General features: G+C 42.9%; 54 protein-coding genes (1 of these 54 running past the window's edge). 35 read left to right on the top strand and 19 right to left on the bottom strand.

Annotation, left to right across the window (positions count from 1 at the left end; translation table 11 throughout):
• The 4 genes from ACX17N_RS12630 to ACX17N_RS12615 all read left to right on the top strand — a co-directional run.
• Positions 1-235, top strand: partial view of an NAD(P)(+) transhydrogenase (Re/Si-specific) subunit beta gene (locus tag ACX17N_RS12630; protein ID WP_458892928.1) — the 3' end only. The gene continues 1,223 nt to the left of window position 1, outside the view; 235 of the gene's 1,458 nt are visible here — the last part of the coding sequence; the start codon falls outside the window, past its left edge; the stop codon is at positions 233-235.
• 357 nt (positions 236-592) lie between these two features.
• On the top strand, positions 593-889 hold the full coding sequence (locus ACX17N_RS12625) for a DUF3303 domain-containing protein (RefSeq protein ID WP_458892927.1): 297 nt from the start codon (positions 593-595) through the stop codon (positions 887-889).
• Between the two features lie 389 nt (positions 890-1,278).
• The gene (locus ACX17N_RS12620; RefSeq protein WP_458892926.1) at positions 1,279-2,619 is read left to right on the top strand and encodes an ammonium transporter; all 1,341 of its coding nucleotides are present in this window, start codon (positions 1,279-1,281) and stop codon (positions 2,617-2,619) included.
• A 13-nt stretch (positions 2,620-2,632) separates the two neighbouring features.
• Positions 2,633-3,241 carry a hypothetical protein gene (locus tag ACX17N_RS12615; protein ID WP_458892925.1) on the top strand — a complete coding sequence of 203 codons (609 nt, stop codon included), beginning with the start codon at positions 2,633-2,635 and terminating at the stop codon, positions 3,239-3,241.
• Between the two features lie 151 nt (positions 3,242-3,392).
• Here ACX17N_RS12615 and rsfS read toward each other — a convergent pair whose 3' ends face one another.
• The 5 genes from rsfS to ACX17N_RS12590 all read right to left on the bottom strand — a co-directional run bounded on the left by rsfS (position 3,393) and on the right by ACX17N_RS12590 (position 9,277).
• Complete coding sequence (rsfS, locus tag ACX17N_RS12610) at positions 3,393-3,794, bottom strand: ribosome silencing factor (protein WP_458892924.1); 402 nt, start codon at positions 3,792-3,794, stop codon at positions 3,393-3,395.
• Positions 3,795-3,869: 75 nt separating this feature from the next.
• Positions 3,870-4,664 carry a hydroxypyruvate isomerase family protein gene (locus ACX17N_RS12605; RefSeq protein ID WP_458892923.1) on the bottom strand — a complete coding sequence of 265 codons (795 nt, stop codon included), beginning with the start codon at positions 4,662-4,664 and terminating at the stop codon, positions 3,870-3,872.
• An 18-nt stretch (positions 4,665-4,682) separates the two neighbouring features.
• The gene (locus tag ACX17N_RS12600) at positions 4,683-5,552 is read right to left on the bottom strand and encodes an NAD(P)-dependent oxidoreductase (RefSeq protein WP_458892922.1); all 870 of its coding nucleotides are present in this window, start codon (positions 5,550-5,552) and stop codon (positions 4,683-4,685) included.
• A 39-nt stretch (positions 5,553-5,591) separates the two neighbouring features.
• A complete protein-coding gene (locus ACX17N_RS12595) occupies positions 5,592-6,377 on the bottom strand; it encodes a crotonase/enoyl-CoA hydratase family protein (RefSeq protein WP_458892921.1) in 786 nt (261 codons plus the stop codon).
• 89 nt (positions 6,378-6,466) lie between these two features.
• Positions 6,467-9,277 (bottom strand): GacS-like sensor histidine kinase, encoded by a 2,811-nt coding sequence (locus tag ACX17N_RS12590; protein ID WP_458892920.1) that lies wholly within the window; start codon positions 9,275-9,277, stop codon positions 6,467-6,469.
• A gap of 153 nt (positions 9,278-9,430) precedes the next feature.
• Here ACX17N_RS12590 and cysM point away from each other — a divergent pair, with 153 nt between their 5' ends.
• From cysM to yjgA, 13 genes are all read left to right on the top strand, one after another.
• Complete coding sequence (gene cysM, locus ACX17N_RS12585; protein ID WP_458892919.1) at positions 9,431-10,351, top strand: cysteine synthase CysM; 921 nt, start codon at positions 9,431-9,433, stop codon at positions 10,349-10,351.
• A gap of 38 nt (positions 10,352-10,389) precedes the next feature.
• Complete coding sequence (locus ACX17N_RS12580) at positions 10,390-11,208, top strand: 3'-5' exonuclease (RefSeq protein WP_458892918.1); 819 nt, start codon at positions 10,390-10,392, stop codon at positions 11,206-11,208.
• A 6-nt stretch (positions 11,209-11,214) separates the two neighbouring features.
• Entirely contained in the window at positions 11,215-12,606 is a 1,392-nt protein-coding gene (rlmD, locus tag ACX17N_RS12575) for a 23S rRNA (uracil(1939)-C(5))-methyltransferase RlmD (protein WP_458892917.1), read from the top strand.
• Between the two features lie 29 nt (positions 12,607-12,635).
• Positions 12,636-14,942 (top strand): RelA/SpoT family protein, encoded by a 2,307-nt coding sequence (locus tag ACX17N_RS12570; protein ID WP_458892916.1) that lies wholly within the window; start codon positions 12,636-12,638, stop codon positions 14,940-14,942.
• Between the two features lie 97 nt (positions 14,943-15,039).
• Positions 15,040-15,795 (top strand): nucleoside triphosphate pyrophosphohydrolase, encoded by a 756-nt coding sequence (mazG, locus tag ACX17N_RS12565; RefSeq protein WP_458892915.1) that lies wholly within the window; start codon positions 15,040-15,042, stop codon positions 15,793-15,795.
• A 23-nt stretch (positions 15,796-15,818) separates the two neighbouring features.
• Positions 15,819-16,223 (top strand): ComEA family DNA-binding protein, encoded by a 405-nt coding sequence (locus tag ACX17N_RS12560; RefSeq protein WP_458892914.1) that lies wholly within the window; start codon positions 15,819-15,821, stop codon positions 16,221-16,223.
• A 133-nt stretch (positions 16,224-16,356) separates the two neighbouring features.
• Positions 16,357-17,805: a polynucleotide adenylyltransferase PcnB gene (pcnB, locus tag ACX17N_RS12555; RefSeq protein ID WP_458892913.1), complete on the top strand. Its 1,449-nt coding sequence runs from the start codon at positions 16,357-16,359 to the stop codon at positions 17,803-17,805.
• Complete coding sequence (gene folK, locus ACX17N_RS12550; protein WP_458892912.1) at positions 17,802-18,290, top strand: 2-amino-4-hydroxy-6-hydroxymethyldihydropteridine diphosphokinase; 489 nt, start codon at positions 17,802-17,804, stop codon at positions 18,288-18,290. The genes pcnB and folK overlap by 4 nt, the downstream gene beginning before the upstream one ends.
• Positions 18,291-18,333: 43 nt before the next feature.
• Entirely contained in the window at positions 18,334-19,143 is an 810-nt protein-coding gene (gene panB / locus ACX17N_RS12545) for a 3-methyl-2-oxobutanoate hydroxymethyltransferase (protein ID WP_458892911.1), read from the top strand.
• Between the two features lies 1 nt (position 19,144).
• Positions 19,145-19,993: a pantoate--beta-alanine ligase gene (gene panC / locus ACX17N_RS12540; RefSeq protein ID WP_458892910.1), complete on the top strand. Its 849-nt coding sequence runs from the start codon at positions 19,145-19,147 to the stop codon at positions 19,991-19,993.
• A gap of 22 nt (positions 19,994-20,015) precedes the next feature.
• Positions 20,016-20,867 carry an RNase adapter RapZ gene (gene rapZ / locus ACX17N_RS12535; protein WP_458892909.1) on the top strand — a complete coding sequence of 284 codons (852 nt, stop codon included), beginning with the start codon at positions 20,016-20,018 and terminating at the stop codon, positions 20,865-20,867.
• Positions 20,864-21,133, top strand: coding sequence for an HPr family phosphocarrier protein (locus ACX17N_RS12530; RefSeq protein WP_100242079.1), 270 nt, complete (start codon positions 20,864-20,866; stop codon positions 21,131-21,133). Before rapZ ends, ACX17N_RS12530 begins: the two co-directional genes overlap by 4 nt.
• A 2-nt stretch (positions 21,134-21,135) precedes the next feature.
• Positions 21,136-21,669, top strand: a complete 534-nt coding sequence (gene yjgA, locus ACX17N_RS12525; RefSeq protein WP_458892908.1) for a ribosome biogenesis factor YjgA — start codon at positions 21,136-21,138, stop codon at positions 21,667-21,669.
• Positions 21,670-21,746: 77 nt separating this feature from the next.
• On the opposite strand, the gene ACX17N_RS12520 is transcribed toward yjgA, so the two are convergent.
• Positions 21,747-23,390, bottom strand: a complete 1,644-nt coding sequence (locus tag ACX17N_RS12520) for an acyl-CoA synthetase (RefSeq protein WP_458892907.1) — start codon at positions 23,388-23,390, stop codon at positions 21,747-21,749.
• A 482-nt stretch (positions 23,391-23,872) separates the two neighbouring features.
• Between ACX17N_RS12520 and thrS the strand changes: the two genes are divergently transcribed.
• The 5 genes from thrS (at position 23,873) to ACX17N_RS12495 (ending at position 28,321) form a co-directional block, all read left to right on the top strand.
• Positions 23,873-25,795 carry a threonine--tRNA ligase gene (gene thrS / locus ACX17N_RS12515; RefSeq protein ID WP_458892906.1) on the top strand — a complete coding sequence of 641 codons (1,923 nt, stop codon included), beginning with the start codon at positions 23,873-23,875 and terminating at the stop codon, positions 25,793-25,795.
• A gap of 5 nt (positions 25,796-25,800) precedes the next feature.
• The gene (gene infC / locus ACX17N_RS12510; RefSeq protein ID WP_458893035.1) at positions 25,801-26,349 is read left to right on the top strand and encodes a translation initiation factor IF-3; all 549 of its coding nucleotides are present in this window, start codon (positions 25,801-25,803) and stop codon (positions 26,347-26,349) included.
• A gap of 205 nt (positions 26,350-26,554) precedes the next feature.
• Positions 26,555-27,172 carry a glutathione S-transferase N-terminal domain-containing protein gene (locus tag ACX17N_RS12505; protein WP_458892905.1) on the top strand — a complete coding sequence of 206 codons (618 nt, stop codon included), beginning with the start codon at positions 26,555-26,557 and terminating at the stop codon, positions 27,170-27,172.
• Between the two features lie 422 nt (positions 27,173-27,594).
• Complete coding sequence (locus ACX17N_RS12500; RefSeq protein WP_458892904.1) at positions 27,595-27,882, top strand: hypothetical protein; 288 nt, start codon at positions 27,595-27,597, stop codon at positions 27,880-27,882.
• A gap of 10 nt (positions 27,883-27,892) precedes the next feature.
• The gene (locus tag ACX17N_RS12495; RefSeq protein ID WP_458892903.1) at positions 27,893-28,321 is read left to right on the top strand and encodes a YqaA family protein; all 429 of its coding nucleotides are present in this window, start codon (positions 27,893-27,895) and stop codon (positions 28,319-28,321) included.
• A 72-nt stretch (positions 28,322-28,393) separates the two neighbouring features.
• On the opposite strand, the gene ACX17N_RS12490 is transcribed toward ACX17N_RS12495, so the two are convergent.
• On the bottom strand, positions 28,394-29,131 hold the full coding sequence (locus tag ACX17N_RS12490; protein ID WP_458892902.1) for a TonB family protein: 738 nt from the start codon (positions 29,129-29,131) through the stop codon (positions 28,394-28,396).
• Between the two features lie 665 nt (positions 29,132-29,796).
• Between ACX17N_RS12490 and rpmI the strand changes: the two genes are divergently transcribed.
• The 3 genes from rpmI to ACX17N_RS12475 all read left to right on the top strand — a co-directional run bounded on the left by rpmI (position 29,797) and on the right by ACX17N_RS12475 (position 30,746).
• Positions 29,797-29,991 carry a 50S ribosomal protein L35 gene (gene rpmI / locus ACX17N_RS12485; RefSeq protein WP_001096359.1) on the top strand — a complete coding sequence of 65 codons (195 nt, stop codon included), beginning with the start codon at positions 29,797-29,799 and terminating at the stop codon, positions 29,989-29,991.
• Positions 29,992-30,003: 12 nt separating this feature from the next.
• The gene (gene rplT / locus ACX17N_RS12480) at positions 30,004-30,363 is read left to right on the top strand and encodes a 50S ribosomal protein L20 (protein WP_004867327.1); all 360 of its coding nucleotides are present in this window, start codon (positions 30,004-30,006) and stop codon (positions 30,361-30,363) included.
• A gap of 170 nt (positions 30,364-30,533) precedes the next feature.
• Positions 30,534-30,746, top strand: coding sequence for a hypothetical protein (locus ACX17N_RS12475; RefSeq protein ID WP_458892901.1), 213 nt, complete (start codon positions 30,534-30,536; stop codon positions 30,744-30,746).
• A 126-nt stretch (positions 30,747-30,872) separates the two neighbouring features.
• Here ACX17N_RS12475 and ACX17N_RS12470 read toward each other — a convergent pair whose 3' ends face one another.
• Entirely contained in the window at positions 30,873-31,901 is a 1,029-nt protein-coding gene (locus tag ACX17N_RS12470) for a hypothetical protein (protein WP_458892900.1), read from the bottom strand.
• A gap of 156 nt (positions 31,902-32,057) precedes the next feature.
• Between ACX17N_RS12470 and pheS the strand changes: the two genes are divergently transcribed.
• From pheS to ACX17N_RS12455, 3 genes are all read left to right on the top strand, one after another.
• Positions 32,058-33,038 (top strand): phenylalanine--tRNA ligase subunit alpha, encoded by a 981-nt coding sequence (pheS, locus tag ACX17N_RS12465; protein ID WP_100242091.1) that lies wholly within the window; start codon positions 32,058-32,060, stop codon positions 33,036-33,038.
• 130 nt (positions 33,039-33,168) lie between these two features.
• Complete coding sequence (gene pheT / locus ACX17N_RS12460; RefSeq protein WP_458892899.1) at positions 33,169-35,550, top strand: phenylalanine--tRNA ligase subunit beta; 2,382 nt, start codon at positions 33,169-33,171, stop codon at positions 35,548-35,550.
• Positions 35,547-35,843, top strand: a complete 297-nt coding sequence (locus ACX17N_RS12455; protein WP_016166119.1) for an integration host factor subunit alpha — start codon at positions 35,547-35,549, stop codon at positions 35,841-35,843. The genes pheT and ACX17N_RS12455 overlap by 4 nt, the downstream gene beginning before the upstream one ends.
• 134 nt (positions 35,844-35,977) lie before the next feature.
• Here ACX17N_RS12455 and ACX17N_RS12450 read toward each other — a convergent pair whose 3' ends face one another.
• From ACX17N_RS12450 to trxA, 3 genes are all read right to left on the bottom strand, one after another.
• Entirely contained in the window at positions 35,978-36,226 is a 249-nt protein-coding gene (locus ACX17N_RS12450; protein WP_458892898.1) for a hypothetical protein, read from the bottom strand.
• 410 nt (positions 36,227-36,636) lie between these two features.
• Positions 36,637-37,905, bottom strand: a complete 1,269-nt coding sequence (gene rho / locus ACX17N_RS12445; RefSeq protein ID WP_458892897.1) for a transcription termination factor Rho — start codon at positions 37,903-37,905, stop codon at positions 36,637-36,639.
• Between the two features lie 323 nt (positions 37,906-38,228).
• Positions 38,229-38,555, bottom strand: coding sequence for a thioredoxin (gene trxA / locus ACX17N_RS12440; RefSeq protein WP_458892896.1), 327 nt, complete (start codon positions 38,553-38,555; stop codon positions 38,229-38,231).
• Positions 38,556-38,819: 264 nt separating this feature from the next.
• Between trxA and ppx the strand changes: the two genes are divergently transcribed.
• From ppx to ACX17N_RS12415, 5 genes are read left to right on the top strand one after another with little or no spacing between them, the layout of a single operon-like run.
• Complete coding sequence (gene ppx / locus ACX17N_RS12435) at positions 38,820-40,340, top strand: exopolyphosphatase (protein ID WP_458892895.1); 1,521 nt, start codon at positions 38,820-38,822, stop codon at positions 40,338-40,340.
• Positions 40,341-40,375: 35 nt separating this feature from the next.
• A complete protein-coding gene (locus tag ACX17N_RS12430) occupies positions 40,376-41,200 on the top strand; it encodes an acetyl-CoA carboxylase carboxyltransferase subunit alpha (RefSeq protein ID WP_458892894.1) in 825 nt (274 codons plus the stop codon).
• Positions 41,137-42,492 carry a tRNA lysidine(34) synthetase TilS gene (gene tilS / locus ACX17N_RS12425; RefSeq protein WP_458892893.1) on the top strand — a complete coding sequence of 452 codons (1,356 nt, stop codon included), beginning with the start codon at positions 41,137-41,139 and terminating at the stop codon, positions 42,490-42,492. The genes ACX17N_RS12430 and tilS overlap by 64 nt, the downstream gene beginning before the upstream one ends.
• Before the next feature lie 24 nt (positions 42,493-42,516).
• On the top strand, positions 42,517-43,347 hold the full coding sequence (gene proC, locus ACX17N_RS12420; protein ID WP_458892892.1) for a pyrroline-5-carboxylate reductase: 831 nt from the start codon (positions 42,517-42,519) through the stop codon (positions 43,345-43,347).
• Between the two features lie 27 nt (positions 43,348-43,374).
• On the top strand, positions 43,375-43,944 hold the full coding sequence (locus ACX17N_RS12415) for a YggT family protein (protein WP_458892891.1): 570 nt from the start codon (positions 43,375-43,377) through the stop codon (positions 43,942-43,944).
• Between the two features lie 76 nt (positions 43,945-44,020).
• Here the strand turns inward: ACX17N_RS12415 and polA are convergent, their stop codons facing one another.
• Positions 44,021-46,783: a DNA polymerase I gene (gene polA, locus ACX17N_RS12410; RefSeq protein WP_458892890.1), complete on the bottom strand. Its 2,763-nt coding sequence runs from the start codon at positions 46,781-46,783 to the stop codon at positions 44,021-44,023.
• 203 nt (positions 46,784-46,986) lie between these two features.
• Here polA and ACX17N_RS12405 point away from each other — a divergent pair, with 203 nt between their 5' ends.
• Positions 46,987-49,812: a DUF2339 domain-containing protein gene (locus ACX17N_RS12405; protein ID WP_458892889.1), complete on the top strand. Its 2,826-nt coding sequence runs from the start codon at positions 46,987-46,989 to the stop codon at positions 49,810-49,812.
• A 2-nt stretch (positions 49,813-49,814) separates the two neighbouring features.
• Here ACX17N_RS12405 and ACX17N_RS12400 read toward each other — a convergent pair whose 3' ends face one another.
• Positions 49,815-50,732: a mechanosensitive ion channel family protein gene (locus ACX17N_RS12400; RefSeq protein WP_458892888.1), complete on the bottom strand. Its 918-nt coding sequence runs from the start codon at positions 50,730-50,732 to the stop codon at positions 49,815-49,817.
• A gap of 9 nt (positions 50,733-50,741) precedes the next feature.
• Positions 50,742-51,566: a hypothetical protein gene (locus tag ACX17N_RS12395; RefSeq protein ID WP_458892887.1), complete on the bottom strand. Its 825-nt coding sequence runs from the start codon at positions 51,564-51,566 to the stop codon at positions 50,742-50,744.
• Positions 51,567-51,667: 101 nt separating this feature from the next.
• Here ACX17N_RS12395 and gspE point away from each other — a divergent pair, with 101 nt between their 5' ends.
• A complete protein-coding gene (gene gspE / locus ACX17N_RS12390) occupies positions 51,668-53,158 on the top strand; it encodes a type II secretion system ATPase GspE (protein ID WP_458892886.1) in 1,491 nt (496 codons plus the stop codon).
• 63 nt (positions 53,159-53,221) lie between these two features.
• On the opposite strand, the gene ACX17N_RS12385 is transcribed toward gspE, so the two are convergent.
• From ACX17N_RS12385 to ACX17N_RS12365, 5 genes are all read right to left on the bottom strand, one after another.
• Positions 53,222-53,650 carry an organic hydroperoxide resistance protein gene (locus ACX17N_RS12385; RefSeq protein ID WP_458892885.1) on the bottom strand — a complete coding sequence of 143 codons (429 nt, stop codon included), beginning with the start codon at positions 53,648-53,650 and terminating at the stop codon, positions 53,222-53,224.
• A 243-nt stretch (positions 53,651-53,893) separates the two neighbouring features.
• Positions 53,894-54,721: a carbon-nitrogen hydrolase family protein gene (locus ACX17N_RS12380; protein WP_458892884.1), complete on the bottom strand. Its 828-nt coding sequence runs from the start codon at positions 54,719-54,721 to the stop codon at positions 53,894-53,896.
• Between the two features lie 24 nt (positions 54,722-54,745).
• The gene (gene gigB / locus ACX17N_RS12375; RefSeq protein ID WP_458892883.1) at positions 54,746-55,267 is read right to left on the bottom strand and encodes an anti-anti-sigma factor GigB; all 522 of its coding nucleotides are present in this window, start codon (positions 55,265-55,267) and stop codon (positions 54,746-54,748) included.
• Between the two features lie 113 nt (positions 55,268-55,380).
• On the bottom strand, positions 55,381-56,349 hold the full coding sequence (gigA, locus tag ACX17N_RS12370; protein WP_458892882.1) for an RsbU family protein phosphatase GigA: 969 nt from the start codon (positions 56,347-56,349) through the stop codon (positions 55,381-55,383).
• A gap of 102 nt (positions 56,350-56,451) precedes the next feature.
• The gene (locus ACX17N_RS12365) at positions 56,452-57,378 is read right to left on the bottom strand and encodes an MlaA family lipoprotein (RefSeq protein ID WP_458892881.1); all 927 of its coding nucleotides are present in this window, start codon (positions 57,376-57,378) and stop codon (positions 56,452-56,454) included.
• Positions 57,379-57,671: the final 293 nt, after the last annotated feature.

The following is a 57,671-nucleotide window of genomic DNA, read 5'->3' as shown; positions in this document are numbered from 1 at the left end:
AAACGACGTTGTTAACCCAGCTGCTAAAGATGATCCAAGCTCTCCAATTTACGGTATGCCAATTCTGGAAGCACATAAAGCGCGTACCATTATGGTAATCAAACGCTCGATGGCGACAGGTTATGCGGGCTTAGACAATGACTTGTTCTACAATGAAAAAACCATGATGGTCTTCGGTGATGCGAAGAAAGTCGTGGAAGATATGACTAAAGCCATTAATGGTACAGGTCACTAAGAGACTGAATCTTAGTATTAGAAAAACCACCCTACGGGGTGGTTTTTTTGTTTTAACAAATCTATATTTTTGAAAGTTATGAAAATATTGAATTAATTTCATTTACTCTGCTCTTAAAAATAGCATCGATTTTTAAGATGAGTTTAATCAGTGAATGGATGCTCAGCGACTGTAGTTAAAATTTATAAATATCAAAATACAACCAAATAGCGATCAAAATATAATCGAAATTAAGAGGGGAAATAGTCACAATAGTAAGATCACATGACTGGCAGATCATTATGGTTAGGAGGATGAGTAAAGCAAGCTCACACGGGATCATAAGGTAGTTGTGTTGATTCATCGAGGAGATGGCTTATGTTATTTATCGTTAAGTACAAAGTTCGCTCAGAAAATCGTAATGCGGCGATGGAACGGTTTCTTGAGTCAGGAGGAAAAGTGCCAACTGGAATAAAATTGCTAGGAAGATGGCATACAGTGGCGCAATTATCGGGTTTTGCTGTAATCGAGGCCAGTGATGCTGAATCGATACAGCAATGGGTAATGGAGTGGAATGATATTCTTTCTATGAAAGCTTTTCCTGCTTTGACGGATGAGCAAATTGCACCAATGATGATGGCTGTATTGGCGAAAAAGAGTGCCATCACAAAATAATCCATGCGGAAAAGAGCCAATTAAAAATATAAAAGCTCAGAGGAATTTAAATCTGAACATTCTCAGGCAATTCTAGATGTTTATTGATGTTCTTAAATTGTACCAAGTATAGAAACCTATATAGCGTGTATCTATATCTTGATTAAGAATGATTTGATTACAAGTTTTGTGGCTTAGATATTGAATTGAGCTGTATTTGAAAAACCACCCCGCAGGGTGGTTTTTTTATGCTTAAACCTGCATGGATTTTTGTGATGGGTTGTCTGAAATGGCATAGGAATGAATTGTGGGGGTTGGTGTTGGTTAAGAGGGGAATAACTTATCTTGATGGTTTTGTGTTCTGGTTGGCACTGATTTTGCTTTTTTGTGAACAGATTATGGGGGTGTTCATGAAAACTATAAATTATCTACTTTTAATGCTGTTATGGGGTTGCTCAGCCAATAGTTTTGCAGCAGATCCTGCAATAGCGCAGGCACAAAACATTCAAGAAATTCGCATCTCCCTAGATAGTGTCTGGGTGGTGATGGGCGGAATCTTGGTATTTTTTATGCAAGCGGGTTTTGCTTTGGTAGAAAGTGGTTCCGTTCGTGGCAAAAATACGGTCAACGTATTGATGAAAAACTATATGGATGCTTGCTTGGGAGGCTTGGTCTTTTGGCTGGTCGGTTTTGGTTTGATGTTTGGTATCAATAGCACAGGTTGGTTTGGTGCAAGTCATTTTGCTCCGAATCAACTAGATGATTGGCATTGGAATTTGGTGTTCTTTCAAATGATGTTCGCAGCAACAGCAACCACGATTGCCAGTGGAGCGATGGCAGAGCGGATTCATTTTGTGGCTTATGTGGTGAGTGCGGCTGTGGTCAGTGGCTTAATCTACCCAGTGTTTGGTAGTTGGGCGTGGGGGAGTTTGTTTGCAGGGGAAGGCTGGTTAAAGGCATTGGGTTTTATTGATTTTGCTGGTTCGACGGTCGTGCATTCAATTGGTGGCTGGGTGGCATTGGCGGGGATTCTGGTTTTGGGACCACGTTTGGGGCGTTTTGGGCGTAATGGGCAATCGCATTATCTGGCAGGGCATAATGTACCTTTGGTGGCGTTGGGCGGGTTTATTTTGTGGCTTGCGTGGTTTGGATTTAATGCGGCCTCTACCGTCAATGCCACGGTCAGTATTGGTCGAATTGCTTTGAATACCCATCTGGCAGCATGTGCCGCAGCGGTAGCTTATATGTTTTACGCCTTGGTACGTGGCAAGGCGATTCTTATTCGGACCACGATTAATGCTTCTTTGGGGGGATTGGTTGCCATTACTGCAGGCTGTGCCACCATGAGTCCGGTGTATGCAATTGTTACAGGTTTGGCTGCGGGGCTGGTGGTAAGCGTGATTCCTGTACTGATGGAGAAATTAAAGCTGGATGATGTGGTGGATGCAGTGACCGTGCATGGTTTTTGTGGTGCGTGGGGAACCCTTGCCGCAGGTCTGTTTTATGAAGCCAGTCCGTTTAATTCACACATTATTTCAGTACAGATTTTAGGTGTTATTGCCGGTTTTGTCTGGGGGTTTGGTGTGGCATTTGTGGTGTTTAAAGTACTGGAAAAGCTCTTGGGGGGCTTGCGTGTAAGTACTCAGCATGAACAACGTGGCTTGGATTATAGCGAGCATGCAGAATTGTCTTATCCTGAATTTCAGCGTGATGTGACTTTTGAAACTGATGGTATGACCAAACGTCATTAAGGAGTTCAGCAGTATGCCAAATGAATTGTTAAGTATTGGACAAAAACGTAGTGCCATAGAGCGAGGTCTTAGCCAATATTTAAATGGAATTGCTTTGGAGCGGGTCTTAAGTTACTGGGAAAAAGAGTATGGCGATAAACCTTCATTTGTATTGAACCGCTTTTTGAGTGAAGTCTGTAATACCGATGAATTGCGTTTCTATCGCAAAGAGATGCTACGTCAGGTCTTGTTTGAGATTGCGCAAGTCGAGAAGCAGGTTTTATTGGAGGTGAAACCGCAGAGCAAAGTAGAGGCTTTGGAATCGACACAGCTCAGGGATGCCTTTATGCAGTTTATCGCCCTACTGCTCAAAGGGGTAGTTCCTAGTGATGTTTCTGATTTTGATCAGGAGCTGAAAATGCGTTTCAGTAAGATGGGTTTTGTGGTTGCCTCTCATTTGGAAATTCATGCACATGATTTTTTTTCACTCTTACCAGTCAGTAGTTATGCCAAAGCACTCACTGTAATTTATGAAGTGTATTGTGAGTTTTATGGTCCCACTAAAGCAGATTTTATCTTTGCGCGGGCCAAAGAGCAGATCAAACAGCAATTTATGGAGGTTGATCTACAGCAGTTAATTTAAATGGATCTGGGCTTGTCTATAAAGGCACTCTCGGTTTGAGCGTGTCTTTTGATGGTGGATAAGATGGTGAGAATCCATATAAAGATGCACAATAAAAAAGCCAGTTACTCTGAAGAATAACTGGCTTTTTAGACCTTGAGGGTCATTGTTCTTATGCTACAGATTCAGGAGCTGTACGCCATAAACTTTCTAGGTCGTAGAATTTACGTGCAGTTGGAAGCATGACATGAACAACAACGTGTCCCAAGTCAATTAAAATCCACTCTGCATCACGTTCGCCTTCTACACCAATAGGGCGGAAACCAGCTTTACGTGCTTCTTCTGCCACATTGTCAGCAAGTGCTTTGACGTGGCGAGTTGATGTACCGCTTGCAATCACAATCGCATCTGCGACATTGCTGATGCTGCTCACATCAAGTTCAATAATATCTTTGGCTTTTACATCTAATAGAGCTTCATGTACAACTTTTAAGCAAGCTTGTACATCCTGAGCTTGAGAATTCATTGCGAGATCGAGAGAATTAGAAGCGCTGGGCGATGGTTCTAAATTCATAAAGGGTCATAATTCCTGACAATAACTCACCTTCTAATATAGCGGTTTTATCACGAAATTTCAATTGTCTGTTTTTTAACTTTGTGGATGCTCGGCAAAATACTTGTTTTTCCAAGCGAAAGAATGGTTGGAATGCGCTTGGGGGCGATATTCTGCACCAATAAAACCAGCATAATCGCTATGACTCAGCCAATCAAAAATTTCTTTGAAGTTAATTTGTGCGGTATCTGGCTCATGTCGTCCAGGGCAGTCTGCAAATTGAATGTGACCAATTTCTAGAATATTTTGTTTTAATTCTTCTAGCACATCTTCGCCCATCATGGCCATATGATAACAATCATATTGCATCTTCAGAGCAGGGTGCTGTACCGCTTCCAGAATTTCCTGCGCTTGGGCAATATTCTGAATGAGAAAGCGCGGCATGTCGGTGCCATTAATCATTTCAAAGACAGGCTGAATATGATGTTCAGCCAACATAAAACAGGCCAGCTTCAAATTTTTAGCGAGGGTATTTAGGCAAGGTAACAGGTCGCAGTCCAGTGGCTGTTTACCGGCCAAAATATTGACGCTAGGGACTTTTAATGCCACGGCATATTGAATGGCGGTTTCTAGAGCACGATGGAATTCAAGCTCTTTACCGGGGATACCCGCTAGGCCATTGCCACCTTGCATTAAATCACCCGCAGGAACATTAATCAGGCATAAACTTAAATCGTGCTGAGTCAGTTGGTTCTGAATGTCCGCAATGCTCAGTTCATAAGGAAACTGGATTTCAACATGTTTGAAGCCATGTGCATAAGCAAGTGCAAAACGTTCAATGAGTGGCACTTCCGTAAAGATCATGGACAGATTCACTGCGAGTTTAGTCATGAGCTTGCTCCTGCATTATTATTCTGTTTCAACTTGTTGAATTACTGTTGCTAAATCAGCTTCAGCATAGCCTTTATTTTGATGTGTCTGCAATTGCGACAACGCTTTTTTTGCGACTGGAATATCTAGTTGGAATTGTTCGGCTAGCTGTACCGCATTATTTAAATCTTTTGATAAAGTTTGTACCTTCCATTGTATAGGTTCAAACTGATGGCTGGCCATGCGAGGTGTTAAAATTTGAAACGGCTTGGAGTCGGCAAAGCCCCCCGCCAGTGCAGGCGCAAGCAATGTGGTATCTACGCCGGCTTGACGTGCCAGTGCAACGGCTTCTGCAATTAAGGTGCTATTGGCAGCCACAATCAGTTGATTACAAATTTTGGTGGCTTGACCTGTGCCAGTTTCCCCCATACGGGTGACGCGTTGTGAAAGCACGTTATAAATCAATGATAGGTCCTGAATGATGCTCGCGTCGCCTCCCGCAAAAATCACCAAAGTCCCTTGTTCTGCACCAGCTGTGCCTCCTGACACAGGTGAATCAATCCAGTGAACACCATCTTGCAAGGCCAGTGCAGCCAAGGATTGGGTTTGCCCGACCGATAAACTTGAGAAATCCACAATGACTTGTTGAGCTTGCCAAAACGGACGGATTTTCTCAATGACCTGTTGCATTGCAGAGTCATCTGCCAAGCAAGTCAAAATCACCGGATAGTCCGCAATCTGTTCGAGTTGTAAGGCTGTTGCCCCTAGATCAATCAGAACATCACAGGCCGCAGCAGTTCTGTTCCATACGGCTACTTCAAATCCCGCTTGCAGTAATCGGGTTGCCATACGGCTACCCATGAGTCCCATACCAAGAAATGCAATTTTCGTATTACGATCAAAACTCATTGGAATCTCTCTATCGTTTAAGGTTGCTGCTTTAAATTATTAAAATTGACGCGGAACAAATTGAACTTCAGGTTGTTTATCTTTTTTGCGTGCCAATTGGCTATTTTTGCCAAGTAAAAGTTTTAACTGCCAAATTTTCTCTAAGCGTAAAGATTTACGAGGATGGTGTTCCATGGCGTCCAAAACCTGTTTTGCAGCGGCTAAGGCATCTGGTGAACGTTGCAGCATTTCTTCTGCCAGTGCTTGAGCTTGTTGTAAGGGGGTTGCAGATAAATGGGTGACCAAGCCAATCTCTTTGGCATAGTTGGCATCAAAGATACGCGCCGTCAGGGTAAGTTCTTTGGCTAAATCCAGCCCAATAACCCCTTTTAGTGAGCGACTCAAACCCATATCTGGTACTAAACCCCAGCGGCTTTCCATAATCGACATTTGGGTTGCAGGGTGGGCAATTCGAATATCGGCCGCCAATGCCAATTGCATGCCCGCACCGAAGCAAAAACCTTCTAAGGCTGCAATCACGGGCACCGGTAATTCTTGCCAAATCAGAAAGGCTTTTTGAAATAAACTTTGGCCAGGTTTCACCAGTTCCCATGCCGCATAAGCACGATTTTTGGGATTGTTTAAATCGGCAAGGTCAATTCCCGCGCTAAATACATGGGCTTCGCCAGTTAAAATTACACAACGGATACTGCGGTCTTTTTTGAGTTGATTGGCTACTTTCACCAGTTCGTTTAAGAGAGCAAAGCTCATTGCATTACGCTTTTCTGGTCGGTTTAAGCTGACCGTTGCGATTCCATTCTGTTTTTCTACACGTAATAAAGCCATGTTGGATACTCTAATTTTGCTTTGCTTCGGAGCATAGCATGCAGCCCAAGCACTTGCATGACAGGGCAGTCACATCTTTTCGATGCTCTTTATTGCCCGTATTTATTCAAAACTGACTGTGCTGCTTGCTGTACTTGTTGCATGATCAATTTTAGTTCATCAAAGCGTTGTAGTGTTTCTTGAATAAACTGCTCATCCGCCCGACGTTTTTCTTTGCGTAGGGTCGAAATGAATTGCTCAAAGGCACCAGAAGCTTCTTGTAGACTTGGTGCACCCACGTAGCGAGTGGCGCCATACAGGCGGTGCAGGACATGTTCTAGCTGTGGAAAATCTTCGAGTTCGATCAGTTGCTGCATTTCATCCAGTTCGGTATGGAAGCTATCAACTAGCATTTTCAGTAAATCGGCCGCCAAATCTTCTTTATTGGCCGCCAACTGTAGGCTTTGTTGCCAGTTGAGAATCTGCGGATCGAGTGCTTCAAGCACTATGTTTTTCTCGACCAAAGCGGTTTTGTCGAATTGTTTACGTGTCCAGTGGGTTAAAATCTGAATAATCTGTTCAATTTGAATTGGCTTGGTGACGTAATCGTCCATCCCTACTTTTAACAGCTTTTGCTTTTCATCCGCTAAGGCATGTGCAGTCAGGGCAATAATCGGTAGGTGAGATTCTTCCTCTAAGGTGGATTCCAAAGCGCGAATGGCACGCGTCGTATCAATCCCCGACATCACTGGCATTTGAATGTCCATGAATACCAAATCAAAAGGTTTGAGCTTTTGTTCAAGCCGAGACTGAATAATGTCAATTGCTTCCTGACCACTTTGGGCTTTGGTTGTGGTGACATTTAATTCACTCAAGAGTGCTTCGAGTACAATCAAATTGGGTAAATGGTCATCAACCGCTAAAATATGCAAGCCCTGACCATCAAAGTTTTCATGCTGTTCCGACTGGAAAATGGATTGATTGCTTAATAGCTGAATCAAGGCATTCCGACTCAACGGTTGGTACAGTGGGCGTGCACGATATTCATTGAGCATGTTCGGATCGAGCGCCATTTGATAGCCATAGACCGCAAGACTACCTGTATAGCGACTACGAATCTCTTTCAGCATGGCTTCGGTGTCACCACTGTGATCGACAATCAACCAAGTGTTTTCTTGTTGCGACTGAATTTGATTGAGGCGGCTAAATAAATCCAGAATCGAAGCCGCTTCAATATGTTCCACTTGATAGTTTTCTAAATAATGGCGTAGAACATGCGCGGCGGCATGGTGAGCCAAGTAGGACACCACTTTCATGTGCCCAAATTGCGGATGCACGATTTCATATTCTTCATCTACCGCAAACATGGCGGTAAACCAGAAGGTTGAGCCTTTCTCGGTTGGGGCACGTTCTTGGTTGTCTTCAAAACCAATTTGCCCTTGCATGAGGTGTACCAATTGTTTGGAAATCGCCAGACCCAATCCAGTACCGCCAAATTGACGGGTCACTGAGGCATCACCTTGTGAGAACGATTCAAACAGACGCTTACGATCAGTACCACTTAATCCAATGCCGCTATCTTGCACACTAAAATGGAGTAAGCATTGTCCAATATCATCATGTTTCATGCGTACCCGTACGATGATTTCACCATCTGGGGTAAATTTAATGGCATTGGAAATTAAATTGGTCAGAATTTGCTTAAAACGCAGGGCATCGCCAATCACTTGTTTCGGGACATCATCGCCATAGTAGAAAGCCATATCGATATGTTTTTGTGCCGCCAGAGGGGACAACATATCCATCACATCAAAGATGGCTTCCTCAAGATCAAAGGGAGCAGTTTCCAGCTCCAATTTACCCGCATCAATTTTGGAGAAATCTAAGACATCATTAATCAGTGCCAATAAATGCGCAGACGATTTACGAATGGTTTGTAAATATAAGTTTTGTTCGTTGCTGAGATTTCCCTGTCGTAACAGCAAATGTATAAAACCATCAATACTGTTCAACGGGGTTCGTAATTCATGGCTAATGTTGGCCAGAAAAACCGATTTGGCTTGGTTGGCTGAAATGGCTTGGTCACGTGCTTGACGATAGGTGATGTTCTGTACTTCGAGCGTGTCGAGGGTGCGTCTTAAGTCATCTTCGGTTTGTTCGGTATGTTCTTTTAATTCTAAAAAGCTGAAATGAAGGCGTTTGACCACATTGGCAATATCACGCTGTAACAGTCGCAGTTCGCCAGTACTGTTAATGATCATGTGTTGATCTAATGTGTCGGCATTTAAGCGTTGTAACTGCATGCGAATTTCATACATCGGGGCAATCCAGCGACGTGAATAGAAATTCAGGCACAGCAATAACAGTAATAAGGTTAATAAGCCTGTCGCAACCAATACGATCAGTACGCGATAACGCGCAATTTGTAGCGGTTGATTGTCTAACTCAATTAATAACCAGCCTTTTTGATGCGGCGATTCATTAATTTGCATGCCATAGACATGATTGCCATTTTGTTTAATTGGACCAAAAAAGCTTTTATCTTTAGGGAATTTGGGCCATGGTTCTTGCGCATCACTGCCAATATTAATACGTTCAGCACCAGTGTGATCCAGAATGGTGGCGTGATTCAGCAGCTTTTCATTAAACATATACTGCATGGCATTTTGCGCTTGATCGTAATGCCATGGATAGCGATTGAGCAAATCCAACGCAGATTCAGCCGTGCTTTGATAGCGTGTCAGAATAGCAATCGCCATTTGACGTTGTTGTGCTTTTGCGGCATTGGAGGTTTCAGTCAAAACCAATGCCGCACCCACGCAGGCCAAAATCATAATCGGCACAAAAATCATGGCAATCAGCTGTCCATAAGCATGATTTAAGTGTAGGCGCTTAAATAACTTTTTATTGAAATTCGACATGGCAAACGTAATAAATTCCCTATGCCCAGCATATTAACATGCTTTATTTGAAACTGACCGTGCTTTAATCACTTTCATGAAAAACCCCGTGAAAAGGGTGCAGGACAATCCATTTTTTCATACAATAGCCGCACCTCGATCCAGGTGCAGACCATGAGTAACACAACCCCTGATTTCCAAGCAGATGAATTTTTGTTAGACCATTACGTCGGAAAAACACCTTTAGTGCGTTTACAGCGTCTAGCTAAACACACGCAAGCCACAGTTTTAGCGAAGTTAGAAGGCAATAATCCAGCAGGTTCGGTTAAGGACCGTCCAGCTTACAATATGATTATGCAGGCAGAAAAGCGTGGGGAAATTCAGCCAGGGGATACGTTAATTGAGGCAACCAGTGGTAATACTGGTATTGCCTTGGCGATGGTGGCTGCCATGCGTGGTTATCAGATGAAACTGATTATGCCTGCTGGTTCTAGTCAGGAACGCAAAGATGCGATGCGTGCGTATGGCGCCGAGCTGGTTGAGTCTGAGAATATGGAAGAAGCGCGTGATATGGCGCTACAAATGCAAAAAGATGGGAAAGGACTGGTCTTGAATCAGTTTGGCAATCCAGACAATGTGCAAGCCCATTACCTCTCAACGGGTCCAGAAATCTGGCAACAAACGGGTGGCAAGATCACGCATTTTGTCAGCGCCATGGGGACAACAGGCACCATTATGGGGGTGTCGAAATATTTAAAAGAACAAAACCCTGACATTCAAATTGTAGGATTACAACCTTCAGATGGTTCAAATATTGCGGGCATTCGTCGCTGGCCACAGGAATATTTGCCAACCATTTTTGATCCAAAACGCGTTGACCGTATTATGGATATTCCACAAATTGAAGCGGAAAAAACTGCACGGCAATTGGCGCGTAAAGAAGGCATCAGTGCAGGGACTTCATCTGGTGGTGCCGTGTGGGCATCCTTACGGATTGCAGAAGAAAACCCGGATGCGGTCATTGTCTGCATTATCTGTGACCGTGGTGATCGTTATTTATCGACAGGTTTATTCTCGGTCCAAGACCCTGAATAATTGCACTGTAACCCTTTGAATCGAGTTTGAGAGTATACATGCGCTTACCTGTTCTAGTTTTTGATATTGAAACCATGACGGACTTAAAGTCCGGTGCGCATTTGTATGGCTTGGATTTGCCTGAGCCAGACTTGGAGCAGGCACTGACCAAGTTGCGTCGCCAAGAAGCGGGTATGGACTTTCAACGCTTACCTCTGCATGAAATTGTCTGTATTTCAGGGTTGTGGGTCGATGAACTGGGTGCGATGAAACTGTTCTCCTTTAGTCGAGAACAGTTTTCTGAAGCCGAAATTTTAAAGAAATTTTTATCGATTTTTAATAAAAAGCTTCCGACATTGGTGAGCTGGAATGGTTCACAGTTTGACTTGCCAGTGATCCTTTTTCGGGCCATGTATCATGGTTTGTCTGCATCGAGTTTGTTTGATCAAGGCGAAATTGATCAGCAGAAGAAGTATAATAACTACCAAAACCGTTACCATCATCGTCATGTCGATTTAATGGATGTAATGGCGATGTTTAATATACGTCATTTCCAAAAGCTTGATGATGTTGCGCATTTACTGGGCTTTCCGGGTAAGCGTGGTGATGGCGGTTATCATGTGCCCGAATATGTTCGCTTACAACAATGGCAGGATTTAACTGGCTATTGTGAAGGTGATGTATTAAATACATGGTTAATTTATTTGCGCTGGTTGTTATTGAAAGGTCAATTACAACTGGAAGAGCATCGTGCTTGGATTCAAGCCAGCATTCAGTTGCTGCAGTCTCATCCTCAACATGCTGATTTTCTGAAAATTTGGCGTGAAACATCGCAACAGACAGAATTTACAGCATCCGATTTTCACCATTCAAACTAGGTTTTCATGAAGCATCGTCAGCATACCCGTCCAAGTCAGCAACCGATTTATACTTTTAAGGTTGAGACACTGTCACATGAGGGACGAGGGATTGCCCACTATGGTACGGATGCCGCTCATCCTGTCGAAAAACAGGGCAAGAAAGTTTTTATTCGTCAGGCATTACCTGGTGAAACGGTTCGTGCCAAAATCACTCATGCCAACAAACGCTTAGAAGAAGCGGATTGTATTGAGGTTGTGGGTCAGCCTTCTGAATTGCGGGTGAAGCCAGCGTGTCCGCATTTTCATGTCTGTGGTGGCTGTAGTTTGCAACATATCGACAAAGATGAGCAGATTCGTTTTAAGCAGGATGTGCTGCAATCGCATTTACAGCATTTTGCTGGCTTACAACCCGAACAGTGGTTGGCACCGATTCGTTCCCTGCGTGAAGATTATCGCCGTAAAGCCCGTATCGGGGTGCGTTATTTCCCGCAGCGTGATCAGTTGATAGTGGGATTTCGTGAAAAACAAAGTAATAAATTAACGTCAATTGATCGTTGTTTGGTGCTTGATCAAGCTTTTGGTTCAATTACACGCTTGAAGCAGTTACTCCAAAGTCTAACAGCCAAAGCAGCCATTGGGCATATAGAATTGGCGATGGGCGATCAGGAAGTTGCCTTATTGATTCGTCATACAGAAAAATTATCGGATCAAGATGTCAACCAATTAAAACAGTTTACGTTACAGAAGCAGTGGCAATTGTATTTACAGCCTGCAGGTCCAGACAGTTTGCAGCGTGTGGATCAGGATCAGGCAGAAATGCGCTTACATTATGCTTTAGCGGATTTTGATGTGAATTTTAGTTTTAGTCCGCTTGATTTTACCCAAGTGAATTCAACCGTAAATCCGCAAATGGTGAAGCTGGCATGTGAATTGCTAGAATTGCAGCAAGGTGATCGCGTATTAGATTTATTTTGTGGACTTGGTAACTTTTCTTTACCGCTTGCGCGTTGTGTAGCACCTACAGGACACGTGATTGCAGTGGAGGGCAGTGATGAAATGGTTCAACGAGGTCAAGACAATGCTCGTCGCAATGACATGACCAATATTGAGTTCTTTTCACAAGATTTAACAAAAGATTTTTCGCATCATTCTTGGGCAAAGCAGGGATTTGATGCATTATTGATAGACCCACCACGCTCTGGCGCGGAAGAGGTAATGCATTATGTGCCTAAATTTAATGCAAAAAAAATCGTTTACGTCTCATGTAATCCAGCAACATTGGCAAGGGATGCAGGTGTATTGGCACAACATGGCTATCGATTAAAAAAGGCAGGTGTGATGGATATGTTTACGCATACTGAACATGTCGAATCAATTGCCTTATTTGAGCAAGAAAAAGAGATAAACGATTTATAATATGAATGATTATTTTGTAGGAGAAGGGTATGGTCACAGTACGTGAGCAATTGCCTGGGCGACTCAATGAGTTGTCTGAGGAAGCGACTGTAGAGCATGCCGAACAAGCTCAACTTGATTTAGCAGAATGGTTGGATCGAGTTCGCAGTATTTTAGACGGGGCAGCGCTCAAGCAACTCGAAGAAGTTGCCAAAGAGACTTTGCAAAAAGAGTTAGAATCCACCACCAATCATCGATCGAATACCTTTTATACCGGTATTGAAATGGCCGACATCTTGGCGCATTTACATGTCGATGAAGACACCCTTTCTGCTGCAATGTTGTATCGCAGTGTTCGTGAAGGACTCATGAGCATTGATTTTGTGCGAGAACATTTTGGTGAACAAGTTTTTAGCTTGGTTAAGGGTACCCTGTCGATGGGTAAGCTTTCCGAGTTAATTGAGCAGAATAAACGTTTAGAAGATCATTTTAATAATGATCAGCGTGAGCATTTGACTGGCATTTACAAGATGTTGATTTCAGTCACAGAAGACGTTCGTGTTGTACTGATTAAGCTGGCAGAACGTACCTATGCTTTGCGTGAATTGGCAAAATCATCACGCGAACGTCAAGAACGTGTGGCGCGAGAAATTCTGACCATTTACTCGCCGCTGGCGCACCGTTTGGGGATTGCCCAGTTAAAATGGGAGCTAGAAGATCTAGCCTTCCGTTATTTAGCGCCCGAACGTTACAAGGAAATTGCATCCTTATTGAATGAAAAGCGCTTAGAGCGTGAACATTATATTCAGTTTGTGATTGATAAGCTCAAGAATGAACTGGCTGAACATGGGATTGAAGCCGAAATCAATGGTCGGGTTAAACACATCTATTCGATTTATCGCAAGATGAAAAGTAAGAACCTGAGCTTTGATCAGTTGTATGACATTCGTGCCGTGCGTGTCTTGGTGAAATCGGTGCCGGAGTGTTATCACTCACTGGGCATTGTGCATCAAATTTGGCGACATATTCCACATCAGTTTGATGACTATATTACCAATCCGAAAGCCAATGGTTATCGTTCTTTGCATACTGCCGTGATTGCGGAAAACAAGTCGCTGGAAGTACAAATTCGTACCCGAGATATGCATGAAGAAGCCGAGTTGGGGGTATGTTCGCACTTTAACTATAAAGAAGGTGCAAAAACCACCGATCACTCTTTCAATCATCGTTTACATTCGTTGCGTGCTGTGTTGGAACACTATCAGGAACGTAACGATGCCAGTGCGCATAAAGACGAGGAAGGTTCTGAAAACTTTGAACAGATTCAAGAGTTTGAAGACTTTGAGAAAATTTATGTATTTAGTCGTGACGGGGATATTAAAGAGTTACCTCGTGGCTCGACCGTACTGGACTTTGCTTATCACGTGCATACCGAAGTGGGTAATAAGTGTTATGCCGCGCGGGTTAACCAGCGTTATGTGCCGCTGACCTATACCTTAAAAACAGGTGAGCAAGTTGAGATTTTAACTAAAAAAGATCGTGAACCTAACCGTGATTGGTTGGTGAACTCTTTGGGTTATATCAAGACTGCACGCGCGCGCGATAAATTGCGTCATTGGTTCCGTCAGCAAGATCGCAGTAAGAATCTTGAGATTGGCCGTGATATTCTGAACAAAGAATTGTCGCGCCTTGCGATTCATCCAAAAAGTATTGATTTAAGTGACTACTGTAACCACTTCAATGTGAAATCGGGTGATGACATTCTGATTAATCTGGTCAGCGGTGATATTAGCTTGCATGCCTTGATGAATCAGGTGAATCGGCATATGCATCTGGATCAGGATGAACCTGAACTGGTGCTGAAGCCTGCGCTCAATCCTCGTGCCAGTCATACCTTGTCAGCACATGGTATTTTGATTGATGGTCTAGATAATGTTGAGCTGCATATTGCACAATGTTGCCAGCCTGTTCATGGGGAATCTATTGCAGGTTATATTACCCTGAATCGTGGTGTCAGTATCCATAAGGTCGCTTGTCCTGATTATATGCGTATGATTGGTCAGGAGCCTGAGCGCGCAGTAGAAGCTGACTGGGAAATGCAACCCACACGTGGTCAAAGTGTACAGATTGTGGTGGAGGCATATGACCGTCGTGGTCTGTTGAAAGATCTGACACAGGTGATTTTCTCCGACCAAATCAATATTCGTCAGGTGAATACCATTTCCGAAGCGGATGGTATTGCTAATATGAAGTTGTTGATTGAAGTCAAAGGCTTGGCGCAATTGTCACGCTTGTTGGCGCGCTTGGAGCAACAACCCGGCATTATTAGTGCCCGCCGTCTAATTCAGGGAAATTAAACCTATTACCTATTAAAAAAGCCTGCCAAGCGCAGGCTTTTTTATCCCTGTGATCGTAACCATTAAATTTTATTCAGGATTAGAGAGTCGTTTGAACATGGAACAACTATTGGATGTTATGCAGCAATTACGAGAAAAATGCCCGTGGGATCAAAAGCAAACACCCAATAGTTTAACGCCTTACGCGATTGAAGAAGCCTATGAGGTGGAAGCGGCTGTGCGTTCGGGTGATCTTCAGCATATTAAGGAAGAGCTGGGAGATTTGTTGCTGCAAGTGGTGTTTCAATCGCAAATGTATAGTGAGCAGGGGGCGTTTAATTTTCAGGATGTCGTGCAGGTGATTACCGATAAATTAATTCGTCGCCATCCCCATGTATTTCAGGCAGAACAGTTTAGCCAATTAACGGCAGAGCAAGTATCTGAGCTTTGGAAACAGATTAAACAGCAAGAAAAGCAGGGCAAGCCGAAATCTCGATTGGATCAAATTAAACATGGACCAGCTTTACAACAAGCAGAACAGATTCAGCAGAATGCTGCTCAGATTGGCTTTGATTTTGCAAATGTTGAGGATGCGTATGGCAAGCTAGAAGAAGAATTACAGGAGCTGCAACAGGCGATTCAACAGCAAGATTCCGATGAAATACAGGCAGAATTTGGGGATTGTTTATTTTCACTGATCAATGTTGGACGTAAACTAGGCGTTAATAATGAAATTGCCCTTTTAGGGACGATTGATAAATTTAGAACACGCTTTGCTTACATAGAAGATCAGGCCCGACTGCAACACAAATCACTGGCGCAGTTGTCACTTGCCGAAATGGATCAACTCTGGGAGCAGGCAAAAAATAAATGACTTCATAATAAATTAGGCATGCTATGCAACAATATTTCCCCCCGTTTCAAGTGGTACGTGTGCTGGTGTTTTTTACAGTTACGCTTTTGGCTATACACACGGTGTATGCCCAAAATTTTGATCAGCAGTATTTGAATTGGAAAGCTCAACAACAGGCGCAAGATGCGCGACTCGGAACATCGGCGACCGATGCCAATTATTATTTAGCCAAACCCAGTGTTGCACCTGTTTCAGGCAATAAAATTCGGCTCAATAGTGCGACTTCAGAACAATTGCAGCAATTGTCGGGCATAGGGGAGAAAAAAGCTGAAGCGATTTTGCAATATCGGCAAGCTCATGGAAAATTTAAAACCATTGATGAACTGCAACAGATTAAAGGCATAGGGCCGAAACTTTTGCAGAAAAATCGAGATCGACTGGCGCTCTAAGCTTTTATTTTGCAGGATTGCTAGGCAATAATCATGATCGTGTTGAGATAATCAAATTGCCCTTTGATTGTGTTAGAGATATGATTAGCAACATCTTAGACATTTTACGTTCAGGCGTAGGAGACAGCGTCTTTTGCAAACTTTGCGCGCGTCAAAATGCGGTTTATCCACCGCTCAATTACCCCCTTCAATACTTGATGTAATTGATGCCTTAACGAAGGCAGGCTACGAAGCTTATATCGTAGGGGGCGGTGTCCGCGATTTAATGTTAGGCCTTAATCCTAAGGATTATGATGCCGTAACCAATGCTACACCAGCACAAATTAAAGAAGTGTTCGGACGTCGTTGCCGTATTATTGGTCGTCGTTTCGAGTTGGCTCATGTTTATTCTGGGCGAGAATTAATTGAAGTTGCGACTTTCCGCGCACCACCTAAAAAAGCAGTCACATCTGCAGCGGGAATGATTTTACGTGACAATAATTGGGGTTCAATTGAGCAGGATTTTGCTCGTCGAGATTTTTCGATTAATGCGCTGTATTATCAGCCACGTAAAGATGTGGTGCTCGATTTTTGTCATGCGGTCGAAGATATTCAAAGTCGAACCTTACGCTTATTGGGTGATCCGCAATTACGTTTTGAAGAAGACCCAGTGCGCATGTTGCGGGCATTACGTTTTTCGGCAAAATTAAAATTCAGTATTGATCCGAAAATCTTGGAGATTTTTACTCCTGAACGCACCCAGTTATTACGTGATGTATCCCCACATCGTCTTTATGATGAATCACAAAAACTGTTTACTATGGGGCATTTGGCGCAAGTGCTGCCAATGCTGATTGATTTTGGGATTTGGCGTCAGCTATTTGCCGAGATTCGTCCTGAAATTACCCCGTTTATTGAGCGTGCCGCAAAAAATACAGATCAACGTATCCAAATCGGTAAAACCATCAACCCTGCATTTTTCTATGCCGTGTTGCTTTGGAAACCATTCTTGGAGCGTTGTGACTTCTATTTGCAAAAAGGTGTTGTTCCGGCTGAGGCGCGAGCGCAAGCTGGACTGGATGTCTTAAAGCGTCAAGCGACACGCACCGTCATTCCTCGTTTTGCGGAAACGTTTATTCGTGAAGTGTGGGAAATGCAAACCCGGTTATTAAATCCGAAGCCGCAACAAATTGAGGCACTGTCAAATCATGCGCGTTTCCGTGCTGGTTTTGACTTTTTGTTGTTGCGGGAAAAAGCAGGGGATAACACCACGCAATCGATGGGCAGTTGGTGGGATGCTTATCAATTGATGTCTTCCGATGAAAAAGAGCGTGCGATTAGTCAATACAATCGACAACGGGCTAAAACGCGTCGTAAAACGGCTCAGGAAGAAGTGCCAGAGGCTAAAGTCAAAGCGGAAATTGAGCCTTTGGTTCAAGAGTCTGAACCGCGTAGTCGCAGTCGCCGGAAAACCAAAACTGTAGAAACTAGCTCGGCAAATTTCAATTCTGGGACGTCCGAATTGGGGCAAGATCATCCTATTTTAAAAAGAAAGCGTGTGAAACGTGATTTGAGTCAAGTTGTTTTTGGGCCAACACAATGAAGACGGTCAGTTATATCGGTTTAGGCAGTAATTTGGGGGATTCACGCCAAATTCTGACCGAAGCCATTCAAAAGTTAGCGACATTAGGTGCGGTTAAAACTTCTAAGTTGTATCAAAGCCCTCCGATGGGGCCGCAGGATCAACCGCATTACTTTAATGCGGTAGCACGTTTGGAAACGGACTTGGCTGCTTTGGCTTTGCTGGATCAATTGCAGCAATTTGAGCAGGATGCAGGGCGAGTTCGTCTGCGTCGTTGGGGGGAGCGAACACTGGATTTGGACTTGTTGCTGTATGGCAATCAGCAGATTCAGCATGAGCGATTGACTGTACCGCATGTTGGCATTTTAGAACGTGATTTTGTGGTCATTCCGTTATTGGATTTAGACCCCGCACTACATATTCAGGGACACCGATTAAATCATCTTGATGTGTTGCAGCATTCAACGCTCACTGAAGTTGCAGATTGCAATTGGGCAAGTATTTAATCATTAATGGTACGTTCTAGGAACTTCTAGAGAGGAATAACTCATGATTAGTCTGAGTGACTTAAGACAATTTAAACAAGACGGACGTAAGTTCTCATGCTTGACTTGCTACGATGCAAGTATGGCAAAAGCAATGGAACTTGCTGAAGTGGATACGATTTTAATTGGTGACTCTTTAGGAATGGCAATACAAGGCCGTGATTCAACTTTGCCAGTAACGGTTGAAGACATGGCTTATCATACTGCGGCAGTACGTCGTGGTAATCAGCATGCGTTGATTATGACGGATTTACCGTTTATGTCCTATGCCACGCTCAATGACGCATTAGCGAATGCGAAAGCGGTGATGCAGGCAGGCGCGCAGATGGTCAAAATTGAAGGTGGTGCTTGGTTAAGTGAAACCGTTGAAGTCCTGACCCGAAATGGCATTCCCGTGTGTGTGCACTTGGGTTTAACACCACAATCCGTCCATGTTTTGGGTGGTTATAAGTTGCAAGCTCGTTCTCGTGAAGCAGCAGATAAGTTGCTTGCAGACTGCCAAGCCGTGGTTGATGCTGGTGCTGCAGTGTTATTGCTGGAATGTGTACCTGCTCAGCTTGGACGAGAAGTGACGGAGCATTTTCCGCATATTCCTGTGATTGGGATTGGGGCAGGTGTGGAAACCGATGGACAAGTCTTGGTTGTGCAAGATATGCTCGGTTTGACTTTTGGTCGTGTGGCGAAATTCGTTCGTAATTTTATGAAAGAGCAAGCTGGGGAAACTGCAATTTTAGATGCTTTTAAAGCCTATCATGCAGCGGTGCTTGATCAATCATTCCCAGCAAAAGAACATACTTTTCAAGTAGAGCTGTAATATGAAAACCGAAACAACAATACAAGGCTTAGCCGCATCGTTACAACCAGCTCGTACAGCACGAAAAATTATCGGCTTTGTTCCGACCATGGGGAATTTGCATCAAGGGCATTTGAACCTTGTGCGTGAAGCAAGAAAACTCTGTGATGTAGTAGTGGTGAGTATCTTCGTGAATCCAATCCAGTTTGGACCGAATGAAGATTTCGATAATTACCCGCGTACTTTGGATCAAGATAGCCAGTTGTTGGCAGATGTCGGCTGTGACATCATTTTTGCTCCATCGGTCGAGCAAATGTATGGTAAACAACAGCGTTTAACCAATATTAGCGTGTCTGAAATTACCAATGATTTATGTGGTAAACAGCGCCCTGGTCATTTTGATGGTGTGGCAGTCGTTGTAACCAAATTATTTAATATCGTACAGCCGAATTATGCCTTCTTTGGTCAGAAAGACTTTCAACAGTTGGCGGTGATTCGTCAACTGGTGCGTGATCTGAACATTCCCTTAGAGGTGATTGGCGTGCCGATTGCTCGCGCTGAAGATGGCTTGGCTTTGAGTTCCCGCAATGGTTATTTGAGCGAAGAGCAACGTAAGGTTGCGCCCGTAATTTTCCAAAGCCTAAAACAGGCGGAAGCTAATTTAAAGCAAGGTACTGATTTAACAGAAGTGTTAGAGAATATTAAAACCACATTGACAGCAGCAGGTTTTGTTGTGGACTATGTGGAAGCCCGTACACCAAGCTTGCAAGAGATTGATCAATTTAATCAGGATCTTGTTCTGTTTGTGGCGGCAAAATTGGGCACAACCCGACTCATCGATAATTTGCAGGTTAAGCATACTGCAGCATAAAACCTCAAGGAATAGCTTTGCCATGAAGCGCATTTTGATTGTGACAGGACAATCTGGTTCAGGTAAGTCATCTGCATTGCAGGTCCTAGAAGATTTGGGTTATTACTGTATTGATAATTTGCCTTTGGCATTGTTGCCCGAGATTGTCGAGAAGCTAGATCATGAAAATAATCTAGAACTGCTCGCGCTTGGGGTGGATGTGCGTAGTACCCGTGCGGATTTACAAGAGTTTGATCATGTCTTTGAACTGTTGTTAAGGCACGGGGTGGTCGATATTATTTATTTGACTACACGCGATCAGGAGTTGATTGCACGTTTTAGTGCCTCAAGACGCCCGCATCCGTTATCCAATCGTTTTAAAAGTTTGAATGGATGTATCCAGGAAGAAAAAACATTATTACTTCCGATACAATTGCGTGCTACCGTACATATTGATACAACTGATAAAAGTGTGCATGATTTGAAGCATACTTTATTGTCTAAACTTGGACAGTCCGATAACTTAATTGTGATTTTGCAGTCATTTGGCTATAAGCACGGTATTCCTTTAGATGCCGATTATGTCTTTGATGTACGTCATTTGCCTAATCCGCATTGGGATTTAGAGTTGCGGAAATATTCGGGTTTAGATGTACCAGTACAAAATTTTTTAGAACAAAGCCCGCAGACCAATGAAATGTTTAAAGACATTTATCATTTTTTGGACAAGTGGTTACCTGCATTTGCAGAAGGACATCGTCACTATATGACCATCTCCATCGGCTGTACAGGTGGACAGCATCGTTCTGTTTATATTGTGGATAGACTTAAAAAAGCACTTGAAGCAAATTGGTCTATTCAGGTCCTACATCGAGAAATGAAGCATTGGTCATGATTGACACAACTGTTGACGTAATTAATAAACTAGGGTTACATGCGCGTGCATCTGGCAAACTCATTGAAGTAACCACCAAATTCAAATCATCTATTCAAATTGGAAAAGGTGATAAATTGGTCGATGCAAAAAACATTATGTCTTTACTTATGCTTGGCGCAGGTAAAGGCACCACTTTACGTTTAGTGATTGATGGGGCAGATGAGGAAAAGGCACTGTCTGAAGTTCAAGCACTATTTGCAGCAAAATTTTACGAGGCAGATTAACCGTGGCACGTCGACCGAACCGTTTTACTGACGAAGACTTCGAAATTTTAGAAGGACGCGCAAGTAAAACTGAACAAAAGAAAGCAGTTCAGCGTATGGCTGCTTTAGGTGAGCAGTTGGCGCAACTGAATCCAAAACAAATCCAGCAACTTCCTGTGGATGAGCGTTTAATTGACGCGATTTTGGATGCGCAAACTATTACCTCACATGAAGCGCGTCGTCGCCAATTTCAGCGTGTAGGTAAGTTATTGCGCAATGAAGACGAGACCGTCATTTTGTCGTATTTGACCCCACAGCAGGGTGCAAAGAAAACTGCACAGTTGCAACGTTGGGTAGATCGAATTATTAAAGATGGTGATCCGATCATCAATGAATTCTGTAAAGTTCATAATGCTGCAGAACGTCATACATTACGTCAACATGCTTTGCGTATTCACCGTGATATGGCAAAAGCGTTGACTGAAGCTGAACTGGCGGAGTCTAAACTCAAATTATTCAACTATGTTCAGCAAGTGGCACTGCTATCTGATAACTGATCAGGTTGAATTAAAAAAGCACTTCATTTGAAGTGCTTTTTTATTGAATTAGATGTTGTTGGTGTCTTGAGAGCTAATTAACCAAACTCTCCTATTGCACGTTCTTTTGCCCAGTCGCGCAATACAAATTTCTGTAATTTTCCTGTCGAGGTTTTAGGAATCTCGGTAATCACAATATCTTTAGGCACTTTAAAGCGTGCCAGATGTTCTTGGCAGAAGCTGATCAGCTCTTCAGGTGTGATCGATTTGCCTTCTTTCAGTTCAATAAAGGCACATGGCACTTCTTGCCAGCGCGGATCCGGTTTTGCGACTACAGCCGCAGTTAAAATGGCAGGATGACGATAGAGGACTTCTTCGACTTCAAGTGAAGAAATATTTTCACCACCTGAAATAATGACATCTTTGGAGCGATCAGTGATTTTGGCATAGCCATCCGGTTGGCAAACTGCTAAATCACCGGTATGGAACCATCCTCCTTTAAAAGCCTCTGCTGTGGCTTCTGGATTTTTTAGATAGCCCTTCATCACAATATTGCCACGGAACATAATTTCGCCCATGGTTGTTCCATCTTTTGGTACAGGTTCTAGGGTTTCAGGGTCAAGCACTTTCATGCCATCTTGCAGTGGATAAGGCACCCCTTGGCGCGAATGCAGTTGAGCTTGTTCCTGAATGCTTAATTCGCTCCAGCCCGCTTGAGATGCACACAGGGCAGAAGGACCGTAAGTTTCTGTTAGACCATACACGTGGGTGACGTTAATCCCGAGATTACGCATGCCCTCAATAATTGCAGCGGGTGGTGCAGCTCCAGCCACCATGACTTCAACGCGATGTTCAAATTTAATCTGCTTCTGTTCTGGGGTATTAATCAACATAGATAAGACAATTGGAGCACCACAGAAATAATCGACCTGATGCTCAGCAATTAGTTTAAAGATGAGCTCTGAATCGACTTTGCGCAGACAAATATTGGTTCCACCATTGGCGGCCATCGTCCAAGCAAAACACCAGCCATTACAATGAAATAAGGGTAAAGTCCAGAGGTACGTGGCACGAGGTGTCATGCCACAAGCAATGATATTGCTGGCAGCATTGATGTAAGCACCGCGATGATGATAGACCACGCCTTTAGGATTGCCCGTTGTTCCTGACGTGTAATTCAGGCTAATCGCATCCCATTCATCATTCGGCAGGTGCCACTCAAACTCTGCATCGCCTTCTGCTAACCAATCTTCGTATTCGATTTGCCCAATTGGCGTCGAAAAACATTGCTCATATTCTTCATCATCGACATCAATTACATAAATGGAGTGAGAGACCAAACTCAAGGCTTCTTTCGCCAGTGCTGCAAATTCTGGATCGACCAACAGCACTTTGGTTTCTGCATGTTCAAGCATGAAGGCAATGGTTTTGGCATCTAAACGGGTATTGAGGGTATTGAGTACCGCACCAACCATCGGGACGGCAAAATGCGCTTCAATCATGGCGGGAATGTTCGGCAGCAATACCGAAACTGTGTCATTTTTGCCGATGCCTAATTTTTGTAACTGATGAGCGAATTGACGACAACGGTTATAAGTTTCACGCCAACTCAGGTGTCGTTTGCCATGAACAATCGCATCTTGATGGGGATAGATGTAAGCAGCACGCTCTAAATAGCGTAAAGGGGAAAGTGCAACGAAATTTGCAGGGGTTCGCGGTAGTTCATCATAGGCAGCGACCATGTAACAACTCCATGTATATTTATTATCATCGATGATTTAAAGATAAGCATTTCAGGGGCGACTTGCATTTATGCTTTAGTCGAGTATTAAATTTATGTGCAAGCTTATGAATTTTAAATGGAAAATATAATTTAATGAATTGATGTTCAAAAATTACAGTGAATTCAACGCGCTATAAAATCATAATGTATTTTTTGGGGATTTTTAAGCATTTTAAAGCGATTAAACGGGGGAAATGTGGATTGAAAGCCGATAAGAATTTTAAGTTTGGTTACAAACGAGCGGATGTTGGACTGGTAAAACATGACAATTTTCTGCGGTAAGAAAGATTTATCGAGGGAAAAGGTTTTATCCAATCCTGAACACGTGTAAAATTCTTAGCAGTTTTTTATCCACCGTTTTTATCTTTTGAGGTTTACCTCGATCATAATCTCGCGGTGACATGCTCCATGGTACGGGGCATCACTCCTTAAGGATTTTTTATGCCAATTATCACTTTGCCAAATGGCGATCAAAAACAATTTGATCAAGCTGTATCTGTGATGGAAGTTGCTCAAAGCATCGGTCCTGGTCTTGCTAAAAATACAGTTGCAGGAAAAGTTGATGGTCGTTTAGTCGATGCATCGGACTTGATTACCACGGATGCAAGCCTTCAAATTATTACGCCTAAAGACGACGAAGGGGTCGAAATTATTCGTCACTCTTGTGCGCACTTGGTGGGGCATGCTGTTAAGCAATTGTTCCCTGAAGCGAAAATGGTGATTGGTCCTGTCATTGAAGAAGGCTTCTACTATGACATTTGGATGCCACGTCCGTTTACTTTAGATGATATGGCAGCCGTCGAAGAGCGTATGAAAAAGCTCATCGATCAAGATTATGATGTCATTAAAAAAATGACCCCACGTGATGAAGTGATTGCAGAATTCACAGCACGTGGCGAAGAATATAAATTACGCTTGATTGCGGACATGCCTGAAGAAACACAAATGGGCTTGTACTACCATCAAGACTATTTGGACATGTGTCGTGGTCCACACGTGCCAAACACAAAATTCTTAAAATCATTCAAGCTGACTAAAATCTCTGGCGCATACTGGCGCGGTGATGCGAAGAATGAACAGCTACAACGTATTTATGGCACAGCGTGGGCAGACAAGAAACAGCTTGCGGCGTATATCAAGCGTATTGAAGAAGCGGAAAAGCGTGACCATCGTAAAATTGGTAAAGCGCTAGACTTGTTCCATATGCAAGAAGAAGCCCCAGGTATGGTGTTCTGGCATCCAAATGGCTGGACCATTTATCAAGTGCTTGAACAATACATGCGTAAAGTTCAGCAGGATAATGGTTATCTTGAGATTAAAACACCACAAATCGTCGACTTTACCTTGTGGGAAAAATCAGGTCACGCAGCGAACTATGCCGACAACATGTTTACGACGCATTCAGAAAGTCGTAACTATGCGGTGAAGCCAATGAACTGTCCATGTCACGTACAAGTCTTCAACCAAGGTTTGAAATCTTACCGTGATTTGCCAATTCGTTTGGCAGAATTTGGTTCATGTCACCGTAATGAGCCATCGGGTTCATTGCACGGCATTATGCGTGTGCGTGGCTTTACGCAAGATGATGCGCATATTTTCTGTACCAAAGAGCAGATTGGTCCTGAGGTTGCAGACTTTATTAAACTAACGTTAGATGTTTATAAAGACTTCGGCTTTGAAGACGTGCAAATGAAACTCTCAACCCGTCCAGAAAAGCGTGTTGGTGATGATGCACTTTGGGACATGGCTGAAAAATCTTTAGCGGATGCTTTAGATGCAGCGGGTCTAGAGTGGGAACTTCAACCAGGTGAAGGCGCATTCTATGGTCCGAAAATTGAATTCTCATTGAAAGACTGCTTAGGTCGTGTATGGCAATGTGGTACTATACAGTGTGACTTCAATTTACCAGAACGTTTAGATGCGTCTTATGTCACTGAAGACAATGATCGTGATCAACCGGTGATGTTGCATCGTGCAATTCTTGGTAGTTTTGAACGTTTTATTGGTATACTTATTGAACACTATGCGGGCTTTATGCCACCTTGGTTAGCACCAGTACAAGCATGTGTGATGAATATTACCGATTCCCAAGCGGAAGCCTGTGAGTCGGTTGTCGCTAAACTTAAAGAAAGCGGTATCCGCGCGATTTCTGACTTGAGAAATGAGAAAATCGGCTTTAAGATTCGTGAACGTACATTAGAGCGTATTCCATACTTATTGGTACTAGGGGACCGTGAAGTAGAGGAAGGTACAGTTAACGTGCGTACCCGCTCTGGAAAAAATTTGGGCACTATGTCAATCGATGCTTTCGTTGACCTAGTGAAAGCAGCCGTAGCCGAACGTGGCCGGTACATTGTGGAGTAAAAGCGATTAAACAGCCTGACCGTAATCAACAGGGCGGAAAATCAAACCGTCCTGCTTTGAATGATGAAATTCGTGCAAAAGAAGTCCGTCTTGTAGACGAAAATGGCGAGCAAAAAGGCATCGTAAGCCTAACTGATGCTTTACGTGCAGCTGAAGCAGTTGATCTTGATTTGGTTGAGATCGTTGCAAATGCAGAGCCTCCAGTCTGCAAAATTATGGACTTCAATAAGCATTTGTTTGATTTAAAACAAAAGCAAAAAGAAGCGAAGAAAAAACAACATCAAGTGCAGGTTAAAGAAATCAAGCTCCGCCCTGCAACGGATGTTGGTGATTACAACGTAAAATTACGTGCAATTATCAAGTTCCTTGAAGAAGGCAACAAGGTAAAAATCACTTTACGCTTCCGTGGTCGTGAAATGGCCCATCAACAGTTAGGTTTGGCTCAATTGCAGAAAATTGAAGCTGACGTGGCTGAATTTGGTGTTGTTGAGCAAGCACCAAAAATGGAAGGCCGTCAAATGGGTATGTTACTTGGACCGAAAAAGAAAAAGTAATCCTCATTTGAAAAAAGCACTGCATTCGCAGTGCTTTTTTTTGCTCATTAGTTGGGTGAATCACCATTTGAAGGGGGTGCGGTTATATAAGTTGATTCTCATGATATGCAAATAAATTGAGCTTTGAATCATGTCGCTATGGGTAAAAGCGTGCTATAAATAACAATGCATTGCTGCAAGCACAGTAACAAGATAAAGGAAAAAAATGATTGATTTATACTACTGGGGGACACCCAATGGCCATAAAATTACCATCGCATTAGAAGAAATGGGCTTGGAGTATCAAATTTTTCCCATCAATATCTTGGAAAATGACCAGTTTCAACCTGACTTTCTGCGGATTTCTCCGAATAATAAAATTCCAGCCATTGTTGATCAAGACGGACCTCAGGGAGAGTCAATTTCTGTATTTGAGTCAGGTGCGATTTTGCAATACTTGGGGCGCAAAACAGGCTTATATTACCCAGCAGACGAGCAGGAACGTGTTGAAGTAGAGCAATGGTTGATGTGGCAGATGGGAAATTTTGGACCAATGCTCGGACAAAACCATCATTTCAGCCATTTTGCACCCGAGCGCATCCCTTATGCGACAGAACGTTATGTGAATGAAAGCAAACGTTTATATGGGGTACTGAATAAGCAGTTGATTGGTCAAAAGTTTGTAGCAGGTGAGTATTCCATTGCTGATATGGCCATTTTGCCATGGGTGCTGCGTTATGAATGGCAGCAAATTCAATTGGAAGATTATCCGTATGTCAAAGAATATGTTGAGCGTCTAACTGCGCGCCCAGCGGTGCAAAGAGCCTTGGCAATACAGGTTTAAGCGTTCAGCTAGAGAGTTTATATCCTTTATTTTATTTTTGAATGAATATTTCTCATTAGATGCAGTTGAGATTATGAATTTTTGCTGATCTGCAACAGCGTTTTGATGGATAGGCAAAGCTGCTATCTGTGCCGATCAGCAAGTCATGAAATTGATCGGCTATAGTGGCTTTTACTTATCTGGGTTTAAAAAAGATTGCTGCGTAGCATTCTTTGTTTTTACTTAGTTCGATTTATATTCTCGATACTTTGTGCAGTAAGTTTTTCTTCATTCTGTAAGCGATAAAAATTTATGTATTTGTTGTATGACAATCATTGATTTGGATTGTGAAATTTTATTCGCCTCTCTAAGCGTGGCCCATTCAGTGTTAATATCCTCGGTACTGTTTATTTGAGGTTTTCACGCTTGAAAACTAGCTATCTATGATGAAGGCATTCTTTTTAAATTTAACCCGCATTATTGAAACCAGTCCTAAAATTTATATTAGCCTTATTGTTGGCATTGCTGGATGCTGCATGTTATTCGTGGCAGAAGCTGTACACGTGCAAAAAATCGTGGAGCTACTGAATACCAAAGATCAGGCTGTTTTACGTGCTGCCATTGAGCCAATTTCTGATAGATATTCGCGGACGCGCTGGTTGTTATTGTTAATGAGCTTTATTTGGTCGGGTTATGCATACCATACAACAAAGAAAAAACTAGGTTTGTGATCATAACGCCATGTGGTCATTGGGACTCTTGTTTTTCTCTGCCTTTGGTGCAGCCACATTATTACCGCTTCAGTCGGAAGCAGTTTTATTGGGCTTGTTGGCTACGGGAAGGCATTCTGCTGCTTTGCTGATTGTCGTTGCGAGCCTAGGGAATGTCTTAGGTTCCTGTGTAAATTGGTATCTGGGCTTGCAGGTTGAACATTATAAGCATAAAAAATGGTTTCCCGTCTCTGAGCAAAAAATGCTGCAAGCGCAGCGGATTTATCAGAAATATGGGTTCTGGTCGCTCTTGCTCAGTTGGGTGCCGATTATTGGAGATCCAATTACCTTAATTGCTGGATTGCTCAAAGAAAATTTTCTACGCTTTCTACTGATTGTGATACTGGCAAAAACAGGACGCTATTTGGTGCTATATAGTCTATTTATCGGCTGGTTTTAACACTTTGTGTTAAAGGTGAGATGGCGTGTGCTGACGAGATTAAAATTTGGGAGGGAAACCCCTCCCGGAAAGTTAATTTGAACAGGCATTGAGTTTAAATTGAACTTCGTCTTTAAGGTTGGACTTCTTATAAAGCCATAAGGTTGAAGCCGTACGTTTTACACGGACTTGGCTATTAGAAATTGCTGCTATGACGCTTTGATCTAAAGCATAAAGACCAGATCCTTGCTGGATTTTGACTTTTTTTACAAGTCCTTTTTTATCGACCTTAAAGCTAAATTTGATGTTGCGGTCATGTTGGTTTAAATCATCACGACTTAATACCAGTTGGGGTTGCTGTATATAGCTGAATTTAACCGGACCTTGTTGTTGAAGCTGCCAATTTTTAGAGTTAAATGCATACTGACAGTCAGCTTCTTCACGCTGCAGATTTAAGTTAAAGGTTTGGTAGCCAATAATCGGCAGGGTAGTATCTTCTATTTTGTAAGGTTGAACCCGTGCTTGACGTACCGCTTGAAGCAAGCGTTCATCTAAATCTTTTAAACCAGTACTTTCTTGAATACTGGTTTGAGTGATTTTTCCTGTTTCATCTGCGTAAACACGTAAAATGGCAGCACGATTTTGCCCTTTTAAATCTTCACTTTTGTATTGGGGTTGGGGAAAGCTGGTCCACTGAATCCGCGTGGTTAAGTGAGCGGGTAAGGCTACACTTTTCTGCACAGAAAGCTGTGAGGTTGAGGGTTTTTCCGCACTAAAACTTTGTGTAAATGGGAAGGTGAGAATCAGAGAAAAACAAAGCAGTCGTTTCATACAGTTTAATTTGATCCTTGCTGCAGCGAGATCGCGAATAGGGTGGCTAAATTGTTGCCAGTATTTCCTGATTTGAACATGCTGGCAAGCCTAAAATTATGTTTTATGGATATTTTTCTTCGCCTATTTTGATACCGAATTCATCCTTAATATGTCGTCAATTCATTCTAATCGCAGCATAATCCTGCGGCATTCAAATATTGGGGGAGTGATCATTCTCATCGCTTGAGCAGCTCGTCTAAAGTCAAATATGCTTACTCATTCCTTGATGCAGTGGGCAGACCTTCGGTGCTATAGCTGACGTTGCATGTTTTTAGTTGGATAAATTGGCAGAGAGGGCTGTCGGATGACTCGAATAAGATGGGCATAAGTCGCTGTTATGGTTGGGTTGAATCCAAGCAGTCAGACATGATTGCGAGAGCGGAATTGACCTGAACATGCCTAAACCAGCACACTCAGCACGATATTCCAGCCTGCGTTAGACAGATCATTCAGATACAAGCAGCTGATGAAAAACATTGCCTTTAACCAATAGATTTATTCGTTAAATAGCGCGGGTTTTGCTTTTGTTTTGTACAAAGATGATTTAGAATAGCGCCTTCCTTACCTGCAGGTCGTTTTTGCAATGGTGCAGACGTTCCGAACAGGTGTTTAAAGAGGTTGTTATGGCTAAGTTAAAAACTCGCCGTGGTGCAGCTAAACGTTTCAAAGCGACTGCAAACGGTTTCAAGCGTAAACAAGCGTTCAAACGCCACATTTTGACCAAAAAATCTGCTAAGCGTATTCGTCAGTTACGCGGCTGTGTAATGGTTCACGTAAGTGACGTTGCTTCAGTTCGCCGTATGTGCCCATACATCTAAGGAGATTTATAAATGGCTCGTGTAAAACGTGGTGTACAGGCTCATCGCCGTCATAAAAAAATTCTTGCTCGTGCTAAAGGTTACTACGGTGCTCGCTCACGCGTTTATCGCGTAGCGTTCCAAGCAGTAATCAAAGCTGGTCAATACGCTTATCGTGACCGTCGTCAGAAGAAACGTCAATTCCGTGCTTTATGGATTGCGCGTATCAATGCTGGTGCACGTCAAAACGGTTTGTCTTACAGCCGTATGATCGATGGCTTGAAAAAAGCTCAAGTGATCATCGACCGTCGCGTACTTGCGGATATCGCTATGCATGACGCAGTAGCATTTGCTGCTTTAGCTGAAAAAGCTAAAGGTGCATTAGCTGCATAATTGTCGCAAGATGATTGAAAAAGACCGCTTTATGCGGTCTTTTTTTATGCCTTATTATTTTGATGATGTTGACTAAATAGATGTTCTTGAATAGGTTACATAATTGAACTTTAAATTTACTGGGCTTGGATGCCTAATGAAATGAAGTCATCATAAAAAGGAATGGGGCGATGCTTGCAGAAATTGTCGGTGTGAATCAGGCGCGGATTAGTGTCAAGCTGGAGATGATTCCGAGGGTTGGAGAGTCTGTGAAGATTATGTACGGACCTGATGCACAATTAGAAGGTCAAGTGGTTGCCGTGCAGCATTATATTAATCAGCATGCCGATGAGCATAAAGTCAGAATTGAGGTACGACCATTTAATTTGCTAATTACTTCTTAAATGCACTGTGCTGTTGAGTCACGGCATTCTCTGAATCTACAAAAAGCAGATGCTGAACCTGATTGCAAATGCTTCATCTAGATCTATAAAAAAAGCCACTGATGTGGCTTTTAGATTAATGATTTTTTAGAGTCCAAAGTAATAGGCTACAATACAGATGATGACTGTAATTAAAATCAGTTTAATTACTGCGGAAGTGCTGACTTTATGGTGATGAGCGTGCGGCTTGTGAATTGAGCTTGGGGCTGAGGCTGACATGCCTTCTAAAGGATTAGGGGCTACGACAGGAGTCAGTTGTGCTGATTGATAGTGATTGGCAATTTTCACAATAAATTTAGCGCTTAAATCATCAAGTTTTTGCGAGAAATGACGTAGATTAAGTTGTTCATCTGCGCTCAGCGGTGAGCCATCTTCATGTTGGGGATGTTGGAGCTGGTTTTGGAGATAGTGCTCTAAGGCTTCAAGTTGATATAATGATTGATGTGCAAAATCAGCAGAATAATCTGTTGGAAGTAGGGCGAGTTTGTTTGAATTTAAGGTGGTGTCAGCGTTGTTAGTTGGATTTTGGGTATAACCATAATAGGGAAGATTTTGTTGTGCGGGTTCAGCAAAGCCTTGCGCGAATGGGCTATTAAACAATTCAGTTTGCAAATAACTTTGAATGTCATCCCAATTGGGAGAGTGTAAATCAGTTTCAAGGCGCTTGGCCAGTTTATGATTCAGCTCAAAGCGCCAGAAAGTTTCATCTCGTAGCAAAATTTGTTGTGCGGCTGGGGCTTCAAAATCATTATCGGCATTGTACCATTCAGCAAGTTCTTTACCAAAAATCCAGGCCGTTTTCTTGTTGGCTTCATGGCTGACAATAAAGTGTGCCAGTGGCAACAGTTCAACATTGGCATTTGGATTTTGTTCATCATTCAACAGGCTGGAGCTATGTAAACTTAGGCGTTTTACCCCTTGTTTTTTTAGTCCTTCCAGCCAGATTTGAAAGTGTTGCGCCAATAAGTGTTGCGAGAGTAAATCCCGAAATACAAAAAGATGTTGATCAAAAATCGGATGTTGCTTCCAGCGATTAAACCCCAGCTCTTTGTTCAGATATTCGTTGCCATAAGTGACTAATGTGAGCTGCTGTTTCCAAATTTGATCGAGGGCCATAGATATTGATCTCTTTGCAATTGGGTTTATCTTAAACTTTTTCTAATTTCGGATGTTAATCAAATTTTCCTTAATTGGAAACTTCATCAATCTCTTTAAAAACTGATAGAATATCGGGTTTTATCTTATTATTAAATTGTTGCTTTGAGAGTTACTATGTCACTGGAAGCCCTGACCACCGAAGCGCTTGCTGCCATTGCAGCAGCTCAAGACCTTGCTGCACTTGATCTCGTTCGTGTGCAATTTACAGGGAAAAAGAGCCAGCTTGCAGAACAATCGAAAGCGTTAGGTAAAATGGACCCTGAGGAGCGTAAAGTTCAGGGCGCCGCAATTCATGCTGTGCGTGAAGCCATCAATGCTGCATTGACTGAACGTCAAGCGCAATTGCAAAAAGCCGCATTAGAACAACAACTTGCTAGTGAAACCATCGATATTACCTTACCGGGTCGTGGTCAAACCATTGGCAGTATTCACCCAGTTACACAAGTGCAGGAACGCATTTGTCAATTTTTTACCAAAGCAGGATTTACTGTTGCGACAGGTCCAGAAGTTGAAGATGACTATCATAACTTCGAGGCGTTGAATATTCCGGGTCATCACCCGGCACGTGCAATGCATGACACCTTCTACTTTGATGCCAATCATTTGTTGCGTACGCATACCTCGGGTGTACAAATCCGGACGATGGAAACCTCACAACCACCAATTCGTATCGTATGTCCAGGTCGTGTTTACCGCTGTGACTCGGATCAGACACATTCACCAATGTTCCACCAAATTGAAGGTTTATATGTTGCTGAAAATACCAGCTTCGCTGAACTGAAAGGTTTATTGGTGAATTTGTTGAATGAATTTTTTGAGAAAGATCTTAAAGTCCGTTTCCGTCCGTCTTATTTCCCATTTACTGAACCAAGTGCAGAAGTCGATATCATGGATGAGCGCGGTAAATGGTTGGAAGTCTTAGGCTGTGGCATGGTACACCCGAATGTATTGCAAGCAGCAGGTATTGATCCTGAAAAATACAAAGGCTTTGCATTTGGTTTAGGTGTAGAGCGTTTTGCAATGTTGCGTTATGGTATCAATGACTTACGTATGTTCTATCAAAACGATGTGCGTTTCTTACGCCAATTTGCTTAAACAGATTTAGACCTCTCCCTAACGATCCTCTCTGAAAAGGAGATGGCTTCAACGTGAAATAGGGTTCTTCATCTTGGAAAAGGTGAAGTTAGAGGGGATTTAAAAAATAGATTGATAGGTTTTTACAGAAATGAAAATTAGCGAAAATTGGTTACGCACTTGGGTTAACCCTACGATTGATAGCGAAACCTTATCTGACCAACTAACCATGCTGGGTCTAGAAGTTGATGACTTGTCGCCTGCAGCGAAACCATTTACCGGCGTAGTGGTTGGGGAAGTTTTAACGGTTGAGCAGCATCCTGATGCAGATCGCTTACGTGTGACTACCGTGAATATTGGTTCGGGGGAACCTTTACAAATCGTTTGTGGTGCACCCAATGTCCGCGTGGGTATGAAAGCTCCTGTCGCAACCATTGGTGCGGTGTTACCAGGTGATTTTAAAATCAAAAAAGGTAAATTACGAGGGATTGAATCACAAGGTATGTTGTGTGGTGCCTCTGAAATTGATCTCGAAGATAAAATTGATGGTCTATTAGAGTTACCAGCAGATGCACCTGTGGGTGTGGATATTCGTGAATATCTAAACTTAGATGATCATGTGATTGATATTAGTATTACCCCAAACCGTGGTGATTGTTTCAGTATTCGTGGTGTAGCGCGTGAAATTGCTGTCATTAATCAAATGGCGGTGACTGCGCCAGAAATTCAAGAAGTGGCTGCGACAATCGCTGATGAGAAAAAAGTGGTTGTCACCACCGAAGGTTGCCCGCGCTATTTAGGACGTGTGATTAAAAACGTCAATACCAAAGCACCGACGCCAGAATGGATGGAACGAGCGCTTGCCCGTTCAGGTATTCGTCAACACAGTATTTTGGTGGATATTACCAACTATGTATTGATGGAGTTAGGTCAACCTTTACATGCTTTTGATGGTGGAAAAGTTCAAGGTGCGGTTCATGTACGTCAAGCAACGGCAGCTGAAAAGCTAGTGCTGTTAAATGAGCAAGAAGTTGAGCTGAATGAAAAAGTCATGATTATTGCTGATGATGAAAAAGCATTGGCGATTGCAGGTATCATGGGCGGTTTATCTTCTTCTGTGACCGATGAAACGACTGAAATTTTCTTAGAGTCGGCGTTCTTTGCCCCGTTACATATTGCAGGTCGTGCACGTAGCTTTGGCTTACATACAGATGCATCGCAGCGTTATGAGCGTGGGGTAGATTTTGAATTGCCAATGCTTGCAATGCACCGTGCATCTCAATTAATTGCTGAGCTCGCTGGTGGTGAGTTTGGACCAATTACAGTAGCAGAGCAGCCAGCATCATTACCAAAGCGTGAAGCGATTGCACTCAGTCAGGCGCAGGTAGATCAACTCTTAGGATATAGTGTTGATACGGACTTCATTGTAGCGGCTTTAACCCGTTTAGGCTGTGACGTGACGGAAATTGCTGCTACGGAATGGTCGGTAGTCCCACCATCTCACCGTTTTGATATGGCGATTTATCAAGATCTGATTGAAGAAGTGGCACGTATTCATGGTTATGACAATATTCAAGTTAGTTTGCCAAAAATTGAAGCTCAATTAGCCAGCTATCAGGATCAATTTGAATTGTCACAATTGCGTCAGACTTTAGTGACTTTAGGCTATCAAGAAGCGATTAGCTTTAGCTTTGCTGATGCTAAATTGGAAAAACAGTTAAATCCGTCTGTTCAGCCATTAATGTTGGCCAATCCAATCTCAAGTGATTTGGCGGTAATGCGTTCGACATTGCTTTCTAGCCTGATTCCTTGTGTTCAGTACAATATTAATCGTCAGCAGCATCGAGTGCGTTTCTTTGAGTTAGGGCTACGTTTTGATTATCAGGGTGCGAACAGCATTCATGATTTAAAACAGATACCAACCTTAGCAGTGATTGCGGTTGGATCGAAGCAGGCAGAATCTTGGCATGCGAAGCCACAAGCCATGGATTTCTTTGACTTTAAAGGTGAAGTGGAAGAGATTTTAGCGGCAGGTCGTGTTAAGGTGGAATATGTCCGCTCGGAACGCGTATGGCTACATCCAGGGCAGTCGGCTGAAATGATGGTGAATGGGGTATCGATTGGTTATTTAGGTCGCTTACATCCATCCCTAGAGGCAGATTTAGACTTGGGGGTAACTTGGGTCGCTGAACTTGATCAAAAAGCAGTTTTGCAAACTTATGTATCTAATTTTACAGAATTATCACGTTTTCCATCAGTTAGACGTGATATTGCGCTTTTAATTAGTGATAAGATTAATATTGGTGAAATTCAGCAACTTATCACTAAAACGGGTGGGGAGCTGTTACACTCGAATTGGCTCTTTGATGTATACACAGGACAAGGGGTTGAAGCAGGTAAACGCTCATTGGCATTTGCTTTGCTATGGCAACATCCTTCACGTACATTAGAAGATGCTGAAATCAAAACCGGTATGGATACAATTATAGAAGTGTTGCAAAACACTTATCAGGCGACATTGAGGGCTTCATGACAGCATTAACTAAAGCAGAAATGGCTGATCATTTAAGTGAGCTCACGAGTTTAAACCGTCGTGAAGCAAAACAAATGGTCGAATTATTCTTCGATGAAATTAGCCAAGCGCTCATTTCTGGAGAGCAGGTTAAACTTTCGGGTTTCGGGAACTTTGAGTTGCGTGATAAGCGTCAACGCCCAGGACGAAACCCTAAAACGGGTGAAGAGATTCCGATTTCTGCCCGTCGGGTGGTTACATTCCGCGCTGGTCAGAAATTTCGACAGCGTGTAGGGAAAGAGCAGATCGATTGATCTGCTTTTTTTATGTGTGTGTACTCATGATTTTTTAATATATAAAATTGAAATGATTGAATTTGTTTTTATGAAGACATAAAAAAAGAGAGAACATAATGTTCTCTCTTTTTTGTGCTACGTAATCGTAAAGATTATTGAGCAGCAGAAGCAGCAGCGTCAGCAGCAGAAGCAGCAGCATCTACAGCAACGTCAGCAGCAGAAGCAGCAACTTCAGCAGCAGAAGCAGCTTCAACAGCAGCAGCGTCTACAGCAGCAGAAGCTTCCATTGTAGTTTCAGAAGCAGCAGCTTCAGCAGCAGGAGCTTCTTCTTTTTTAGCACAGCCAACAAAAGCTAAAGTAGTAGCAACTGCAGCAGCAATAGCGATTTTTTTGAATAACATGGCATCACTCTCTAAAATATGAGATTAAAAAAAACCAAGGTCAGCTGTTATATGCTTTTATTCTTCCTAAATTTGTTAGGCAGTAACAACGCAGGAGCAGCTTAACTGGTCTGCGAATATGCTATCACTGCCCATTTTTAATTACTACTACTTTGTGTGAAAAAAAACCAAAAAATGAGCAAATATTTGCTATTTTTTAACAGAAAATAACAATTAAGAGTGCGCTTTATATTGGATAAATACTTTTTAAGTTTTTAAAAATAAAGCAGTTTTTCTAAGCAATATTTTTACAATCAAATATTTGAAAATATGCTTACACAAGATCAAATGAATTGTGTTTTTATGTTAAGAAAGTCAACCAAATAAAAAAGGTCACGACTGTGCGTGACCTTTTTGATATGTCTTGAAAATTAGTTACTTGCTTTGCGTTTCATTTGATCAAAGAAGTCATCATTGGTTTTTGTTTCTTTCATGCGATCAAGTAAGAACTCCATCGCCGCCAGTTCATCCATAGGGTGAAGTAACTTGCGTAAAATCCAAACTTTACGAAGATTATCTTCATCCATCAAGCGCTCTTCACGACGCGTACCTGATTTCTTGATGTTCATGGCAGGGAAGACACGTTTTTCAGCAATGCGGCGATCAAGCGTAATTTCTTGGTTACCTGTACCTTTAAACTCTTCGTAAATCACATCATCCATTTTACTGCCTGTTTCAATGAGTGCAGTTGAGATGATTGTGAGTGAACCGCCTTCTTCAATATTACGCGCCGCACCAAAGAAACGCTTAGGACGTTCTAGGGCATGTGCATCTACACCACCTGTGAGCACTTTACCGGATGATGGAATAACGGTGTTATAGGCACGTGCGAGACGGGTAATTGAATCGAGTAAAATCACCACGTCTTTTTTATGCTCAACTAGACGTTTTGCTTTTTCAATCACCATTTCAGCCACTTGGACGTGACGCGCTGGTGATTCATCAAAGGTCGAAGCCACGACTTCACCGCGAACGGTACGTTCCATTTCAGTCACTTCTTCAGGACGTTCATCAATCAGGAGGACGATTAGAAACACTTCCGGGTTATTACGTACGATCGACTGGGCGATATTCTGTAATAACATAGTCTTACCCGCTTTAGGCGGAGCAACAATAATCGAGCGTTGTCCTTTACCAATCGGCGCGATTAAATCGACTACACGGGCAGTTAAGTCTTCAGTAGTACCATTACCCAATTCCATAACCAGTTGTTCGGTCGGGAATAATGGTGTTAAGTTTTCGAATAGAATCTTGTTACGCGAGTTTTCAGGCGTATCGTAGTTAATTTGGTTGACCTTTAGTAAGGCAAAATAACGTTCACCTTCTTTAGGTGGGCGAATCGTTCCTGTGATGGTGTCACCTGTACGCAAGTTAAAGCGACGAATTTGTGAAGGACTCACATAAATGTCGTCGGGACCTGCAAGATAAGAGCCTGCAGCTGAGCGTAAGAAACCAAAACCATCTGACAGAATTTCGAGAACGCCGTCACCAAAGATCTCTTCGCCATTCATCGCATGACGCTTTAAGATGGCAAAGATAATATCTTGCTTACGGTTACGTGCCATTCCTTCAAGGCCCATAAACTCTGCAATTTTGATGAGTTCGCCAATTGGTTTTTTCTTGAGTTCGGTTAAATTCATAGGTGGTCAGATAGAATCATAAATTCTAGAAACAGGTTGGAAAGGGAGCAACATTCGGTCGCATACAGCAATAAAATGACGGCATTGTATTTGTATAATATCAACGCGGAGGTCTGGTAAATTGTTGCGAAGAGAAAATGTGTGAAACAATTTCTGTTGCCGAGCGGCGATCTTATGTGTTGTGTCTTGTAAGAAAAAGATGGACTTGAAATCCTTTCTTTCTTGAGCATGCAATATAAGAGAGATTACAGAGTTTGTCAATTTATAGTCGAAAAAAATGCGCTATCGGGGATAGCGCATTTGGTCTAATTGCAAAGCGAGAATTAGATATGTTCTTCGATAAATGCAGTCAATTTAGACTTTGGTGCTGCGCCCACTTGTTGTGCAACTACTTCACCATTTTTAAACATCAGTAAAGCAGGGATGTTACGAATGTTGTAGTTTACGGCTGTTGCTTCACATGAAGTCACGTCTACTTTAACAATTTTTACTTTGCCTTCGTATTCATTTGCAAGCACTTCCAATACAGGTGCAATCGCTTTACAAGGCGCACACCAGCCTGCCCAGAAATCAACAAGAACGGGAGTATCAGAATTTAAAACATCAGCTTCAAAGTTGGCATCTGTAGTGTTAATGATATTACCTGACATGGAATATGCTCCAAAATTTTATTAAAAGATCGCTAATGGCTCTAAGTATTACATAGCCATCTTTAACAATGTAGTGTTAGATGCAAATTTTCAGCCTTTCAGGTCAATTTGTCTAATTGATGCTCACGATGATGCTGATCGTGTAACACAATTGTCATATATGCTTAAAAATAAAAAGCTCAATATTTAAAAGAGATAAATGGCTTTTAAATTGCATGCATGTGCATTACTCTAGGCTCAATTCTGTACAGGTTTATTTGAAGAATGTCTGATTTTTTGATTGATGAAGAATTACTTGCTGCCATCGATATGGGATCGAACAGCTTTCACCTTGCGATTGCTCGTGTAGACCATGGTGAAGTCAAAAAAGTTGCATCAATGTCAGAAAAAGTTCAGTTGGCGGCTGGGCTTGATGAAAATAAAAATTTAACTGAAGCAGCACAACAACGTGGTTTGGCTTGTTTAGCGCGTTTTGTTGGGCGCTTAAGTTCAGTACAGCCCAATCGTTTGAGAATTGTGGCGACCAATGCTTTACGCCAAGCCAAAAATGGTCATGAATTTATTCAAAAAGCGGCAGAAATTTTACCCAAACCGATTGAAATTATTGCGGGTCGTGAAGAAGCACGTTTAATTTATCTAGGTGTATCGCATACCATGGCGAATAGTGGTCGTCGTTTGGTGATAGATATTGGTGGTGGTTCAACCGAATTGATCATTGGTGAGGAATTTGAACCCATCCATACCGAATCTTTACAGATGGGCTGTGTGGCTTTTACCAAGTGTTATTTCCCAGATGGTGAAATCAACCAAAAAAGTTTTGATAAAGCGGTGGTTGCGGCGCGTAAAGAACTTTCTGCGATTGCCAATACCTATAAAGAAGCAGGCTGGGATACCGTTGTCGGGTCGAGTGGTACCATTAAGGCTTGCCGCCAAATTGCGGTCAATATGGGTTGGAGCAATGAACAGGAAAATCTAACCCGTGAAGGGCTGGAAAAACTCAAGGAAAAACTGCTCAAGTTTAAACATGTGACCGAAATGGATTTTGACGGTTTAAAAGAAGACCGTCGAGCAGTTTTGCCAGCTGGGGTTGCTATTTTATCGGCAGTGTTTGATTTACTGAATATTGATGTTTTGGTGTATTCGGATGGTGCATTGCGTGAAGGTGTGATGTATGACCTGCTTGGTCGTTTCCAGCATGAAGATATTCGTGACCGTAGTGTACAAGCCCTGATGGGACGTTATGGTGCAGATCCAAAACAAGCAGAACGCGTGGTCAAAACGGCACAACATTTATTTGATGGTGTGGCCGAATCACTCAATTTAACTAGTGATGACAGTGACTTACTGCGTCGTTCAGCGTATTTGCACGAAATTGGTTTGGCCATCAGCCATGGGGGATATCACCGTCATGGAGCGTATTTATTACAACATTCCGATATTGCGGGCTTCTCACAAATTGACCAAAATCTTATATCGCATTTGGTTGCCCACCATCGTCGTAAGTTACGTAGTGATGCCAAAATTGATGTGATGAAGGTCGGTGGTAGCAAACTTGTGCACTTATGTCTATTGCTTCGATTAGCAGTTTTGCTGAATCATAGTCGTAGCGATGCGATGCTTCCTGCCATTGAATTAACCATTGGCAATGCGCAACAATGGCAACTCTGCGTTTCTGGTGATGCCAAACAATGGCCTTTGCTTGTAGCAGACTTGCACGACGAACAAGTGCAATTCAAGCACTGGGATATTGAATTGAATATTCAGTCGGAACAATTTATCGATTAATACTGATTGGTTAATCTAGGGATAATGGTCGACCTATGAAAAATAAAGCTGCTCAATCTAAAGCATGGACAACAGTCCAAATTGCACGTCATCCAGATCGTCCGCAATTTTTGGACTATGTTGGCGAAATCTTCACTGAATTCGATGCTTTACATGGGGATCGTTTGTTTGGTGATGATGGTGCGATGGTCGGTGGCTTAGCGCGTTTTGATGGCAAACCTGTAATGGTTGTCGGTCAACACCGTGGTCGTAGCACTCGCGAAAAATTAAAGCATAACTTTGGGATGTGTAACCCTGAAGGCTACCGTAAATCACAACGTTTGCTAGATATGGCTGAGCGTTTTAATTTACCTGTTTTCACTTTTATTGATACTATGGGCGCTTACCCAGGTGTAGGTGCTGAAGAGCGCGGTCAAGCTGAAGCGATTGCCACCAGCCTTGCACAACTTTCTAATTTGAAAGTACCTGTTATTGCAACAGTTTTGGGTGAAGGGGGTTCAGGTGGTGCCTTAGGTATTGGTGTTGCTGACCGTGTGATTATGTTGTCACACAGTATCTACTCAGTGATTTCACCAGAAGGCTGTGCCTCTATTTTGTGGAAAACGGCAGAAAAAGCTGAACAAGCCAGTGAAGCATTGGCATTAACAGCTGACCGTTTACAACAAATTGGTATTGTGGAATACGTGGTTGACGAAGGTCAAGGCGCGCATTTAAATCCTGAACAAGTGATGGAAAATTTAAAAGCCGTACTCAAACAAGCTTTGGATGAGTTACAGCCGATGGATGCCCAAGAACGATGCGAAGCACGTTACCAACGTTTAATGAAGTTTGGCAGCGACAATTTAGGTCTAACGTCTTAATCCAGGCACAGACCTTTACAGAACAAAGTTCGTATCTGATAGGATGTAGCGGTGGCGTGGATTCCATGCTGTTGCTGCATCTTATGTCTTTTTTATTCCCGCAAAAAGTACGTGCGATATATGTCGATCATCAACTGCAAAGTATGAGTGCGGCATGGGGCGATTTTGTCTTTCAGACCTGTCAGCAATTGCAGGTGCCGTGTTCGGTTGTTCCTGTACACGTGGCCGAAGGAAATCTAGAAAATCAGGCCCGTACTGCCCGTTATCAGGCATTCGCTACGCACTTAAAAGCCAATGAAATTTTGGTATTGGCACATCATCAGCAAGATCAAGCCGAAACACTGATGCTACGTTTGCTTTCTGGAGCCGGAGTGCAGGGTTTATCAGCGATGTCCGTATTGGATCAGCGCGAGAATATGACCCTTTGGCGTCCCATGCTCGAGTTATCACGTGAGCAGATTTGCCAATGGGCTGCCCAGTCGAATGTACAAAATATTCAAGACCCGACCAATGCTGATCCAGATTATGATCGTGCTTGGTGTCGTGAAATTTTATGGCCAGTCCTACAACAACGCTTTCCAAAAATGCAGCAAGCGCTGAACCGGACCAGTATTTTAATGCAAGATGCAGATGCTATTTTACTAGAAGTACTGCAAGACGACTTATTGACCTGTGGAAATTCAAGGTTATTGAATCTTGAAGCTTTATTAAATCTGTCAAAACCCAGACAGCGGCAATTACTCTCGGTGTGGATGCAAGGTGAGGCGGTGTATCGACCCAACTTTGCAATGGTTGAACGTGTGTTGAAAGAAGTGATTGCCGCTAAACCAGATGCGCAGGCTGCTTTGCACTGGAATGGCTATTATTTTATTCGCTATCAACAGCAGATTTTCCGTTTAACTGCTCAGGAATATTTGGCAGAACAGTTGTATCCCATTCCTTTGCAGCAGTCGGTGCTGTGGCATCAGCAAGAAGAGATTGTTTTAGCCTCTGGAACATATCGCATTACCCCGCAAAAACAGGGCTTAGCTGCAAGCTTATTGGGGCGGGAGCTGACCTTATCGGCCCGTATTGGCGGGGAGAAAATTCATTTACTGGGACGTGTAGGGAGTTGGCCGTTAAAAAAAGCCATACAACAGGCACAAATTTTTCCGTGGTTGCGTCATACAATTCAAATATTAAGCATAGATAATGTTATGCTAGGGGTTTTTACACCTAATGGTTTTTGGTTCGCTCAGTCTGAATATATTGAAGCAGAAGGATGGCAACCAAAATTGTTTTCTAAGCAATAACATACTCAATATCGAGCGTAAATCATGAGTGCAGTTTTAAATTGTAATATTAGTTTTATTGGTGGCGGCAATATGGCTCAGGCCTTAATTGGAGGCTTAATTGCTCGCGGTATGCCAACCACACGTATTACAGTTTCTGATCCGTTTGAAAATATTCGTCAACTTTTACAAGAAAAAGATGTGCATGTAACGGATGATAATATTGCCGCAATTGAGCACGCAGATATTGTAGTTTTAGCAGTAAAGCCACAGGTGTTGGCGACTGTATTAAAGCAATTGCATGGCTTACTTGATGGTAAGTTGGTGATTTCGATTGTGGCGGGTGCTGAAATTGAAACCATGGCCACTTTATCTGGCACAAACCGTATTGTGCGTGTTATGCCGAATACACCGGCTTTAGTACAAACGGGTGCGCATGGTTTATTTGCGACTGAAGCCGTAGATGCCAAAGACCGTGAATTAGCCAGTCAAGTGCTCGCCGCAACAGGCTTAACCATTTGGGTCAATACTGAAGCGCAGATTGATGCGGTGACGGCTGTTTCTGGCTCAGGACCTGCTTATTTCTTCTATATGATGGAAAGCATGATTCGTGCAGGTAAGAACTTAGGTTTAGATGAAAAAGTAGCGACGGCTTTGACCTTACAAACGGCTTTAGGTGCAGCCCAAATGGCGATTACCAGTGCCAGCTCACCTTCAGAATTACGTAAAAATGTAACCTCTCCAAATGGCACGACTCAGGCGGCTTTAGAAGTCTTTGATCGTGCGCAAATTTCACAAAATATTCAGTCTGCTTTAGCAGCTGCGAAAAAACGCAGTCAAGAGTTGGCACAAGAATTAAGTGAAAGTAGCAAATAATTAATTTTTAATTAGGAAAATTTAAATATGGGTGCAAGCTCTGCGCTAATTTTTGGCATTATTATTAACGTAGCGATTTTGCTCGTATTCTTCCGCTTTTTAATGCAATTAGCAGCGGTTAATCCTTACAACCCAGTGGTGATGTCGACAGCTAAAGCCACCAAGATCGTGGATATTTTTGGTCGTATTTTTCCGACACTGGGTAAAGGTCGGGTGAATACTGCAGCATTGGCTTTGGTGGTGGTGCTATATTTATTAAAAATATTTGGCATCATGTATTTATCGGGTGCGATGCCGAACAGTCCAATTCATCTGGTGATTTTGACGTTTGTGACCATGATTCAGGACTTGATTCGGTTCTGTCGTTACCTGATTTTCGCTACGATTATTTTAAGTTGGGTGGTCATGTTTACCCAGTCTCGCTCACCTTATATTGAAGTCATTCAAGAATTGGCTGAGCCGTTATTGGCACCGTTCCGTCGTTTGTTGCCGAATATGGGGATGATTGATTTATCACCAATTATTGCCTTCTTGGCTTTATATATTGCTGAAATCATTATGAATGAAGTGGCAATTGCCTTGTTGACGGGGTTATAAAGTTTTCCCGCTTCATTTTCAACATATAAAAAAGGACTCACTAGTGAGTCCTTTTTTATGCTTAGAATTTTATTGCTTAATGGGCTTCATCCCAGTTTTTGCCTTTGCCGACTTCAACCAATAATGGTACAGAAATTTCCAGTACCGATTGCATCACTTCAGCCAGTTTCGGTGCTAATTCATCGGCAATGTCAGCATCAACTTCAAACACCAATTCATCGTGTACCTGTAACAGCATTTTGGCTTGATCTTTCGGCAGCATTTTATCGACTTCAATCATGGCCATTTTAATGATGTCCGCAGCACTGCCTTGTAGTGGTGCATTAATGGCAGCACGTTCAGCCGCTTTACGAATCATCATGTTACGGGCATCAATTTCAGGGGTATATAAGCGACGCCCCAAAATAGTCTCGACAAATCCTTGTTCCAACGCCACCTGACGAGTACGTTGCATATACTCATAAATGCCAGGATAACGGTGAAAATACTGTTTGATATAGTTTTGTGATTCTTCGCGGGTAAAGCCCAATTGACGAATCAAACCAAATTCCGACATGCCATACAACAGACCGAAGTTCACGGCCTTAGCTTGGCGACGTTGATCATGGGTCACCTGTTCGAGCGGAATATTCAAAACTTCAGAGGCAGTACGGCGGTGTACATCCTGACCGTGGCGGAAGGCATCGAGTAGGGCATCATCCTGAGAAAAATGGGCCATTAAGCGCAGTTCAATTTGTGAATAATCGGCTGCAAGTAATACACGACCTTCTGGGGCAATAAAGGCTTTACGAATTTGACGGCCAATTTCTTCGCGCACCGGAATATTTTGCAAATTCGGATCGGTGGAGGATAAACGTCCTGTCGCCGTCAAGGCTTGGTGATAGCTGGTATGCACACGATGCGTTGCATTGTTGGCTTGTTTGAGCAGACCATCGGTATAGGTGCTTTTCAGTTTGGACAGGCCACGATAATCCAAAATTAAAGCACTGATTGGATGATCAATTTTTTCTAAAATACTTTCGCTGGTGCTATATTGACCGGTTGAGGTCTTTTTACCGCCTTTTAAGCCCAATTTTTCAAACAGGATTTCACCCACCTGTTTCGGGGAGCTGACATTAAACGATTGTCCAGCCAATTCGGTAATCTGGTTTTCCAGATTTTGCATGGTTTTAGAAAAATCTTCCCCCAAGTGATCGAGGAATTGGAGATCAAGCTGAATGCCATTTTCTTCCATGTGCGTTAAAACACGCGCTACAGGCACTTCAATATTATGCAAAATATTAATCAGTTCTGGATGGGCTTTGAGCTTTTTATCCAGTACTTCATACAGGCGGAAGGTGACATGGGCATCTTCCGCCGCATAATGTGCTGCAGTTTCAATCTCAATCTGATTAAAGGTCTTTTGTTTGACACCTTTGCCAGCCACTTCTTCATAGGTGGTGGTGAGATGGCTTAAATAGAGACGTGCAACATCATCCATACCATGACGAGTGGCGACGGAATTCAACACATAAGAGGCCAGCATGGTATCAAAATACCAACCTTGTAGCTCAATGCCATGATTAGCAAAAATGTGGGCATCGTATTTTAGATGATGTCCGATTTTCTTGATCTCAGGATTTTCTAAGATGGGCTTGATTTGCGCTAAGACCTGATCACGTTCCAATTGCACAGGTGCCCCTTCGTAGTCATGCGCGAGCGGGACGTAATAAGCATCTTCAGCATCAAAAGCAATTGAGAAACCAACCATTTCCGCTACACGATAATCCAGACTGGTGGTTTCGGTATCAATCGCAAATTTGTGGGCATTCTGCATACGCTGTAATAGTTTGTCCCATACTTCTGCGGAGAGTACGGTATGGTAGTTGGCTTGACCGAGTTGATCATCAACACTACTTAAGGTCGCTTGATCTTCCGTTTCAATCGGAGCAGGCGCAGCCGTTTGTTGCAGGCTGGCATTGCTTTGTTTGTTTTTACTGTTGTTTGGATTGTTCGGGTGATCAAGGGACTGTAACTGATTACGGAATTCGAGCTCGGTGTATAAGCGACGTAATTCATTCACGTTCGGGTCTTGCAAGGCAAGGTCTTCGTAGCAAATGCCGATGTCTAAATCACAGACGATGCTGGCCAACTGATGGTCAATCGCAATGTTGTCGACATTTTCTTTAATGTTCAGTCCAACCTTGCCTTTAATCTTGTCGACATTTTCTAAAATGCCACCAATCGAGCCATATTCGGTGAGCAGTTTTGCCGCAGTTTTCGCACCGACGCCTGGAACCCCCATAATGCCGTCAGAAGCATCACCCATTAAGGTCAGGTAGTCGATAATTTGATTTGGCCACACGCCGAACTTTTCAAAAACACCATTCACATCCATTGGCTTTTCTTTAAAGCTGTCTTCGAGGGTCACTTTTTCGGTGACCAGCTGAGCCATATCTTTATCGCCTGTAGAAATCAGTACTTGCTGACCTTTGGCTTCAGCCCGTTTTGCCAATGTCCCGATAATGTCATCGGCTTCAGCACCTGGGAGCATGTGAACCGGAATACCTAAAGCACGAATCAGCGCATGTAGATACGGAATTTGCTGTGCCAGTTCATCAGGCATGCTAGGGCGGTCACCTTTGTAGATGGGAGATAATTCATGGCGGAAGGTGGGTTCTGGTGTATCAAAAATGACAGCCATATGGGTCGGTTGAGTACGACGCATCAATTTTTGAATGGCAGAAATTGCGCCACGTACCGCATTGGTATGCAACCCTGTAGACGTGGTCAGCGGGGGAACCGCGTGAAAGGCGCGAAATAAAAAGTATGACCCATCGACCAATACAAAAGGTGGCATGCTGTAAACCTTGATTATGAACTCAGGCATATATTACGTGAAAAAGCCAAATCTGTCTTATTGGCGATGTAATCCTGTCTAGGGCATGAATGGGAATCATCATGACAAGTCTATAAATTTGCAGCATTTTGTATGTAAAACTGCCTGCTCGAAGCCTGATCAAGTAAGATGAATTGAAGTCAGCTGCATAACTTAATTTCGCCATGTATAAAAAAGACAAGCAGGGCATGCTGTGGTTATTGATTGCATTAAGCATCCTGTTGCTGGTTGCAATCGGTTTGCAATGGCAATCTGCGCTATTTGCTGCGGCCATTGGATTGACTGTCGTGATGGTTCTGGTAATTGCTAATCTGCATCAGCGCTTATTACACTTAGAACAGTCGCAAACGCCTTCTGTTGTTCATCCCGCTAGTCTGGGTACACAACAACTCCTGATTTATGCAGCCGCTTTTGCTGCACTCTGGGGATATGCCCATACGTGGATTTGGCTGGTACTAGGGGCATTATTGCTGTTATTGCTTTGCATGATTCAAGTGATCAGCAATTTTCAAACACGTTTAGCTCGATTAGAACAGACGCAACAGTCTTCGGCAGAACTATCTTTAGCCACGGGCATGGTCAAGCCATCTGAACAGTCGGCCTTTACTTCACCGCCACCACTGCAGCCGCAGCTGATCATCACTCAGCAAAATGATCCTACAGTTCAGCAACCTGTACAGCATGAGCATGCTCTACCTGAAAGACCGTCAGTTGCATGGTGGCAACCTGCACTCGACTGGATGAAACATGGCAACCCGATTTTAAGAGTTGCGGTTACGTTGCTTATGGTCGGTGTTGTGTTGTTGTTACGCTTTGCCAGCGAACATTGGCAGCTGAGCTTGGCGGTGAAGTTGGGCTTTATCGCGTTCGCGGGCGGTGCCACGACTGTTTTTGGTTATCTGTTGCAACGAAAAAATACGTTATTTGCGATTGCCTTACAGGGTGTGGGCTTAGCCGTTATTTTCCTGACGTTAATCTTTGCGCATCATTTTGCCATCGTCGCCAGCTTGATGGGGGCAAGTGGCTTATGTGTGATTCTACTGGGGGTTACCGTTGTTTTAAGCCTGAAACAGCAAGCGTTGTATTTGGCAATTTTAGCACTCAGTATGGCCTATCTAGCGCCTTTGCTGATTCCACACACTCATCCTGATGTGGTGTTCCTATTTGCCTATTATTGGGTCATCAATTTGGCTGTGGTGGCGCTGAACTTTTTGCAACCATGGAAAATTCTGCACCAAATTGCTTTTTTTGCCACCATGTTTATTGGGGGGACGGTGGTGGGCATCTATGCAGAACATAAGCAGTTGCATACCCTTGATATAATTTTATGGCTGCACATCGCATTATTTATTGGGTTGAGTATTCGCTACAGTCAGCTCATGCTGAAAGCTCAATCGCAGCAACAGGCTATGTTTGAGCCGAGAAAAAAATTGCAGCCCATTTTAGATGTGGGTTTGATTTTTAGTGTACCTGTCTTGGGTTTTTCTTTACATGCTTTCTTGATGCATGATTCAACCGCGGCATTGACTTGGGGCGCTGTTGCTTTAGCCGTCACCTATGCTGCATTACATTTCTGGATAAAGCATCGCTATCCAGAGTTGTCCATTTTGGCGAAAAGCTTCTTTATTTTAGCTGTGGTCTTTACGGCGCTAATTTTTCCATTGGCTAAAGGGGCGCATTGGACGTCCACAGGTTGGGTGATACAGGGGACAGCCTTAATTGTTTGGGGGATTACTGAACGCTATCGTTTGAGCCGTTATGTGGGGGTGGTTCTGGTTTTGATCAGTTCGATTGCCCTGATGTATCAGGTCTGGTCGAATGATCATTTTCCGATTTTAACAACGCTTATTTATGCCTTGGCTCAATTTATTTCTGCCTTCTATTTACTGCATTATCAACAAGTCGAGAAATATTTCAGTGCGCGCATGCTCAGCGGTATTTTCCTGCTCTCTGGTATGTATGCTGGTGCTTTGGCTGGGGTGGAAGTGCTGCATGGGCAGGCATGGGCCTTCAGTTACTCGATTGCTATCGCAACGCTGTTGCTAGCGCTGTTCAGTTTAGTGGTGCATCTAAAATCTAAATTAGAGTGGCAAAATGTGCAACTGGTATTACTGGGTGGGCTTTTGCTGCTGCTGTACCTGCTAAGTCTGCTCGAAGCAGTTTTTACCATGCAGCAATGGTCCAGTACCCCTGTGCAATACAGTGTTGCGGTGAGTGCAATCACTACAAGTTTAATCTTGCTGATGATGCCGCGTGTTCCAGATCGAATTAGCAATTCGCTATGGTCAGGCATGCTGTGTTTTAGTCTGGCAGGTATTGGTCTGGCAGTTTTTCCACAGATGCCAATTGCGGCACTAGGCATTGTGCCACTGGGTTATGCCTGCTTACAATTCATGCACCATAACCCCCGGTTTTTACATCAACAATCGGTGTGGAGTTTGGGGCTGTTATGGTTGTTGATCTTGAACCTCGACCCATATTCTGCAACTCAGTATTATGTGATCCCATTACTCAATTTGACCGATCTCCTCTCACTCGGGATGTTGCTCGGCTTATTGTGGCTGATTTATCATCATGATTTTCAGCAACAGCAAAGTGTTGAATGGGGCTTTAAAGTCAGCACGATCCTGATCGGACTGTTGGTGTTTAGTAGTGTGGTGGTTCGAGCCATGCATCATTATCTGGCAACCCCATTATGGGGCAGTGCGATTTGGCGAGATGGTTCGGTACAGCTCAGTTTGACTTTGTTGTGGGTGATTCTAGCCTTTGTCTTGATGACTTTTTCCAGTCGACGGCAGATACGTCAGATCTGGTTTGTGGGATCGGCGCTGTTGGCGATTGTCGTGGTTAAACTGTTGTTGTTGGATTTATCGCAAAGTGGAACCTTAACGCGGGTGATTTCATTTATTGCATCGGGTGTGGTGATGTTGGTGATTGCATATCTTGCACCTTTACCTCCAAGCCTGCTTGAGCCAAAAAAAGAGCGATAATTTTATCGCTCTTTTTGTTCCTGTTTCAGCTCTTTGGCATAAGCATACTGGTCGATTTCATCTTTTTCTTTTGGACGTGGTCGATCAATAATGCCCATTTTCGGTACAGGGATTTCAATCTGATTTTCCAAGAAACCATTACGAACCCGTTCCTGTAATTCATCGCGTGCTTTAATGAAAATTTCTTGTCGACACCAGACGGCAAATAGAATTTCAATGGTAGATTCACGAAAGGCGGTTACAGTCACTTCAGGTTTGGGATCATCTAGAGCCAGCGGATAACGCGCGGCCACATCGAGCAGAACTTCACGAACTTTGATGATGTCTTCCTGAAAATTAATCGCCAGAGTAATTGGAATGCGTCGTATTGGAAATTTAGATAAATTCATCACGGGTGCACGAATCAACTGTTCGTTGGGTAGGCGCACATAAATATTGTCTAAAGTGAGCAGTTTGACCGAGAGTAAATCAATCGAAATCACTTCGCCTTCAATCACATGACCACGAATTAAGGTAATTTGAATAGTATCGCCCACTTCGAAAGAACCTTCTCCAATTAGGAATAGACCACTAATTAAGTTACTGGCAGAAGTTTGTGACGCAAAACCTAAAGCTACGGTCAGAATCCCTGCAGCACCTAAAAAGACACTGAGTTTAAAACCCGCTTCTTTTAGGCTCGCCATAATAAACAGCAAGAAAATAAAGTAGAAAATCCCGCGGCGCCAAACCATGCTTTGATGGGCATTAAAGCGTTGTCCAACCGTGCGGATAAAGGTATTCGAGACTACGCGTGCCAAAACAAAGCCAATTAGGCACAAAACTAAGGCGACCAGAATCTCACTCAGGCGCTCAAGGTTAATATTGGTGAAAATTCCTTTAAGGCTGACTGCAACATCTTTAGGAATATTGGTATCTGGCATAACAGCCTCCTAAAAAAATGAGTCAAACATATTGAATAAGGCACCACCAGGGGAGCGAGGTGCATGCACATAGGTCACTTCGCCCGCCAAAGGCGGAGTCCGGTTTTCAATTTTAATCCGAGGTGGTCGATCTAAATCTTCATGCACCACTTTAATTTGTGATGTCCACAGCCGATCGGTACTTTCGCTGTAAAATAGTGGCAGTGCGGCAACGGGCACATTCATGCGGTCAAAGCGTAATTGCTGTCCGCTGGTATTGTGAAACTCAATCGGAGTCACCGCGCGAAATGGACTTGGCTTGAGCAGATTTAACTCGGTGCGCCCATCAACGGCCGTGGCATAGCACATTTCACCAGTGCGTTGGTCTGGACCAAACCAGGTGTCTTTAGGTTGCATCATCGGTAGATCAAATAAGGGTTCGCGTTGGCTTTCCACAAATCCAGCAATCCATAATGGTGTGCTGATATACAGCGTACCGCGCTGTCCTGCAGGAATGTAAATTGGATCGACAGGCTTAATTACCACTGAGCGATCGGCCAAACGAGGCATCAAATGAAAGGTTTCATGAGTTTTGCGAAACATATACCGTTCAATTTTAATCGGCTGTGGAAAAGCAAAGTCAGGATCCTCAATGGTTTTCCATTTACGTTCAGAGTCTTTTTGAAATTGTGGGCGATGGTATTCAAGCCGCCATTCATTAATACTACGGGTTAAACGAAACAATAAAGTGCCGAACTGCCATGTTCTGGCTTGGTTTAATTCGAATTTTTGTTCTCCCCACCATTTTAGGGGAAGATGCTCCGCAGGAGCATGCTCTAAATCAGATGCTGCCAAAATAAAAAAATCCTCTAGTCAGTTCAGTCAAAAACAGACTTCACGCTGTCATAAGCTTAGAGTACACTCAAAAGCCTCTTTTTCATCATTATAATTTTGTGATGCAAATACTTAAACAAATACAAATTCCTTATAGTTTTGCCAAACGACATGGCGTTTTACTTCGATATGAAGGTGATCAGATTTTTATTGTGCGACGTGAAAATACCGCATGGATTGCATTACAAGAAGCGCGCCGTTTACTCAATGCCCCAGCCCATTATGAATTATTAGATGACCAAAAATTTAATGCTTTATTAAGTTCCAGTTATGCTGGAGATACCGGAGAATCTCAGCAAGTCGCGGCAGGACTAGAAGATCATCCCGATTTACTCAGTTTGGCAGATCAAGTCCCTGAAGCAGAAGATTTAATGGATCAGGAAGATGATGCGCCAATTGTCCGTTTAATTAATGCCTTGCTTTCGGAAGCGATTCGCGTTGGTGCTTCGGATATTCACATTGAGGCGTTTGAAAAGAAACTTTCAGTGCGCTTGCGGGTCGATGGTCAACTGCGTGAAATTGTCCAGCCGCGCCGTGAATTGGCACCGCTTTTGGTGTCTCGTATTAAAGTGATGGCAAAACTGGATATTGCTGAAAAGCGCATTCCGCAAGATGGACGTATTTCATTGCGTCTTGCAGGGCGAGAAGTGGATGTCCGTGTTTCGACCTTACCGTCCTCGCATGGTGAGCGGGTGGTCATGCGTCTGTTGGATAAACAGGCTGGACGTTTAAACATGACTCATTTGGGCTTGTTACAGCCAGACTATCAACGCCTGACACAATTGGTACATCGCCCACATGGGATTATTCTGGTTACAGGACCAACAGGCTCGGGGAAAACCACCACTTTGTATGCGGCTTTATCTGATTTGAATGATAACACCCGTAATATTCTGACGGCAGAAGATCCGATTGAATATCAACTGGAAGGGATTGGTCAGACTCAGGTCAACACCAAGGTCGATATGACCTTTGCACGAGCGTTAAAAGCCATGTTGCGTCAAGATCCTGATGTGGTGATGGTTGGCGAAATTCGTGATCTAGAAACCGCTGAAATTGCGGTGCAAGCATCCTTAACGGGTCACTTGGTTCTATCGACCTTGCACACCAATACCGCAATAGGTGCGGTCACCCGTTTAAAAGATATGGGGATTGAGCCGTTCTTGTTATCCAGTTCATTAATCGGAGTTATTGCCCAGCGTCTAGTGCGAACCTTATGTCCACATTGCACCACTTGGCGGGAAGCGGATGCTTTTGAACAGCAAATGTTTCAACATCTGCAGACTTCAGTTTCGGGGCTGAAATTGCCAGAGCCGCATGGTTGTGAACAGTGTTTGCATGTCGGTTTTAGTGGGCGAACCGCAATTTATGAAATTGTGCCTGTCGATGAGTCCATGCGCCGTCTGATTCATGGCAATGCAGCTGAGTTTGAATTAGAAAATTATGCGCGACAGCATTCAGGCTCAATACGCGATGATGGTTTGCGCAAAGTTCTGGCGGGTAAAACCACCTTGGAAGAAGTGCTACGTGTCACCAATGCGACTGAAGAATAATCAGGCAATAAAATACTGCATAAAAAATGCGCTCCCGTTGAGCGCATTTTTATTGTTCTATGCTTAAGCGGTAAGAATATTAAAATTTACGTCAATATTGCCACGCGTTGCATTTGAATAAGGGCAAACAATATGTGCAGCTGCCACCAGTTTTTCTGCTTCAGCAGCATCCATAGCAGGAAGGTGAACATTCAATGTCACTTCAATGCCAAAACCCGTTGGAATAGGGCCAATCCCGACTTCACCTTCAATAAAAGCATCAGCGGGCATTTTAAATTGATCACGATTAGCCACAAATTTCAGTGCACCAAGAAAGCAAGCTGAATAACCCGCAGCAAAGAGCTGTTCGGGATTGGTGCCACCACCCATACCGCCCATTTCTTTAGGTACGATTAATTTGACATCGAGAATACCATCATCTGAAACGGCACGGCCATCACGACCTCCTGTAGCCTTTGCTTTTGCACGGTATACGACTTGTTCTAACGACATTTTATTCACCTAATAATATTGTGTACAAATATATCGTACACGATTTAAGTTAAAGTTCAAGAAACAAACAAACCGATTTGTAGAAAAAGGGTAAACATTTTTCTTCAAAAAGAGCAGATCAGCTGCGTGATTAATCTATTGAGAAGTTTAGGGTGGGCTAGGTCTAAAATATAGAGCTTGTGCTTAGGCATACAGCCTTAGCAACTTGAATGGAAATCACACTTCAACTAGAAGGTTAAAGCATTAGCCATAATGTGCCAGTCGGCGATGTTGCATCAAAGGCATAGAGGCACGAATGTGTTCTTGTTCTTGCAAGTCAAATGGTACTGTAATTAATTGGGCGCCTTCAGCAGTCACGATATCCAACAGCTGTCCACGGCTATTGGTGGCGGCTGTATGTCCCCAGGTTTGACGTTTCTCACCATGCCAGCCTTGCTGTGCTGCACCTAAAACCTGACATTGACTGTCCATGGCACGTGCCTGTAACAGCAGTTGCCAGTGCATTTGACCCGTCGTGTAAGTAAAGGCGGCTGGCGCAGTCAGAATATGAGCACCACGTGCACGCAAGTGTAAGGCCAGTTCAGGAAAGCGTAAGTCATAGCAGACCATCATCCCAATATTGCCAAAGGGAGTTTGGGCAACCACAATGTCTGTGCCAGGTTCAAAAAACTTGGATTCTTGATAGCCGCCAACAGCATCACCCACTTGTACATCAAACAAGTGGATTTTGTCATAGCGTGCTTCAGTACCTTCAGGACTAATACATAAACTGACGGTACGTACACGACCATCTTGAATCACTGAACCATCAGGACGAAAAGGACAAGGCAAAGTCCCTGCCACAATCCAGATTTCATATTGATGGGCAAGAACTTCAAGTCGCTTTTGAATACTCTCAAACTGTTCAGCGGTTTCGCGCTGCTTCCCTGCAGCAAAACAGACAAAGTTTTCAGGGAAAACCACTAAGGATGAACCTAGCGCTTTACTCTGTTGAATAAATGCCTCAATGACCTTGAAGTTTTCTTCAATGTCATTTTGAGAATTCATTTGAGCAACAGAAAGTAAAGGCATGTGTTGTTCCTTGCAACGGGTGCATTAAGCGTTTTGCTGACTAGACGCTTGTTCCAGATTATCTTGTTCTTTTTGGAGTTGTTTGACCAGCGGTTCAAACATATTCTGATTACTTTCGTTCAATTTCATTAAGGTTTTATGCGCATCCAGTACCGTGGTCAGCATATTGCTATGGGTCACGTGTTCTTCCATTAATTCACGTGTGCATACGCTTGGATCACCGCAGTAATTCAAGATGACAAAAACCTGACCCAAGCCCATGCTATTGGCTAAAGTCGTGATATCTGGATTGGTTGATAACATGACAGCTTGAATGTTATGCACTTGCTTTAGCTTCAAACCTAATTTCGCTAAAATACCTAACACGGTGCTGTCGATAAATGTGGTTTGGGTTAAATCTACGATTGCCCCAACTACATTTGACTGTTGTTCAATTCGGTTTAAAAGTTTGTCTAGACTGATACAAGATTGGGCACGCACTTCGCCAATAAGCTTAAAAATATGCGTTCCATCCAAACTTGCATATTCAACATGACCTGTTGACATATAAATGCCATTTTCAGAGAAGGATAGGAAAATTATCACATAGGGCAAGTGTAGACTCAAGTATTCTTGAGTCGTAGATATATGTGTTAATGTTTAAGTATTTGAAAAACAAATTAATTCATTCTGCATAAACTTAATATGGCAATGTCATCTGCCACATGTTCGGGGGCTTGGAATGATTGATTTTGCAAGTGGTAGACCAATTGTTCAAATTGTTCGTTCAATCCGCCATCAAAAGGTTCTAGAGCGCCATCTGAACAAATAATGAAACGGGTCTGTTTATTTAAGACACACTCAAATTCTTCAACCTCTAAATCTTCCGTCAGACCTAAAGGGAAGCTACTGGTGTTTAAGATTTTTGGAGGATGATTCGGTTCTAACATAATAGCTGGGGGATAATGTCCAGCGCTGGACCATTTTAACACGTGGGTTTCTAAATTCAGTGTACCCGCAATCATGGTGATATGTTTTTCAATATTTTCCTGTACCAACATCCCATTCAGCTTTTTAATCAATTCTCTTGGTGTCTTGGAACGACCATGGAAGGCCGCCATCCAAGAGGTCAGCAAGCTACTGGTGACACCATGACCCGAAACATCAGCTAAATAGAAAATGATTTCTTTATCACTGAGTTTCCAATAGTCATACCAATCTCCAGAAAGATAGGCAGATGGTTGAAAAAGGGTTTCAATACGATAGTTGGTTAATTCAATCGGATTAGGGAGTAAGCGTTTTTGTAATTCAGCCGCAGAAGGCAGGTCTCGGCTATCTTGGTTACGCTTATATTGTGCGTCGATTTTTAATAAAGAGTGTTCTGGATTTGCCGGAAGTCGATTCCAGATCCAGCCTGCAAGTGCACCCATTTCCCACGCTTGTGCCAAGGCCGTACCTTCACTTTCAAAAGCCAAGACAATCGTGGGTAAATTCCATTGATGAATTAAATAATCTTGCACATCAGCAATGGCAATAATTGTAGGATCATACAAATCTATGTCATCTATGTGAATCATTTGTACACTCGGGAGAGTGTTAATCACCTGATCTAAATAAGGAATATTGCGAGTCGGTTGAATGAAATACATATATAAATTGTATGATCCTTACGTTTACTTCGTTAGATGTACTATATCAATCAAGTAATTGCTAGAAAAAGTATAATTTTACCTGAGAATAAGTTTTACAAATTATTCGGAAGGCGTTGAAATATCTTCATCTTGGCTATCATCTATCCCATCATCAGTTTCTTCATCAATAAAGGAAATATTGTCTGCATCCAAGCCACGTTTCTGGGCAATCTCAAAGTTTTTACGCTGCAAGTAGATGTCGCGAATCGCAGCATAGCGATCACCTTGTAACACATCTTCAACATCAAGAATTTGTGCACGGGTATCAATACCACGTAACACTTGATCCGACCAATATAAACCATCCTGATCATCAAACAGATAACGCTGTGGACGAGCCTGACCATCTACAAAGAAACCAACACCATCACGGAATGTGCTTGGACCTATAATCGGTAAAACTATATATGGGCCAGAGGGAACACCGTAATATCCCATCGTTGTTCCCAATCCTTCTTCTTCCATATCCAAACCAAGACGACGTGCAGGATCGGCAAAACCTAAAGTTGTGACAGAGTTAATGGTAAATCGACCTAAAGATTTTGCAGCACGTAATGGTCGGCCTTGAATTAACTGATTCACCGCATTCCAAGGTTCATTTAGGTTTTTACGAAAAGCGCGATAAGAACCACGTACAGTATCTGGAACTTTTTTCTTATATTGAACAGCAACAGGACGAGCAAAGTTTCGGTCAACGACATCGTTGAGCGCAAAGATCTGACGATTCAACGGCTGAAGGGGATCTTTTACTTCATCGGGTTGTGCAGCATTTGCATTCACTTTTAAATCTGTAGCTTTAACATTCTTAAGTTCTTTAAGCGATTCAAAAGTCGAAGTTGCAGTTGGGGCAGAGGCTGTAGCATCTGTACCCACTTCAGCAGCTGTGCTTTCTGTATTGGCAATCGCTACAGTGTCATTGGCTTGAAGAGTTGGGGCAAGGCTAACAGCTATAAGTGCAGCACATAAATAATAGTGAGTATGATGCATAATAGATCCAAGACAATTCTTAATTTTTAGCTCAAATTTAAGAAACCGTCTAAAATTAAAGAGTATAAGCGGTATTGTAACAGTAGTTTTCTTTGCTGTATTAAAACAAATTTGATCATAATATGTAAAAAAAACCTATTTTAGTTCAAAAAACACCCACTCAAAAGAATAAGTTGAGAAAAGGGGTTGCAACGGATCTGAAATGCTGTAGAATGCACATCCATCGGCGGTGATGCAGATAAAAACTTGTTGATTAACAAGGATTTAGCGAAAGAGTTAAATTTTTAAGTTGA

The sequence above is a fragment of the Acinetobacter sp. GXMZU3951 genome, from assembly GCF_054457875.1.
The sequence above is the reverse complement of the archived record's forward strand: the minus strand, read 5'-3'. Positions and strand labels throughout refer to the sequence as shown.

What these genes read in the sequence shown, in the direction of transcription:
- ACX17N_RS12625 (WP_458892927.1), top strand. Translation starts at nt 593, where the DNA reads ATGTTATTTATCGTTAAGTACAAAGTTCGCTCAGAAAATCGTAATGCG.
- ACX17N_RS12620 (WP_458892926.1), top strand. Translation starts at nt 1,279, where the DNA reads ATGAAAACTATAAATTATCTACTTTTAATGCTGTTATGGGGTTGCTCA.
- ACX17N_RS12615 (WP_458892925.1), top strand. Translation starts at nt 2,633, where the DNA reads ATGCCAAATGAATTGTTAAGTATTGGACAAAAACGTAGTGCCATAGAG.
- rsfS (WP_458892924.1), bottom strand. Translation starts at nt 3,794, where the DNA reads ATGAATTTAGAACCATCGCCCAGCGCTTCTAATTCTCTCGATCTCGCA.
- ACX17N_RS12605 (WP_458892923.1), bottom strand. Translation starts at nt 4,664, where the DNA reads ATGACTAAACTCGCAGTGAATCTGTCCATGATCTTTACGGAAGTGCCA.
- ACX17N_RS12600 (WP_458892922.1), bottom strand. Translation starts at nt 5,552, where the DNA reads ATGAGTTTTGATCGTAATACGAAAATTGCATTTCTTGGTATGGGACTC.
- ACX17N_RS12595 (WP_458892921.1), bottom strand. Translation starts at nt 6,377, where the DNA reads ATGGCTTTATTACGTGTAGAAAAACAGAATGGAATCGCAACGGTCAGC.
- ACX17N_RS12590 (WP_458892920.1), bottom strand. Translation starts at nt 9,277, where the DNA reads ATGTCGAATTTCAATAAAAAGTTATTTAAGCGCCTACACTTAAATCAT.
- cysM (WP_458892919.1), top strand. Translation starts at nt 9,431, where the DNA reads ATGAGTAACACAACCCCTGATTTCCAAGCAGATGAATTTTTGTTAGAC.
- ACX17N_RS12580 (WP_458892918.1), top strand. Translation starts at nt 10,390, where the DNA reads ATGCGCTTACCTGTTCTAGTTTTTGATATTGAAACCATGACGGACTTA.
- rlmD (WP_458892917.1), top strand. Translation starts at nt 11,215, where the DNA reads ATGAAGCATCGTCAGCATACCCGTCCAAGTCAGCAACCGATTTATACT.
- ACX17N_RS12570 (WP_458892916.1), top strand. Translation starts at nt 12,636, where the DNA reads ATGGTCACAGTACGTGAGCAATTGCCTGGGCGACTCAATGAGTTGTCT.
- mazG (WP_458892915.1), top strand. Translation starts at nt 15,040, where the DNA reads ATGGAACAACTATTGGATGTTATGCAGCAATTACGAGAAAAATGCCCG.
- ACX17N_RS12560 (WP_458892914.1), top strand. Translation starts at nt 15,819, where the DNA reads ATGCAACAATATTTCCCCCCGTTTCAAGTGGTACGTGTGCTGGTGTTT.
- folK (WP_458892912.1), top strand. Translation starts at nt 17,802, where the DNA reads ATGAAGACGGTCAGTTATATCGGTTTAGGCAGTAATTTGGGGGATTCA.
- panB (WP_458892911.1), top strand. Translation starts at nt 18,334, where the DNA reads ATGATTAGTCTGAGTGACTTAAGACAATTTAAACAAGACGGACGTAAG.
- panC (WP_458892910.1), top strand. Translation starts at nt 19,145, where the DNA reads ATGAAAACCGAAACAACAATACAAGGCTTAGCCGCATCGTTACAACCA.
- rapZ (WP_458892909.1), top strand. Translation starts at nt 20,016, where the DNA reads ATGAAGCGCATTTTGATTGTGACAGGACAATCTGGTTCAGGTAAGTCA.
- ACX17N_RS12530 (WP_100242079.1), top strand. Translation starts at nt 20,864, where the DNA reads ATGATTGACACAACTGTTGACGTAATTAATAAACTAGGGTTACATGCG.
- ACX17N_RS12520 (WP_458892907.1), bottom strand. Translation starts at nt 23,390, where the DNA reads ATGGTCGCTGCCTATGATGAACTACCGCGAACCCCTGCAAATTTCGTT.
- thrS (WP_458892906.1), top strand. Translation starts at nt 23,873, where the DNA reads ATGCCAATTATCACTTTGCCAAATGGCGATCAAAAACAATTTGATCAA.
- ACX17N_RS12505 (WP_458892905.1), top strand. Translation starts at nt 26,555, where the DNA reads ATGATTGATTTATACTACTGGGGGACACCCAATGGCCATAAAATTACC.
- ACX17N_RS12500 (WP_458892904.1), top strand. Translation starts at nt 27,595, where the DNA reads ATGATGAAGGCATTCTTTTTAAATTTAACCCGCATTATTGAAACCAGT.
- ACX17N_RS12495 (WP_458892903.1), top strand. Translation starts at nt 27,893, where the DNA reads ATGTGGTCATTGGGACTCTTGTTTTTCTCTGCCTTTGGTGCAGCCACA.
- ACX17N_RS12490 (WP_458892902.1), bottom strand. Translation starts at nt 29,131, where the DNA reads ATGAAACGACTGCTTTGTTTTTCTCTGATTCTCACCTTCCCATTTACA.
- rpmI (WP_001096359.1), top strand. Translation starts at nt 29,797, where the DNA reads ATGGCTAAGTTAAAAACTCGCCGTGGTGCAGCTAAACGTTTCAAAGCG.
- rplT (WP_004867327.1), top strand. Translation starts at nt 30,004, where the DNA reads ATGGCTCGTGTAAAACGTGGTGTACAGGCTCATCGCCGTCATAAAAAA.
- ACX17N_RS12475 (WP_458892901.1), top strand. Translation starts at nt 30,534, where the DNA reads ATGCTTGCAGAAATTGTCGGTGTGAATCAGGCGCGGATTAGTGTCAAG.
- ACX17N_RS12470 (WP_458892900.1), bottom strand. Translation starts at nt 31,901, where the DNA reads ATGGCCCTCGATCAAATTTGGAAACAGCAGCTCACATTAGTCACTTAT.
- pheS (WP_100242091.1), top strand. Translation starts at nt 32,058, where the DNA reads ATGTCACTGGAAGCCCTGACCACCGAAGCGCTTGCTGCCATTGCAGCA.
- pheT (WP_458892899.1), top strand. Translation starts at nt 33,169, where the DNA reads ATGAAAATTAGCGAAAATTGGTTACGCACTTGGGTTAACCCTACGATT.
- ACX17N_RS12455 (WP_016166119.1), top strand. Translation starts at nt 35,547, where the DNA reads ATGACAGCATTAACTAAAGCAGAAATGGCTGATCATTTAAGTGAGCTC.
- ACX17N_RS12450 (WP_458892898.1), bottom strand. Translation starts at nt 36,226, where the DNA reads ATGTTATTCAAAAAAATCGCTATTGCTGCTGCAGTTGCTACTACTTTA.
- rho (WP_458892897.1), bottom strand. Translation starts at nt 37,905, where the DNA reads ATGAATTTAACCGAACTCAAGAAAAAACCAATTGGCGAACTCATCAAA.
- trxA (WP_458892896.1), bottom strand. Translation starts at nt 38,555, where the DNA reads ATGTCAGGTAATATCATTAACACTACAGATGCCAACTTTGAAGCTGAT.
- ppx (WP_458892895.1), top strand. Translation starts at nt 38,820, where the DNA reads ATGTCTGATTTTTTGATTGATGAAGAATTACTTGCTGCCATCGATATG.
- ACX17N_RS12430 (WP_458892894.1), top strand. Translation starts at nt 40,376, where the DNA reads ATGAAAAATAAAGCTGCTCAATCTAAAGCATGGACAACAGTCCAAATT.
- tilS (WP_458892893.1), top strand. Translation starts at nt 41,137, where the DNA reads ATGCGAAGCACGTTACCAACGTTTAATGAAGTTTGGCAGCGACAATTT.
- proC (WP_458892892.1), top strand. Translation starts at nt 42,517, where the DNA reads ATGAGTGCAGTTTTAAATTGTAATATTAGTTTTATTGGTGGCGGCAAT.
- ACX17N_RS12415 (WP_458892891.1), top strand. Translation starts at nt 43,375, where the DNA reads ATGGGTGCAAGCTCTGCGCTAATTTTTGGCATTATTATTAACGTAGCG.
- polA (WP_458892890.1), bottom strand. Translation starts at nt 46,783, where the DNA reads ATGCCACCTTTTGTATTGGTCGATGGGTCATACTTTTTATTTCGCGCC.
- ACX17N_RS12405 (WP_458892889.1), top strand. Translation starts at nt 46,987, where the DNA reads ATGTATAAAAAAGACAAGCAGGGCATGCTGTGGTTATTGATTGCATTA.
- ACX17N_RS12400 (WP_458892888.1), bottom strand. Translation starts at nt 50,732, where the DNA reads ATGCCAGATACCAATATTCCTAAAGATGTTGCAGTCAGCCTTAAAGGA.
- gspE (WP_458892886.1), top strand. Translation starts at nt 51,668, where the DNA reads ATGCAAATACTTAAACAAATACAAATTCCTTATAGTTTTGCCAAACGA.
- ACX17N_RS12385 (WP_458892885.1), bottom strand. Translation starts at nt 53,650, where the DNA reads ATGTCGTTAGAACAAGTCGTATACCGTGCAAAAGCAAAGGCTACAGGA.
- ACX17N_RS12380 (WP_458892884.1), bottom strand. Translation starts at nt 54,721, where the DNA reads ATGCCTTTACTTTCTGTTGCTCAAATGAATTCTCAAAATGACATTGAA.
- gigB (WP_458892883.1), bottom strand. Translation starts at nt 55,267, where the DNA reads ATGTCAACAGGTCATGTTGAATATGCAAGTTTGGATGGAACGCATATT.
- gigA (WP_458892882.1), bottom strand. Translation starts at nt 56,349, where the DNA reads ATGTATTTCATTCAACCGACTCGCAATATTCCTTATTTAGATCAGGTG.
- ACX17N_RS12365 (WP_458892881.1), bottom strand. Translation starts at nt 57,378, where the DNA reads ATGCATCATACTCACTATTATTTATGTGCTGCACTTATAGCTGTTAGC.